53 protein-coding genes and 1 pseudogene (2 of these 54 cut by a window edge) are annotated in these 57,671 nt (G+C 52.0%); 20 read left to right on the top strand and 34 right to left on the bottom strand.

Annotation, left to right across the window (positions count from 1 at the left end; translation table 11 throughout):
- The 3 genes from nrdA to yfaE form a co-directional block, all read left to right on the top strand.
- Positions 1 to 620 carry the final stretch of a class 1a ribonucleoside-diphosphate reductase subunit alpha gene (nrdA, locus tag ACJHX4_RS05360; protein WP_001075170.1) on the top strand. The gene continues 1,666 nt to the left of window position 1, outside the view, so 620 of the gene's 2,286 nt are visible here — the last part of the coding sequence; its start codon lies beyond the left edge, outside the window; it ends in the stop codon at positions 618 to 620.
- A gap of 88 nt (positions 621 to 708) precedes the next feature.
- Positions 709 to 1,839, top strand: coding sequence for a class Ia ribonucleoside-diphosphate reductase subunit beta (nrdB, locus tag ACJHX4_RS05355; protein ID WP_000332036.1), 1,131 nt, complete (start codon positions 709 to 711; stop codon positions 1,837 to 1,839).
- Positions 1,839 to 2,093 (top strand): ferredoxin-like diferric-tyrosyl radical cofactor maintenance protein YfaE, encoded by a 255-nt coding sequence (gene yfaE / locus ACJHX4_RS05350; RefSeq protein WP_000135040.1) that lies wholly within the window; start codon positions 1,839 to 1,841, stop codon positions 2,091 to 2,093. Before nrdB ends, yfaE begins: the two co-directional genes overlap by 1 nt.
- Before the next feature lie 53 nt (positions 2,094 to 2,146).
- On the opposite strand, the gene inaA is transcribed toward yfaE, so the two are convergent.
- From inaA to glpT, 3 genes are all read right to left on the bottom strand, one after another.
- Positions 2,147 to 2,797 carry a lipopolysaccharide kinase InaA gene (inaA, locus tag ACJHX4_RS05345; RefSeq protein ID WP_247773324.1) on the bottom strand — a complete coding sequence of 217 codons (651 nt, stop codon included), beginning with the start codon at positions 2,795 to 2,797 and terminating at the stop codon, positions 2,147 to 2,149.
- A gap of 202 nt (positions 2,798 to 2,999) precedes the next feature.
- On the bottom strand, positions 3,000 to 4,076 hold the full coding sequence (glpQ, locus tag ACJHX4_RS05340; RefSeq protein WP_000779086.1) for a glycerophosphodiester phosphodiesterase: 1,077 nt from the start codon (positions 4,074 to 4,076) through the stop codon (positions 3,000 to 3,002).
- 4 nt (positions 4,077 to 4,080) lie between these two features.
- The gene (glpT, locus tag ACJHX4_RS05335) at positions 4,081 to 5,439 is read right to left on the bottom strand and encodes a glycerol-3-phosphate transporter (protein WP_000948732.1); all 1,359 of its coding nucleotides are present in this window, start codon (positions 5,437 to 5,439) and stop codon (positions 4,081 to 4,083) included.
- Positions 5,440 to 5,711: 272 nt separating this feature from the next.
- Between glpT and glpA the strand changes: the two genes are divergently transcribed.
- The 5 genes and pseudogenes from glpA to ACJHX4_RS05310 form a co-directional block, all read left to right on the top strand.
- The gene (gene glpA / locus ACJHX4_RS05330; protein WP_000857235.1) at positions 5,712 to 7,340 is read left to right on the top strand and encodes an anaerobic glycerol-3-phosphate dehydrogenase subunit A; all 1,629 of its coding nucleotides are present in this window, start codon (positions 5,712 to 5,714) and stop codon (positions 7,338 to 7,340) included.
- Entirely contained in the window at positions 7,330 to 8,589 is a 1,260-nt protein-coding gene (gene glpB / locus ACJHX4_RS05325; RefSeq protein ID WP_001209934.1) for a glycerol-3-phosphate dehydrogenase subunit GlpB, read from the top strand. Before glpA ends, glpB begins: the two co-directional genes overlap by 11 nt.
- Positions 8,586 to 9,776 (top strand): anaerobic glycerol-3-phosphate dehydrogenase subunit GlpC, encoded by a 1,191-nt coding sequence (glpC, locus tag ACJHX4_RS05320; protein WP_001000369.1) that lies wholly within the window; start codon positions 8,586 to 8,588, stop codon positions 9,774 to 9,776. The genes glpB and glpC overlap by 4 nt, the downstream gene beginning before the upstream one ends.
- A 192-nt stretch (positions 9,777 to 9,968) precedes the next feature.
- Positions 9,969 to 10,964 (top strand): ISNCY family transposase, encoded by a 996-nt coding sequence (locus ACJHX4_RS05315; protein ID WP_000140602.1) that lies wholly within the window; start codon positions 9,969 to 9,971, stop codon positions 10,962 to 10,964.
- A pseudogene (locus ACJHX4_RS05310) lies at positions 10,965 to 11,198 on the top strand (hypothetical protein); the annotation flags it as partial. It abuts the gene before it with no gap.
- A gap of 40 nt (positions 11,199 to 11,238) precedes the next feature.
- On the opposite strand, the gene yfaU reads toward ACJHX4_RS05310, so the two are convergent.
- The 6 genes from yfaU to ACJHX4_RS05280 all read right to left on the bottom strand — a co-directional run bounded on the left by yfaU (position 11,239) and on the right by ACJHX4_RS05280 (position 17,472).
- Positions 11,239 to 12,042 (bottom strand): 2-keto-3-deoxy-L-rhamnonate aldolase, encoded by an 804-nt coding sequence (gene yfaU / locus ACJHX4_RS05305; RefSeq protein ID WP_000992982.1) that lies wholly within the window; start codon positions 12,040 to 12,042, stop codon positions 11,239 to 11,241.
- A gap of 17 nt (positions 12,043 to 12,059) precedes the next feature.
- Positions 12,060 to 13,349: an MFS transporter gene (locus ACJHX4_RS05300; protein WP_001296249.1), complete on the bottom strand. Its 1,290-nt coding sequence runs from the start codon at positions 13,347 to 13,349 to the stop codon at positions 12,060 to 12,062.
- A 56-nt stretch (positions 13,350 to 13,405) separates the two neighbouring features.
- Entirely contained in the window at positions 13,406 to 14,611 is a 1,206-nt protein-coding gene (gene rhmD, locus ACJHX4_RS05295; protein ID WP_001296250.1) for an L-rhamnonate dehydratase, read from the bottom strand.
- Between the two features lie 14 nt (positions 14,612 to 14,625).
- Entirely contained in the window at positions 14,626 to 15,408 is a 783-nt protein-coding gene (locus ACJHX4_RS05290; RefSeq protein WP_000894189.1) for an IclR family transcriptional regulator, read from the bottom strand.
- 219 nt (positions 15,409 to 15,627) lie between these two features.
- Positions 15,628 to 16,830, bottom strand: a complete 1,203-nt coding sequence (locus ACJHX4_RS05285; protein WP_000921607.1) for a nicotinamide mononucleotide deamidase-related protein YfaY — start codon at positions 16,828 to 16,830, stop codon at positions 15,628 to 15,630.
- Positions 16,831 to 16,929: 99 nt separating this feature from the next.
- Complete coding sequence (locus ACJHX4_RS05280; protein WP_001296251.1) at positions 16,930 to 17,472, bottom strand: YfaZ family outer membrane protein; 543 nt, start codon at positions 17,470 to 17,472, stop codon at positions 16,930 to 16,932.
- 278 nt (positions 17,473 to 17,750) lie between these two features.
- Here ACJHX4_RS05280 and nudI point away from each other — a divergent pair, with 278 nt between their 5' ends.
- Complete coding sequence (gene nudI, locus ACJHX4_RS05275) at positions 17,751 to 18,176, top strand: nucleoside triphosphatase NudI (RefSeq protein ID WP_001249883.1); 426 nt, start codon at positions 17,751 to 17,753, stop codon at positions 18,174 to 18,176.
- A 38-nt stretch (positions 18,177 to 18,214) separates the two neighbouring features.
- On the opposite strand, the gene ais is transcribed toward nudI, so the two are convergent.
- Positions 18,215 to 18,817 carry a lipopolysaccharide core heptose(II)-phosphate phosphatase Ais gene (ais, locus tag ACJHX4_RS05270; protein WP_000879110.1) on the bottom strand — a complete coding sequence of 201 codons (603 nt, stop codon included), beginning with the start codon at positions 18,815 to 18,817 and terminating at the stop codon, positions 18,215 to 18,217.
- A 307-nt stretch (positions 18,818 to 19,124) separates the two neighbouring features.
- Between ais and arnB the strand changes: the two genes are divergently transcribed.
- Genes arnB through arnF form a run of 7 tightly spaced genes read left to right on the top strand, consistent with a single transcriptional unit; the run spans position 19,125 to position 26,475 of the window.
- Positions 19,125 to 20,264 carry a UDP-4-amino-4-deoxy-L-arabinose aminotransferase gene (gene arnB, locus ACJHX4_RS05265; RefSeq protein ID WP_000012638.1) on the top strand — a complete coding sequence of 380 codons (1,140 nt, stop codon included), beginning with the start codon at positions 19,125 to 19,127 and terminating at the stop codon, positions 20,262 to 20,264.
- Positions 20,265 to 20,267: 3 nt separating this feature from the next.
- Positions 20,268 to 21,236 carry an undecaprenyl-phosphate 4-deoxy-4-formamido-L-arabinose transferase gene (gene arnC, locus ACJHX4_RS05260; protein WP_000461638.1) on the top strand — a complete coding sequence of 323 codons (969 nt, stop codon included), beginning with the start codon at positions 20,268 to 20,270 and terminating at the stop codon, positions 21,234 to 21,236.
- On the top strand, positions 21,236 to 23,218 hold the full coding sequence (gene arnA / locus ACJHX4_RS05255; RefSeq protein WP_000860311.1) for a bifunctional UDP-4-amino-4-deoxy-L-arabinose formyltransferase/UDP-glucuronic acid oxidase ArnA: 1,983 nt from the start codon (positions 21,236 to 21,238) through the stop codon (positions 23,216 to 23,218). The genes arnC and arnA overlap by 1 nt, the downstream gene beginning before the upstream one ends.
- Positions 23,215 to 24,105 carry a 4-deoxy-4-formamido-L-arabinose-phosphoundecaprenol deformylase gene (gene arnD, locus ACJHX4_RS05250; RefSeq protein WP_000169713.1) on the top strand — a complete coding sequence of 297 codons (891 nt, stop codon included), beginning with the start codon at positions 23,215 to 23,217 and terminating at the stop codon, positions 24,103 to 24,105. Before arnA ends, arnD begins: the two co-directional genes overlap by 4 nt.
- Positions 24,105 to 25,757 (top strand): lipid IV(A) 4-amino-4-deoxy-L-arabinosyltransferase, encoded by a 1,653-nt coding sequence (gene arnT / locus ACJHX4_RS05245; protein WP_000844008.1) that lies wholly within the window; start codon positions 24,105 to 24,107, stop codon positions 25,755 to 25,757. Before arnD ends, arnT begins: the two co-directional genes overlap by 1 nt.
- Positions 25,754 to 26,089 (top strand): 4-amino-4-deoxy-L-arabinose-phosphoundecaprenol flippase subunit ArnE, encoded by a 336-nt coding sequence (arnE, locus tag ACJHX4_RS05240; protein ID WP_000638016.1) that lies wholly within the window; start codon positions 25,754 to 25,756, stop codon positions 26,087 to 26,089. Before arnT ends, arnE begins: the two co-directional genes overlap by 4 nt.
- The gene (gene arnF, locus ACJHX4_RS05235) at positions 26,089 to 26,475 is read left to right on the top strand and encodes a 4-amino-4-deoxy-L-arabinose-phosphoundecaprenol flippase subunit ArnF (protein ID WP_000523864.1); all 387 of its coding nucleotides are present in this window, start codon (positions 26,089 to 26,091) and stop codon (positions 26,473 to 26,475) included. Before arnE ends, arnF begins: the two co-directional genes overlap by 1 nt.
- Here the strand turns inward: arnF and pmrD are convergent.
- The 9 genes from pmrD to ACJHX4_RS05190 form a co-directional block, all read right to left on the bottom strand.
- A complete protein-coding gene (gene pmrD, locus ACJHX4_RS05230) occupies positions 26,469 to 26,735 on the bottom strand; it encodes a signal transduction protein PmrD (protein WP_001296254.1) in 267 nt (88 codons plus the stop codon). The genes arnF and pmrD overlap by 7 nt on opposite strands.
- A 109-nt stretch (positions 26,736 to 26,844) precedes the next feature.
- A complete protein-coding gene (gene menE / locus ACJHX4_RS05225; RefSeq protein ID WP_410239909.1) occupies positions 26,845 to 28,200 on the bottom strand; it encodes an o-succinylbenzoate--CoA ligase in 1,356 nt (451 codons plus the stop codon).
- Positions 28,197 to 29,159: an o-succinylbenzoate synthase gene (gene menC, locus ACJHX4_RS05220; protein WP_001255589.1), complete on the bottom strand. Its 963-nt coding sequence runs from the start codon at positions 29,157 to 29,159 to the stop codon at positions 28,197 to 28,199. The genes menE and menC overlap by 4 nt, the downstream gene beginning before the upstream one ends.
- Positions 29,159 to 30,016: a 1,4-dihydroxy-2-naphthoyl-CoA synthase gene (gene menB / locus ACJHX4_RS05215; protein WP_000639996.1), complete on the bottom strand. Its 858-nt coding sequence runs from the start codon at positions 30,014 to 30,016 to the stop codon at positions 29,159 to 29,161. The genes menC and menB overlap by 1 nt, the downstream gene beginning before the upstream one ends.
- Before the next feature lie 14 nt (positions 30,017 to 30,030).
- A complete protein-coding gene (menH, locus tag ACJHX4_RS05210) occupies positions 30,031 to 30,789 on the bottom strand; it encodes a 2-succinyl-6-hydroxy-2,4-cyclohexadiene-1-carboxylate synthase (protein ID WP_000600520.1) in 759 nt (252 codons plus the stop codon).
- Complete coding sequence (gene menD, locus ACJHX4_RS05205) at positions 30,786 to 32,456, bottom strand: 2-succinyl-5-enolpyruvyl-6-hydroxy-3-cyclohexene-1-carboxylic-acid synthase (RefSeq protein WP_001296255.1); 1,671 nt, start codon at positions 32,454 to 32,456, stop codon at positions 30,786 to 30,788. The genes menH and menD overlap by 4 nt, the downstream gene beginning before the upstream one ends.
- An 88-nt stretch (positions 32,457 to 32,544) precedes the next feature.
- Positions 32,545 to 33,840, bottom strand: a complete 1,296-nt coding sequence (menF, locus tag ACJHX4_RS05200) for an isochorismate synthase MenF (protein WP_001191434.1) — start codon at positions 33,838 to 33,840, stop codon at positions 32,545 to 32,547.
- 78 nt (positions 33,841 to 33,918) lie between these two features.
- Positions 33,919 to 34,224 (bottom strand): stress response protein ElaB, encoded by a 306-nt coding sequence (elaB, locus tag ACJHX4_RS05195; RefSeq protein WP_000070621.1) that lies wholly within the window; start codon positions 34,222 to 34,224, stop codon positions 33,919 to 33,921.
- Between the two features lie 54 nt (positions 34,225 to 34,278).
- Entirely contained in the window at positions 34,279 to 34,740 is a 462-nt protein-coding gene (locus tag ACJHX4_RS05190; RefSeq protein ID WP_000568142.1) for a GNAT family N-acetyltransferase, read from the bottom strand.
- Between the two features lie 64 nt (positions 34,741 to 34,804).
- Between ACJHX4_RS05190 and rbn the strand changes: the two genes are divergently transcribed.
- Positions 34,805 to 35,722 (top strand): ribonuclease BN, encoded by a 918-nt coding sequence (rbn, locus tag ACJHX4_RS05185; protein WP_000420117.1) that lies wholly within the window; start codon positions 34,805 to 34,807, stop codon positions 35,720 to 35,722.
- A 120-nt stretch (positions 35,723 to 35,842) separates the two neighbouring features.
- On the opposite strand, the gene ACJHX4_RS05180 is transcribed toward rbn, so the two are convergent.
- Complete coding sequence (locus tag ACJHX4_RS05180; RefSeq protein WP_001244794.1) at positions 35,843 to 37,585, bottom strand: vWA domain-containing protein; 1,743 nt, start codon at positions 37,583 to 37,585, stop codon at positions 35,843 to 35,845.
- A 137-nt stretch (positions 37,586 to 37,722) separates the two neighbouring features.
- Here ACJHX4_RS05180 and ACJHX4_RS05175 point away from each other — a divergent pair, with 137 nt between their 5' ends.
- Complete coding sequence (locus ACJHX4_RS05175; protein ID WP_001531844.1) at positions 37,723 to 38,694, top strand: M28 family metallopeptidase; 972 nt, start codon at positions 37,723 to 37,725, stop codon at positions 38,692 to 38,694.
- 102 nt (positions 38,695 to 38,796) lie between these two features.
- A complete protein-coding gene (locus ACJHX4_RS05170; RefSeq protein ID WP_000525373.1) occupies positions 38,797 to 39,300 on the top strand; it encodes a YfbM family protein in 504 nt (167 codons plus the stop codon).
- 66 nt (positions 39,301 to 39,366) lie between these two features.
- Here ACJHX4_RS05170 and nuoN read toward each other — a convergent pair whose 3' ends face one another.
- From nuoN to lrhA, 14 genes are all read right to left on the bottom strand, one after another.
- On the bottom strand, positions 39,367 to 40,824 hold the full coding sequence (nuoN, locus tag ACJHX4_RS05165) for an NADH-quinone oxidoreductase subunit NuoN (RefSeq protein ID WP_000156701.1): 1,458 nt from the start codon (positions 40,822 to 40,824) through the stop codon (positions 39,367 to 39,369).
- Between the two features lie 6 nt (positions 40,825 to 40,830).
- Positions 40,831 to 42,360 (bottom strand): NADH-quinone oxidoreductase subunit M, encoded by a 1,530-nt coding sequence (nuoM, locus tag ACJHX4_RS05160; RefSeq protein ID WP_000926465.1) that lies wholly within the window; start codon positions 42,358 to 42,360, stop codon positions 40,831 to 40,833.
- A 163-nt stretch (positions 42,361 to 42,523) separates the two neighbouring features.
- Complete coding sequence (gene nuoL / locus ACJHX4_RS05155; RefSeq protein ID WP_001056618.1) at positions 42,524 to 44,365, bottom strand: NADH-quinone oxidoreductase subunit L; 1,842 nt, start codon at positions 44,363 to 44,365, stop codon at positions 42,524 to 42,526.
- Positions 44,362 to 44,664, bottom strand: a complete 303-nt coding sequence (nuoK, locus tag ACJHX4_RS05150) for an NADH-quinone oxidoreductase subunit NuoK (RefSeq protein ID WP_000612644.1) — start codon at positions 44,662 to 44,664, stop codon at positions 44,362 to 44,364. The genes nuoL and nuoK overlap by 4 nt, the downstream gene beginning before the upstream one ends.
- Positions 44,661 to 45,215 carry an NADH-quinone oxidoreductase subunit J gene (gene nuoJ, locus ACJHX4_RS05145; protein ID WP_000393511.1) on the bottom strand — a complete coding sequence of 185 codons (555 nt, stop codon included), beginning with the start codon at positions 45,213 to 45,215 and terminating at the stop codon, positions 44,661 to 44,663. The genes nuoK and nuoJ overlap by 4 nt, the downstream gene beginning before the upstream one ends.
- Positions 45,216 to 45,226: 11 nt before the next feature.
- Positions 45,227 to 45,769 carry an NADH-quinone oxidoreductase subunit NuoI gene (nuoI, locus tag ACJHX4_RS05140; RefSeq protein WP_000172749.1) on the bottom strand — a complete coding sequence of 181 codons (543 nt, stop codon included), beginning with the start codon at positions 45,767 to 45,769 and terminating at the stop codon, positions 45,227 to 45,229.
- Positions 45,770 to 45,783: 14 nt separating this feature from the next.
- Positions 45,784 to 46,761: an NADH-quinone oxidoreductase subunit NuoH gene (gene nuoH, locus ACJHX4_RS05135; protein WP_000118512.1), complete on the bottom strand. Its 978-nt coding sequence runs from the start codon at positions 46,759 to 46,761 to the stop codon at positions 45,784 to 45,786.
- Complete coding sequence (gene nuoG, locus ACJHX4_RS05130) at positions 46,758 to 49,484, bottom strand: NADH-quinone oxidoreductase subunit NuoG (protein WP_001296257.1); 2,727 nt, start codon at positions 49,482 to 49,484, stop codon at positions 46,758 to 46,760. Before nuoG ends, nuoH begins: the two co-directional genes overlap by 4 nt.
- 52 nt (positions 49,485 to 49,536) lie before the next feature.
- On the bottom strand, positions 49,537 to 50,874 hold the full coding sequence (gene nuoF, locus ACJHX4_RS05125) for an NADH-quinone oxidoreductase subunit NuoF (RefSeq protein WP_000789507.1): 1,338 nt from the start codon (positions 50,872 to 50,874) through the stop codon (positions 49,537 to 49,539).
- A complete protein-coding gene (nuoE, locus tag ACJHX4_RS05120; RefSeq protein ID WP_000545042.1) occupies positions 50,871 to 51,371 on the bottom strand; it encodes an NADH-quinone oxidoreductase subunit NuoE in 501 nt (166 codons plus the stop codon). The genes nuoF and nuoE overlap by 4 nt, the downstream gene beginning before the upstream one ends.
- A 2-nt stretch (positions 51,372 to 51,373) precedes the next feature.
- Positions 51,374 to 53,176, bottom strand: a complete 1,803-nt coding sequence (gene nuoC, locus ACJHX4_RS05115) for an NADH-quinone oxidoreductase subunit C/D (RefSeq protein WP_000247881.1) — start codon at positions 53,174 to 53,176, stop codon at positions 51,374 to 51,376.
- Positions 53,177 to 53,269: 93 nt separating this feature from the next.
- A complete protein-coding gene (nuoB, locus tag ACJHX4_RS05110; protein ID WP_000386733.1) occupies positions 53,270 to 53,932 on the bottom strand; it encodes an NADH-quinone oxidoreductase subunit NuoB in 663 nt (220 codons plus the stop codon).
- 15 nt (positions 53,933 to 53,947) lie between these two features.
- Positions 53,948 to 54,391, bottom strand: a complete 444-nt coding sequence (gene nuoA, locus ACJHX4_RS05105; protein WP_000062996.1) for an NADH-quinone oxidoreductase subunit NuoA — start codon at positions 54,389 to 54,391, stop codon at positions 53,948 to 53,950.
- Between the two features lie 629 nt (positions 54,392 to 55,020).
- Positions 55,021 to 55,959, bottom strand: coding sequence for a transcriptional regulator LrhA (gene lrhA / locus ACJHX4_RS05100; protein WP_000622291.1), 939 nt, complete (start codon positions 55,957 to 55,959; stop codon positions 55,021 to 55,023).
- Between the two features lie 919 nt (positions 55,960 to 56,878).
- Here lrhA and alaA point away from each other — a divergent pair.
- Positions 56,879 to 57,671, top strand: partial view of an alanine transaminase AlaA gene (gene alaA, locus ACJHX4_RS05095; RefSeq protein ID WP_000074527.1) — the 5' portion only. It continues 425 nt past the right edge of the window; the window shows 793 of its 1,218 coding nt (coding positions 1-793); its start codon is at positions 56,879 to 56,881; the stop codon falls past the right edge of the window.

The following is a 57,671-nucleotide window of genomic DNA, read 5'->3' as shown; positions in this document are numbered from 1 at the left end:
ATGAGCTGGCGAAAGAGCAAGGCGCGTGCCCGTGGTTTAACGAAACCACATACGCGAAAGGGATCCTGCCGATCGATACCTATAAGAAAGATCTGGATGCCATCGCTAATGAGCCGCTGCATTACGACTGGGAAGCACTGCGTGAGTCAATCAAAACGCACGGCCTGCGTAACTCCACGCTTTCTGCCCTGATGCCGTCCGAGACTTCTTCGCAGATCTCTAACGCCACTAACGGTATTGAACCGCCGCGCGGTTACGTCAGCATCAAAGCGTCGAAAGACGGTATTCTGCGCCAGGTGGTGCCGGACTACGAGCATCTGCACGACGCCTATGAGCTGTTGTGGGAAATGCCGGGTAACGATGGCTACCTGCAACTGGTGGGTATCATGCAGAAATTTATCGATCAGTCGATCTCTGCTAACACCAACTACGATCCGTCACGTTTCCCGTCAGGAAAAGTGCCGATGCAGCAGTTGCTGAAAGACCTGCTCACTGCCTACAAATTCGGGGTCAAAACGCTGTATTATCAGAACACCCGTGACGGCGCAGAAGACGCGCAGGACGATCTGGTGCCGTCAATCCAGGACGATGGCTGCGAAAGCGGCGCATGTAAGATCTGATAATCCCCCAGTCTTTGCACCAAACCGTCCCCTCTCCCCTTGCGGGAGAGGGGACGGGTGAGGGGTAATAAAACCACAGGACACATTCATGGCATATACCACCTTTTCACAGACGAAAAATGATCAGCTCAAAGAACCAATGTTCTTTGGTCAGCCGGTCAACGTGGCTCGCTACGATCAGCAAAAATATGACATCTTCGAAAAGCTGATCGAAAAGCAGCTCTCTTTCTTCTGGCGTCCGGAAGAAGTTGACGTCTCCCGCGACCGTATCGATTACCAGGCACTGCCTGAACACGAAAAACACATCTTTATCAGCAACCTGAAATATCAGACGCTGCTGGATTCCATTCAGGGTCGCAGTCCGAACGTGGCACTGCTGCCGCTGATCTCGATCCCGGAACTGGAAACCTGGGTAGAAACCTGGGCGTTCTCAGAAACGATTCATTCCCGCTCCTATACCCATATCATCCGTAATATCGTTAACGATCCGTCTGTTGTCTTTGACGATATCGTTACCAACGAGCAGATCCAGAAACGTGCGGAGGGGATCTCCAGCTATTACGATGAACTGATCGAAATGACCAGCTACTGGCATCTGCTGGGCGAAGGCACCCACACCGTTAACGGTAAAACCGTAACCGTTAGCCTGCGCGAGCTGAAGAAAAAACTGTATCTCTGCCTGATGAGCGTTAACGCGCTGGAAGCGATCCGCTTCTACGTCAGCTTTGCCTGCTCTTTCGCATTCGCTGAACGTGAGCTGATGGAAGGTAACGCCAAAATTATTCGCCTGATTGCCCGCGACGAAGCCCTGCACCTGACCGGCACCCAGCATATGCTGAATCTGCTGCGCAGCGGCGCGGATGATCCGGAGATGGCGGAAATTGCCGAAGAATGTAAGCAGGAGTGCTATGACCTGTTTGTCCAGGCGGCACAGCAAGAGAAAGACTGGGCGGATTATCTGTTCCGTGATGGTTCGATGATTGGTCTGAATAAAGACATTCTCTGCCAGTACGTTGAATACATCACCAATATCCGTATGCAGGCAGTCGGTTTGGATCTGCCGTTCCAGACGCGCTCCAACCCGATCCCGTGGATCAACACCTGGCTGGTGTCTGATAACGTGCAGGTTGCTCCGCAGGAAGTGGAAGTCAGTTCTTATCTGGTCGGGCAGATTGACGCGGAAGTGGACACCGACGATTTGAGTAACTTCCAGCTCTGATGGCCCGCGTTACCCTGCGCATTACTGGCACACAACTGCTGTGCCAGGATGAACACCCTTCCCTTCTGGCGGCGCTGGAATCCCACAATGTGGCGGTTGAGTACCAGTGCCGCGAAGGTTACTGCGGCTCCTGTCGCACCCGACTGGTCGCAGGCCAGGTGGACTGGATTGCCGAACCGTTAGCTTTTATTCAGCCGGGGGAAATTTTGCCCTGTTGTTGCCGGGCAAAAGGCGATATTGAAATCGAGATGTGAATTGGTTTTAACGCCAGATACGACGCTTATACGTCTTATCTGGCCTACAACGATTACATAGCGTAGTAATATGCTTTCACCTGCTCCCAGTCCGCTTTGGGGATCGGCTCCAGATATTTTTCCAGCTGGCGGAAGTCATGATTAATCGCTTTATCACGACGCAAGCAGCGACGACTTTTCTCCAGGTCAAGAAATCCAGCTTCTGCCTTACCTTCTGTTTTCACATAGATATGGCGAACATAACAACAGCCATGCTGACGATTAACGCTATGCATTTTCTTAAACGCCAGCGCCACTGCTTTCAACATGGCTTGCCGTACTTCGTCAGAATAAGGCGATACTGCATGCCGGGCATACCAGTCAGCAATGCTGATGAACCCCGCCATATCTTCAGTCACCAGCAACGCGCGCCATTCACCCTCAATTTTCACCGCTTCACCAAAAACAATCTTCGGCACGATGACACCGGCCCGTTCCAGTTCTTTAATTACCGCAACCTCACGGACAATCGTTGGTCGGCCGAACGGATAACGTACGGAATGAAACAGATGATGCGTCATGCGCTTTACATACAGCTTTTTGCCGTTGCGCTCGACGCATTGCACCCCGCTCATACCATTACGGCGATAGTTAGGCTCTTCAACCCAGTCGCCCTCTGTTGCCCACCAGTGATTAAATTCGTCGTGTTTTGCTGAAACTGCCATACCCTATCGCCTGTCGTTTTTTATTAACGACAATGACTATAGATGTTTAGCTGAGGAAAATCTTAATAATACGTGTTGTATTGACGAGTATCTTATGCCGGGAACAAGTCATCTCGCTCTAAATAATTGCAATTAAGGATAACCCACAGACTTTAATGAAGAGTGGTATCGGATAGCACATAAGTGCCATCCGGTAGTTAATTTACTCTTTATTAAGGAATTTTACTGCCTTATCAGGGAAGTCAGTAAATAGCCCATTTACACCCGCTTTGTTATACAGAACATCATATAACTGATTCACATCAGTAGTGTATTCAGGCAGTTTATCTGACCGCACGGTATAAGGATGCACTACCAGTTTATTCTGCTGAGCATCTTGCACCATGCCAGTGAGTTTGATATTACCCGGCTGCGATGTCTCCTCAATCAACATATGGTAATCCGGACCAATACCATCAGCATATTCCGCCACCTGTTTCATGGCACCCGGCTTAAACATCCAGTCGTAATTGTAATTAACCCAGCTTCCGTCCGGCTGTTTCTGCTGCGTTTCATTCCAGTCGGTATAGGCAATCAGCTGTACCAGATTGAGATCCATACCCATTTTAGGTTCCAGCTCATTCTTAATACGCTTCAGCTCATCAGCATCAAAACATTGCAAATAAACTTTGTCGTCCTTACCGGTGTAACCATATTTCTTCAGCACTTCCAGCGTTTTTGCCGCAATATCCTTCCCTTCCTGATGATGGAACCACGGCGCTTTAATTTCTGGATAGATACCGATATTTTTCCCGGTAGAGTGGTTTAACCCCTGAACAAATTCAATCTCTTCTTCAAAGGTGTGCACCCGGAAGTCAGATTTACCCATTGGGAAACGCCCCGGATAAGTCTGCACTTTTTTACCGTTTTCAATATCGAAACCTTCGGTAAATTTCAGCGACTTAATTTCATCCAGCGTGAAATCTATCGCGTAGTAACGACCGTCTTTGCGCGCCCGATCCGGGAAACGATCGGCAACATCAGTAACACGATCGAGATAATGGTCATGCAGAACAACCAGATGGTCGTCTTTGGTCATCACCAAATCCTGTTCCAGATAATCCGCTCCCTGCGCATACGCCATCGCTTTTGCTGGCAGCGTATGCTCCGGCAAATATCCACTGGCACCGCGATGGGCGATGACTATTTTTTCGTTGCTGTCCGCCGCCATTGCACTGCTTCCCATGACTATAGTGCTCATCATGATCGCCATGCTAAGGTTTTTCAGCGTCAATTTCATGCCATTAGCCTCCGTTGCGTTTTTGCAGTAATTGTTCATGGCGACGTTTTTCGCCAATCATCACAACAATCAACAAGATAACCGCCAGAATGCTGCCGCCAATCATTACCATAAAGCCGCCATCCCAGCCGAAGAAGTCCACGGTGTAGCCAACAATCGCGCTCGCCGCCACCGAACCGCCCAGGTAACCAAACAGCCCGGTAAAACCCGCTGCCGTACCTGCCGCTTTTTTCGGTGCCAGTTCCAGCGCATGTAGACCGATCAGCATCACAGGGCCATAGATCAGGAAGCCGATAACAATCATACAAATCATATCGACGGTTGGGTTACCTGCCGGGTTCATCCAGTAAACGATAGTCGCGATGGTCACCAGTGTCATAAAGAAGACGCCGGTTGCCCCACGGTTACCACGAAAGACTTTATCCGACATCCAGCCGCACAGCAGGGTGCCCGGAATACCTGCATATTCATAAAGAAAGTAGGCCCAGGAGGATTTATCCAGCGCGAAATGCTTAACCTCTTTCAGATAAGTCGGTGACCAGTCGAGGATGCCGTAACGCAGCAGATAAACGAACACGTTGGCGATGGCGATATACCACAGCAGTTTGTTCGGCAGCACGTACTGCATGAAGATCTGCTTCGCGGTCAGCTCCTGTTCCGCTTTTTCGTTATAGTCGTCCGGATAATCATTTTTGTACTCTTCAATCGGCGGCAGGCCACAGGATTGCGGGGTATCGCGCATCATCGCAAAGGCGAACAGTGCCACCAGAATGGCGCAGAAAGCGGGCATATAGAGCGCCGCGTGCCAGTCATTGAACCAGGCCATCCCCAGCAGGAACAGCAGCGGCGGAATACCACCACCGACGTTGTGCGCACAGTTCCACACTGACACAATACCGCCACGTTCTTTCTGCGACCACCAGTGCACCATAGTACGACCACACGGCGGCCACCCCATCCCCTGGAACCAACCGCAGAGGAACAACAGTACAAACATCACCGCAATGCTCGACGTCGCCCATGGCACAAAGCCCATAAACAACATCACTGCCGCCGCCAGAATCAAACCTGCGGGCAGGAAAACGCGCGGATTCGAGCGATCCGATACCGAACCCATGATGAATTTCGAAAATCCATAAGCAATCGAGATCCCCGAAAGGGCAAAACCTAAATCACCGCGTGAGAATCCCTGCTCAACCAGATAAGGCATAGCGAGCGCAAAGTTCTTACGAACCAAATAGTAAGCAGCATAGCCAAAGAATATCCCCAGGAAAATTTGCCAGCGCAATCGACGATAAGTCGGATCGATCTCCGCGGCAGGTAAGCGCGCTTTGTGTGGCGCTGGTTTAAAAATACTCAACATTGATAGCCTCCGTGGCCCGTGGTCTTATTTATGATTAACAGCCTGATTCAGTGGGAGAACCTGCCGTTTCTTGAGTTGCCGCGATGTTAAGAAAACATTCATAAATTAAATGTGAATTACCGCACACATTATTAAATACGATGGTTGAAATGTTCAGAATGACGCATGAAATCACGTTTCACTTTCGAATTATGAGCGAATATGCGCGAAATCAAACAATTCATGTTTTTACTATGGCTAAATGGTAAAAAACGAACTTCTGAGGGATAACAATGAAAACTCGCGACTCGCAATCAAGTGACGTGATTATCATTGGCGGTGGCGCAACGGGAGCCGGGATTGCCCGCGACTGTGCCCTGCGCGGGCTGCGCGTGATTTTGGTTGAGCGCCACGACATCGCAACCGGTGCCACCGGGCGTAACCACGGCCTGCTGCACAGCGGTGCGCGCTATGCGGTAACCGATGCGGAATCGGCCCGCGAATGTATTAGTGAAAACCAGATCCTGAAACGCATTGCACGTCACTGCGTAGAACCAACCAACGGCCTGTTTATCACCCTGCCGGAAGATGACCTCTCCTTCCAGGCCACTTTTATCCGCGCCTGCGAAGAAGCAGGGATCAGCGCAGAAGCCATTGATCCGCAGCAAGCGCGCATTATCGAACCTGCCGTTAACCCGGCACTGATTGGCGCGGTGAAAGTTCCGGATGGCACCGTTGATCCATTTCGTCTGACAGCAGCAAACATGCTGGATGCCAAAGAACACGGTGCCGTTATCCTTACCGCTCATGAAGTCACGGGGCTGATTCGTGAAGGCGCGGCGGTGTGCGGCGTTCGTGTACGTAACCATCTCACCGGCGAAATTCAGGCACTTCATGCACCTGTCGTAGTTAATGCCGCCGGGATCTGGGGGCAACACATTGCCGAATATGCCGATCTGCGCATTCGCATGTTCCCGGCGAAAGGATCGCTGCTGATCATGGATCACCGCATTAATCAGCATGTGATCAACCGCTGCCGCAAACCTTCCGACGCCGATATTCTGGTGCCTGGCGATACCATTTCGCTGATTGGCACCACCTCTTTACGTATTGATTACAACGAGATTGACGATAATCGAGTAACGGCAGAAGAAGTTGATATTCTGCTGCGTGAAGGGGAAAAACTGGCCCCCGTGATGGCGAAAACGCGCATTTTGCGGGCCTACTCTGGCGTACGCCCGCTGGTTGCCAGCGATGACGATCCGAGCGGACGTAACGTCAGCCGTGGCATCGTGCTGCTCGACCATGCTGAACGCGATGGTCTGGACGGGTTTATCACCATCACCGGTGGCAAACTGATGACCTATCGGCTGATGGCGGAATGGGCTACCGATGCCGTATGCCGCAAACTGGGCAACACGCGCCCCTGTACGACCGCCGATCTGGCACTTCCTGGTTCACAGGAACCCGCTGAAGTTACCTTGCGTAAAGTCATCTCCCTACCTGCCCCGCTGCGCGGTTCTGCGGTTTATCGTCATGGCGATCGCACGCCTGCCTGGCTGAGCGAAGGCCGTCTGCACCGTAGCCTGGTATGTGAGTGCGAAGCGGTAACTGCGGGTGAAGTGCAGTACGCGGTAGAAAATTTAAACGTTAATAGCCTGCTGGATTTACGCCGTCGTACCCGTGTGGGGATGGGCACCTGCCAGGGCGAGCTCTGCGCCTGCCGCGCTGCCGGACTGCTGCAACGTTTTAACGTCACGACGTCCGCGCAATCTATTGAGCAACTTTCCACCTTCCTAAACGAACGCTGGAAAGGCGTGCAACCCATCGCCTGGGGAGATGCACTGCGCGAAAGCGAATTTACCCGCTGGGTTTATCAGGGATTGTGTGGTCTGGAGAAGGAGCAGAAAGATGCGCTTTGATACTGTCATTATGGGCGGCGGCCTCGCCGGATTACTCTGTGGCCTGCAACTGCAAAAACACGGCCTGCGCTGTGCCATTGTCACTCGTGGTCAAAGCGCGCTCCATTTCTCATCTGGATCGCTGGATTTGCTGAGCCATCTGCCGGATGGTCAACCGGTGACAGACATTCACAGTGGACTGGAATCTTTGCGTCAGCAGGCACCTGCCCATCCTTACACTCTTCTCGGGCCTCAACGCGTGCTCGATCTCGCTTGCCAGGCGCAGGCATTAATCGCTGAAAGCGGTGCGCAATTGCAGGGCAGCGTAGAACTGGCTCACCAGCGGATTACGCCGCTCGGCACTCTGCGCTCAACCTGGCTAAGTTCGCCAGAAGTCCCTGTCTGGCCGCTGCCCGCGAAGAAAATATGTGTAGTGGGAATTAGCGGCCTGATGGATTTTCAGGCGCATCTTGCGGCGGCTTCATTGCGCGAATTGGATCTTAAAGTTGAAACCGCTGAAATTGAACTGCCGGAACTGGATGTGCTGCGCAATAACGCCACCGAGTTCCGGGCGGTGAATATTGCCCGCTTCCTTGATAATGAAGAAAACTGGCCGTTGTTACTTGATGCGCTTATTCCGGTCGCCAATACCTGCGAAATGATCCTGATGCCCGCCTGCTTCGGCCTGGCCGATGACAAACTGTGGCATTGGTTGAATGAAAAACTACCTTGTTCATTGATGCTTTTGCCAACGCTGCCGCCTTCCGTGCTGGGCATTCGTCTGCAAAACCAGTTACAGCGCCAGTTTGTGCGCCAGGGCGGCGTGTGGATGCCGGGCGATGAAGTGAAAAAAGTGACCTGTAAAAATGGTGTAGTGAATGAAATCTGGACGCGCAATCACGCCGATATCCCGCTGCGCCCACGATTTGCGGTGCTTGCGAGCGGCAGTTTCTTTAGCGGCGGACTGGTAGCGGAACGTGACGGCATTCGCGAGCCGATTCTCGGCCTTGATGTGCTACAAACCGCTACGCGGGGTGAATGGTATAAGGGCGATTTTTTTGCGCCGCAGCCGTGGCAGCAGTTCGGTGTAACCACTGATGAGGCACTACGCCCGTCGCAGGCAGGGCAAACCATTGAGAACCTGTTTGCCATCGGTTCGGTGCTGGGCGGATTTGATCCCATCGCCCAGGGATGCGGCGGCGGTGTTTGTGCCGTCAGTGCTTTACATGCCGCTCAACAGATTGCCCAACGCGCAGGAGGCCAACAATGAACGACACCAGCTTCGAAAACTGCATTAAGTGCACCGTCTGCACCACCGCCTGCCCGGTGAGCCGGGTGAATCCGGGTTATCCGGGGCCAAAACAAGCCGGGCCGGATGGCGAGCGTCTGCGTTTGAAAGATGGCGCACTGTATGACGAGGCGCTGAAATATTGCATCAACTGCAAACGTTGTGAAGTCGCCTGCCCGTCCGATGTGAAGATTGGCGATATTATCCAGCGCGCGCGGGCGAAATATGACACCACGCGCCCGTCGCTGCGTAATTTTGTGTTGAGTCATACCGACCTGATGGGTAGCGTATCCACGCCGTTCGCACCCATCGTCAACACCGCTACCTCGCTGAAACCGGTGCGTCAGCTGCTTGATGCGGCGTTAAAAATCGATCATCGCCGCACGCTACCGAAATACTCCTTCGGCACGTTCCGTCGCTGGTATCGCAGCGTGGCGGCTCAGCAAGCGCAGTATAAAGACCAGGTCGCTTTCTTTCACGGCTGCTTCGTTAACTACAACCATCCGCAACTAGGCAAAGATTTAATTAAAGTGCTCAACGCGATGGATACCGGCGTACAACTGCTCAGTAAAGAAAAATGCTGCGGCGTACCGCTGATCGCCAACGGTTTTACCGATAAAGCACGCAAACAGGCAATTACGAATGTAGAGTCGATCCGCGAAGCTGTGGGAGTAAAAGGCATTCCGGTGATTGCCACCTCCTCAACGTGTACATTTGCCCTGCGCGACGAATACCCAGAAGTGCTGAATGTCGACAACAAAGGCTTGCGCGATCATATCGAACTGGCGACCCGCTGGCTGTGGCGCAAGCTGGACGAAGGCAAAACGTTACCGCTGAAACCGCTGCCGCTGAAAGTGGTTTATCACACTCCGTGCCATATGGAAAAAATGGGCTGGACGCTCTACACCCTGGAGCTGTTGCGTAAAATCCCGGGGCTTGAGTTAACGGTGCTGGATTCCCAGTGCTGCGGTATTGCGGGAACTTACGGTTTCAAAAAAGAGAACTACCCCACTTCACAAGCCATCGGCGCACCACTGTTCCGCCAGATAGAAGAGAGCGGCGCAGATCTGGTGGTCACCGACTGCGAAACCTGCAAATGGCAGATTGAGATGTCCACAAGTCTTCGCTGCGAACATCCGATTACGCTGCTGGCACAGGCGTTGGCTTAAACTCCTTTCTGATGCCCGGTAAGCATGTTGTTACCGGGCATTTTTGCGTACACGATTCCGTGCCCAATGTATGCGTTGCAACGCAGTGAAAATTCCTCTGAAAACGTCTCGCAAAGGCTGAAACTGGCAGATATCAAAGGCCTGGGATAACCGTAATGTCGCGTCATCATAAATATCAGGTGACGGACAACCATGACCGAATCAACAACCTCCTCCCCGCATGATGCGGTGTTTAAAACCTTTATGTTCACACCCGAAACCGCACGGGATTTTCTGGAAATACATCTACCAGAGCCGCTGCGCAAGCTTTGCAACCTGCAAACCTTACGCCTGGAACCCACCAGTTTTATTGAAAAAAGTTTACGCGCTTACTACTCGGATGTTTTGTGGTCCGTGGAAACCAGCGAGGGTGACGGCTATATCTACTGCGTGATTGAACATCAAAGCTCTGCAGAAAAGAATATGGCTTTTCGGCTAATGCGCTATGCCACTGCCGCCATGCAGCGTCACCTGGATAAAGGCTATGACAGAGTTCCGCTGGTGGTGCCATTGCTGTTTTATCATGGCGAAGCCTCGCCCTACCCGTACTCACTCAACTGGCTGGATGAGTTTGACGATCCGCAACTTGCCCGGCAGTTGTACACCGAAGCTTTTCCGTTGGTGGATATCACCATCGTACCTGACGATGAGATCATGCAACATCGGCGTATAGCTCTGCTGGAACTGATTCAAAAGCATATTCGCGACCGCGATTTAATCGGTATGGTCGACAGGATCACCACGCTTTTGGTTAGAGACTTCACTAATGACAGCCAGCTACAAACACTGTTTAATTATCTGCTGCAATGCGGCGATACCTCCCGTTTCACCCGCTTTATTCAGGAGATTGCCGAACGTTCACCACTACAAAAGGAGAGATTAATGACTATTGCTGAACGGCTACGGCAGGAAGGACATCAAATTGGCTGGCAAGAAGGTAAAATTGAAGGCTGGCAAGAAGGTAAATTAGAAGGTTTGCAGCAAGGTAAATTGGAGGGTTTGCAGAAAGGTAAATTAGAAGGTTTGCAGGAAGGCATGCATGAGCAAGCCATTAAAATTGCCTTGCGCATGCTGGAGCAGGGCTTTGAACGTGAGATTGTGCTGGCGGCAACCCAACTCACTGATGCTGATATTCCGAACTGTCATTAAAAGGAGAGATTGATGACTATTGCTGAACGGCTACGGCAGGAAGGACATCAAATTGGCTGGCAGGAGGGTAAGATTGAAGGCTGGCAAGAAGGTAAATTAGAAGGTTTGCAGGAAGGCATGCATGAACAAGCCATTAAAATTGCTTTGCGCATGCTGGAACAGGGCATTGATCGTGATCAGGTGCTCGCGGCCACTCAGCTAAGCGAAGCCGATCTGGCAGCGAATAACCACTAATTAACACAGGCCCACAGCCGATCCCCATGGGCCTTTGATATCAATAACTACCTTTTACGCGTGGCCCATTTTTGCCTGATTTAAACATCGCCAGTCGTTGATCCAGGGCATCGCTGTAGAGCATCGTGTCAACGCCAACAGCGACAAAGTTCGCTCCCCACGCCAGGCATTGCTGCGCCATATCAGGAGCCACAGCCAGAAAACCAGCCGCTTTACCCGCAGCACGGATCCGCCGAATGCTGGTTTCAATAATTCGCTGCACTTCCGGGTGCCCGGCGTTATCCGGGTAGCCCAACGACGCAGAAAGATCCGCAGGTCCAATAAACACGCCATCAATCCCTTCGACATCGAGGATTTCGTCCAGGTTATCCAGTGCCGTTTTACTTTCCACCTGCACCAACAGACAAAGCGAATCGTTGACTTGCGCCATGTAATTCTCAATGCGTCCCCATCGCGCAGCCCGTGCCACACTGGCCCCAACACCACGCTCACCGTAGGGAGGATAGCGCGTGGCAGACACCACCTGACGTGCCTGATCGGCAGTATCGACCATCGGGATCAGTAGAGTTTGCGCGCCAATATCCAGGACTTGTTTAATCAGCGGCTTACTGCCTTCCACCGGACGGATCACGGGTTGGCTGGCATAGGGCGCTACCGCCTGTAGCTGGTGATAAAGATCCTGAATGGTGTTTGGCGCATGCTCCCCGTCAATCAGCAACCAGTCATAACCGGAAGTGGCGGCAATTTCTGCCATATAGGCAGTCGTTGAGCTTAACCACAGACCAATTTGCACTTCGCCCTTGCGTAAACGTTCTTTAAAGGGATTGGTTAATAATGCGTTCATCGTGTTCCTTAAACTATTTAATGATGTGCCACGTCGGTCTGCGCAACAGTGCGATTTACACGCAGAGTGAAAATAATCAGCGAACCGATGACCGCCACCGCTGCCAGCGTCAGTAATCCCGCCGCATCACTGGAAAATAACGTTTCTGCTTTCACGCGCAGGATCGGGGCAATAAACCCGCCCACTGCACCAAACAGGTTTACAAAACCAATCCCCGCAGCCAGCGCCGTACCGGAAAGAAGTTGTGTCGGCATCGTCCAGAACACCGGTTGCACGGCAATAAACCCGATGGCTGCAACACACAGTGCTACGATCGCCAGTACTGGAGAAAGCAGCCCGGAGAGACCAATACCAATGCCCGCCGCCAGTAATGTCAGCGCTGCGACATTACGCCGTTCGCCGGTTTTATCGGAGTAGCGCGGAATAAGCCAGGTCCCAAACAAGGCCGCAACCCACGGAATGGCGGTGACCACCGACGCCGTAAAGCCCACTTTTGTCCCCAGCAATGCAGCAACCTGGGTCGGCAGGAAGAAAATTAATCCGTAAACCGCCACTTGAATGGTCAGGTAGATAATCGCCAGTTGCCAGACTCGCCCATTACGCAGCGCATCGCTCAATCGAGAAGTCACTTTCTGTTGTTCTTCACTTGCCAGTTGATTGATAAGCAACGTTTTTTCTTGTTTACTCAGAAAACGTGCCTGCCCCGGTGTGTCATCAAGCCAAAAGAATGTGAATACCCCAGCGCCGACTGCCAGCAATCCTTCAATCACAAACATCCAGAACCAGCCGGGATGCCCCATAAATCCATGCATCTCCAGCAGCGCGCCGGAAAGCGGTGATCCCAGTGTTAACGCCAGCGGTGCGCCCATATAGAACAGCCCCATAATGCTGGCGCGATTACGCTGCGGAAACCATTGCGAAGTGAGATAAATCATACCAGGGAAAAACCCGGCCTCCGCAGCACCAAGCAGAGTGCGAACGATCAGAAATTTCGCTTCAGTATCGGCCCATGCCATGGCAGCCGAAAGAAATCCCCACAGCAGTGTTGTCGTACCAATCCAGGTTCTGGCCCCCAGTTTGCGCATCAAAAGATTCGCCGGAACCCCCAGAAACGCGTATACCACAAAGAAAATGCCTGCTCCCAGCGCATAAGCTTCATTACTCAGCCCGGTATCAATCTGGTAGGTCTGTTTGGCAAAACCAATATTCGAACGGTCGAGAAACGCCAGCACATACAGCGCCAACATAAACGGAATTAAACGCGCGCGGTTTTTCTTCACCACGGCGTCAAGCAAAGCGGTGCTCATAAAAAGCTCCTTAGAATATGTGGGCGTTACCGTTGTCACAGCAACGCCCGGAGTGATTAGTGGCTGTAGGGGCGTTTCAAATTGCAGTCACGATTGAGTTCGACGCCGAAACCGGGTTTATCAAGCACTGATTTATGAATACGACCATTCACCGGTACTGGCTCATTAAGCAGAATCGGATCAAATTGCGGACGCATCGTTGAACAATCCGGGCTGGTCATCAGGAATTCGCTGAATGGCGTATTGGTGAAGGTGATCACCGCATGGTGGGAGTAAACAGACGAACCGTGTGGCACCACCAGTTGCCCCCTGGATTTGGCGATTGCGGCAATTTCCACCAGCGTGGTTAAGCCACCGCACCAGCCAACATCCGGCTGCATAATGTCGATACCGGTTTCTGAAAGCGTACGGAAAGATTGCAGTGTGCCGTGGTGCTCACCGCTGGTGACCATCATCCCCGCTGGTGCGTTGTGTTTCAGTTCGCGATAACCTTCATACTGCTGTGGCGGCAGGCACTCTTCGATCCATTTCAGGTTATAGGGCGCGCAAGCGTGGGCCAGTTTGGTGGCATAATTCACGTCCTGACTCATCCAGCAGTCGAGCATTAACCAGAAATCCTCACCGCATTTTTCACGCATATCCGCGACCATAGCGGCATCTTTGCGGATCCCCGCATCGCCATCATGTGGCCCCCAGTGCGTCGGCATTTTGCCACCGATAAAGCCCATCTCTTTTGCCAGATCCGGACGCGCACCTGTGGCGTAGAACTGAATCTCATCACGAACAGCGCCGCCTAAAAGTTTATAAACCGGAAGCCCGACCACTTTGCCGAACAGATCCCACAGAGCCAGATCGACACAGGAAATCGTATTCATCACCAGGCCACCAGAGCCGGAGTAATACAGGGTGGCATTGAGCATTTGATCGTGGATCAGTTTGATATCACTGACGCATTTACCCTCAATGAAACGGTTAAGATGTTTTTCGACAATAAAACAGCCCATTTCACCGGCTGTCGAAACAGCGAATCCGGTCTGGCCGTTTTCTGCTTCAACTTCAACAATCAACGTGCCAAGAACGTTAATGCCAAATGACTGGCGGGACTGCTCGTATTCGCGGTATTTACTCATCGGGGTGGCAATATGATCATCAATCCAGTGATTCGCCCCCTGGTCGTGATAATCACCGCCGCCAGCGCCTTTTTCTGCTGTCGCACCGCCAGTAAACCAGGCGCGAACCTGTTTGATTTTTGGTAGGGTCATGATGTTCTCCATTGTTATGAGGCCTGTAAGTCAAAGGGACTTTTCCATCCCAACAAACGTGAAATATCCCTGGCACAGGCAATGGCCTTGCCCGCCAGATAATCACGGTATTCTTCATTGATTTGTAAGCGGGTACCGACCACCGAAATCGCAGCGGTAAGCTCGTTATTGGCGTTAAACACCGGCGCAGCGACACAACGGACATCGGCGTAATCTTCGCCGTTGTCATAGCTCCAGCCCTGGCGGCGAATACGCGCCAGTTCTTCGTAGAGCCGTTGTGGATGAGTAATCGTTGTGGGTGTCGCCCGTTCCCAGACCAGCCCTTCGATAATACTTTGCTGTACAGCTGCAGGTTGCCAGGCAAGCAGGCATTTACCTATTCCGGAGCGATAAAGCGAAAGGCTTTTTCCTTCATGGGAACGCACGCTGATAGTGGCTGATGACTCCACTTTCAAAATGTAATAAGCGCTGCCGTTATCAATAATCCCCAGGTGACATAACAGCCCGGTGGTATCCATCAGTTGCGTCAAACGCGGTCGAGCCAGTTCCCGGAGATCCATCTTGCTTAACGCATGACCGGAAAGCTCCACCAGCCTAGTCCACAAACAAAAATTTTCCTGGTGATCAAGGCTAAGAAAACGCTGACGCCTGAGTTCATTAAGCAGCAAATAGGCTGTGCTTTTAGGGATCCCCAATGTGTCAATGATCGTCGCAGCACTACAGGGGCCAATCCGGGCAATCAAATTGAGAATATCAATAGCCCGTGTCAGGGCGGGAACTTTGCTTGATTCCAACATACTGGACTCCAGTCTTAGATACTGGAATCAGTCTCGTTGTTCAGGGGGAGTAAAATTGTGAAGCGCATCAAATCCCGTTTCTCGTCCAGCGGACTGGAGAAATTACGCACAAATTTGTGAATCAGCGCACGGATTTTTTCTTATTGAGTACAACAGGTTGGACAAATTTTGCCGGAGGGGGAATGTGCCGGTGCAGTAAACCGGCACAGAGTGGCGGAATCAGACAGATAAGGTCATGGACTCAACAACCTCAATCCAGCCATGCTCGCTGGCGATGTCCTGGCCGTTTAACCAACGGCGTAGCATATTAAGCGCCATCATTGCGCACACTTCCTGGCGAATAGCCAGACTGTAGCGTGTGGCACTGAAATGTACACGCAAAGCGAAAGTGCCGTCTGGCGTGGCTAGTGCAAAGTTGAGATGCTCATCTTCCAGACCAGAAACAGCCAGTGCCAACCCAGCAAAATGGTTCGCCCGCCGTTCTGTAATCCAGTGCGCAGTTTGCGCCAGGGTTTCCTCCTGTGAAGGAACCACTTCACACGCCAGCAATGGAGCACCTGCGCGAGAAAGTTGCAAAGCCAATAAACCACCGGTGAATTGCTCGCTCAGCGTCAGGCTGAACTGGCGGCTCTGCAATTCGCGACTGATCTGCGCGGGCAGTCCTTCGGTGCCTTCGAAAATCACGCTCTGTCCGGCAACACGTTTAACGTCCAGCCACAGTTTTTCCATCGCCTGTTCCTCGCTTGCCGGTCCGGTGAGTTTCAGTTCGATAATCGGCATTGAGGAGCGATAGCCCATTGTTACGCCCGGCGGCAGTTGTAGAGTGTCCAGGCTTTGTGCCAGATCGCTTTCCGAACGACCAAAGGTAGTCAAACGCAGGCAAACCGGCGGCTGTGGTAAAGAAAAACGCTCGCGCAGGCGCGGCAGGATTTCGTGCTCGACCATCACCTTAAATTCTGACGGTACGCCGGGGGTAAAGAACATCAGGCAACGATTAAGCTGTATGGCAAAACCACAGGCAGTGCCTACCGGGTTATTGATAAATTCAGCACTGGCAGGCAGCTCCGCTTGTTTACGGTTGCTCGGTGCCATTACTCGTCCCCGTTCATGGAAATAGCGTTCCATCTCTTTGAGCCAGGCTTCATGCAGCACCAGGCCTTCACCTTTTGCTGTCGCAGCGGCGAGTGCGCTTAAATCATCACTGGTCGGTCCCAGCCCGCCGTTAACGATCAACACATCGGCGTGCTGACTACGTTCGCGAAGAATGGTGACTAAGTCATCAAGGTTATCCCCCACCGTATTGCGGCGAGATAATGGCAGCCCCTGATGAAAGAAAAAATCGGCCAGCCAGGCAGCGTTAGTGTCAACGATTTGCCCGTGTAACACTTCATCCCCGGTGGATAACATTTCCACTTTTAACATGGTTATCTCCTGCTTTTGTTATCGAATCACTATAACGCAAAGGGAGACAGGGCGTAGTAAGAAACTGAATGGCGCGACAGAACGCCGCGCCGGAAGGCGTCAGAAGCTGGCATTTACCCCAACATACGGACCATCAGCAATGGCGTTATCACGATTGCCATTTTTACCTGCCAGGTTCAGGTAACGGTAGCCAGCCTCAATGCTGACTGGACGCATAATGGTGTAACGCGCGCCAGCATTCGCTTCTTCATAACTTTTAATTCCGCTGGAGAGCGAATCCGGAGAGTAGTAATACTCACCAAACAAGCGGAAGCTGTCACCAATTTGCCACTGCAAACCACCGCCAACTGCCGCTGCATAACCTTCATCACCATCGTTCGGGTTGGTGTAAACGCCTTTTCCGCCAACGGTCGCCATTAATGGCCCGAGAGGCAGATTCAACCCCAGCCCCACGCCCGCGGCATCACCGTCGTCGTCGTTATGTGTCCAGTTACCGCTTAACGCCAGGCCCGTCGATTCAGTCCCAAAACCGACACCAATATTGGTGTATTCTTTACCCGCCTGGCCGCTGATGCTCATTGCATTGACCGATGCAGAAACCAACAGCATTCCGGCCAGACCTGCTAGCGCAATTTTTTTCATTATCCTCTTTCCCACAAGCAATTAATCAAAATTCCCAAAGCTGCGGGATTGTACTGCCTGGCGCAGAGGATTCAATGAGCGAAAAAAGGGATCTAGTCACTTATTGTAACTAAATACTTCTTAAATAATTAAACGCCGAAAAAATAAACACACTTTATCGATACACACAAAAATAATAATAAATGTAGTTATCATCGCAAAAGAGATTACTGTCACTTTCACATATTTCTGAGTTACCGTATTCTCATGGTTTCTTTTTATTTATAAGGAATACCCCTGTGCGACAACGGACTATTGTATGCCCTTTGATTCAAAATGATGGTGCTTATTTGCTGTGTAAAATGGCCGACGATCGCGGCGTTTTCCCCGGTCAATGGGCGCTTTCGGGTGGCGGCGTGGAGCCTGGCGAACGAATTGAAGAGGCACTACGCCGCGAAATTCGCGAAGAACTGGGAGAACAGCTGCTTTTGACAGAAATCACGCCGTGGACCTTCAGCGATGATATTCGCACCAAGACGTATGCAGATGGTCGCAAGGAAGAGATTTATATGATTTACCTGATTTTTGACTGCGTTTCTGCCAACCGAGATGTGAAAATAAACGAAGAGTTTCAGGACTACGCGTGGGTAAAACCTGAAGATCTGGTGCATTATGATTTGAATGTTGCCACCCGAAAAACGTTACGTTTGAAAGGTCTTCTTTAACAATGATGACAGCCATCACTGGCTGTCAGATTGAAAATTTAGTGGTTAACGAATTCCCCATCCAGATAAACTTTGCCTTTTTCCACATGCATGACTAAACCATCCAGATAATCAGGTTTAAATGTCGCATCACGCTTATCTTTAGCAATATATGTCAGGCAATGATTATGGGTAAAAATAACGATATTTTTATCAGGTGCTTTGCGTTGTAAGTCTTTAATTGCACTATAAATCTCATTACCGCATTGAAGAAATCGTTTATCTACCGTCAGCTTTTTACCCGCCGAAAACCAGGTCGCCGACTGAATAGTCCGGACGGTATTACTGGAATAGAGATCAAAATCAGGGATATCAGCACTAAAAGCGTTGCCCAGTTCACGGGCATCCTGGGTACCTTTGACCGTAATACCTGTTTTATCTGACAAGCATTGATTGGTTGAACGATCGCAACGTTCAGCATGGCGAAACAAAACGACAACCGGGTGCTGCTGTGCCAGTCTGGCCAGTGTTTTATTGTCGATGCGTGGCAAACCATTGCTACTCCAGGCGGCATGAGTCCCCAGTCCGGCAATTGCAGCGAGCGCCAGTAAAATGATGAAATATTTTTTTGACTTCAACGAAGATCGGCAAAAAGCTAACACGTAAACTCCACCTGTAGACAAGCGCAACCAGACAATTACCGTGAAATTGAGCGACTTTTCTGGCGATAATTAGCAGTTGGTGTAATATTAAAAATCCTATGATGCCGGCAAAATGCCTCAAAATTTTGCCAAATGCAAAGTCTAAATAAGAAAAAATATAAAAATTTCAATATTTACGTCTAATATTAGTTTCTTAAGGTTAAGTTAATATTCTATCCTTAAAATTTTGCTCCAAATGGCAAAATATACACAACACTCTTTATAGCAAATATAAGTGGACAGGTATTCAATGACGGATGGAAAAACAATGTCAGGATTTTTGCCTTTTTCGCGACCAGCAATGGGCGTAGAGGAACTCGCTGCAGTTAAAGAGGTTCTCGAATCCGGTTGGATCACAACCGGTCCGAAGAATCAGGCGCTTGAACAAGCTTTTTGCCAGTTGACGGGAAATCAGCATGCCATCGCGGTCAGTTCAGCCACCGCCGGAATGCATATCACGCTAATGGCGTTGGAAATTGGCAAGGGCGATGAAGTGATTACGCCTTCCCTGACCTGGGTTTCAACCCTCAATATGATTTCCTTGCTGGGTGCAACGCCGGTAATGGTGGATGTCGACCGCGATACGCTGATGGTCACGCCTGAAGCGATCGAAGCAGCCATTACACCACGCACTAAAGCCATCATTCCGGTGCATTATGCCGGTGCGCCAGCAGATATTGACGCCATTCGCGCCATTGGCGAACGTTACGGCATCGCAGTTATCGAAGATGCTGCCCATGCCGTAGGTACGTATTACAAAGGGCGACATATTGGCGCAAAAGGTACCGCTATTTTTTCGTTTCACGCCATCAAAAATATTACCTGTGCGGAAGGTGGCCTGATTGTTACTGATAATGAAAATCTTGCCCGCCAGCTGCGGATGCTGAAATTTCACGGTCTGGGTGTCGATGCCTATGACAGACATACCTGGGGCCGTGCACCGCAGGCTGAAGTCTTAACGCCGGGCTATAAGTACAATCTGACCGATATTAACGCCGCGATTGCCCTGACACAGTTAGTCAAATTAGAGCACCTCAACACCCGGCGGCGCGAAATTGCCCAGCAATATCAGCAAGCACTGGCAACTCTCCCCTTTCAGCCATTAAGCCTTCCCGCCTGGCCGCACGTTCACGCCTGGCATCTGTTTATTATTCGTGTCGATGAACAACGTTGTGGTATCAGTCGCGATGCGTTGATGGAAGCGTTAAAAGAAAGAGGCATTGGTACCGGGTTACATTTCCGCGCTGCTCACACACAAAAATATTATCGCGAGCGTTTTCCCACGCTGTCGTTACCGAATACCGAATGGAATAGCGAACGCATCTGTTCATTGCCGCTGTTCCCGGATATGACCACCGCCGATGCCGACCGCGTCATCACAGCCCTTCAGCAACTCGCAGGACAATAAGCCATGTTTGAAATCCACCCTGTTAAGAAAGTCTCGGTGGTTATTCCCGTTTATAACGAGCAGGAAAGCTTACCGGAATTAATCAGGCGCACCACCGCAGCCTGTGAATCACTGGGGAAAGAGTATGAAATCCTGCTGATTGATGACGGCAGTAGCGATAATTCCGCGCATGTGCTGGTCGAAGCCTCACAAGCGGAGGGCAGCCATATTGTGTCTATTTTGCTTAACCGCAATTACGGGCAACATTCAGCGATTATGGCGGGATTCAGTCACGTCACCGGCGACTTAATTATTACCCTCGATGCCGATCTCCAGAATCCGCCAGAGGAGATCCCCCGTCTGGTGGCAAAAGCCGATGAAGGTTACGACGTGGTAGGGACTGTACGCCAGAACCGCCAGGACAGCTGGTTTCGTAAAACCGCTTCGAAGATGATTAACCGGCTTATTCAGCGCACCACCGGCAAAGCGATGGGTGACTATGGTTGTATGCTGCGCGCCTATCGCCGTCATATTGTCGATGCGATGTTGCACTGCCATGAACGCAGCACCTTTATCCCGATTCTGGCGAATATCTTCGCCCGCCGTGCCATTGAAATTCCAGTGCACCATGCCGAGCGTGAGTTTGGTGAATCCAAATACAGCTTTATGCGCCTGATTAATTTGATGTACGACCTGGTGACCTGCCTTACCACAACGCCGCTACGTATGTTGAGTTTGCTCGGCAGCATTATTGCGATTGGCGGTTTTAGCATTGCGGTGCTGCTGGTGATTTTACGCCTGACCTTCGGACCACAATGGGCGGCAGAAGGCGTCTTTATGCTATTTGCCGTGCTGTTTACTTTTATTGGCGCTCAGTTTATCGGCATGGGATTGCTCGGTGAATATATCGGCAGGATCTACACCGATGTCCGCGCCCGCCCCCGCTATTTTGTTCAGCAAGTTATCCGTCCATCCAGCAAGGAAAATGAATAATGAAAACCGTCGTTTTTGCCTACCACGATATGGGATGCCTCGGTATTGAAGCCCTGCTGTCTGCCGGTTACGAAATTAGCGCCATTTTTACCCATACTGATAACCCCGGTGAAAAAGCCTTTTATGGTTCGGTTGCCCGACTGGCAGCGGAAAGAGGCATTCCAGTTTATGCGCCGGATAACGTTAATCATCCGCTGTGGGTGGAACGCATTGCCCAACTATCACCAGAGGTGATTTTCTCTTTTTATTATCGCCATCTTATTTGCGATGAGATTTTGCAGCTCGCTCCGAGAGGTGCATTTAATCTGCATGGTTCGCTGTTACCAAAATATCGTGGTCGCGCGCCGCTGAACTGGGTGCTGGTGAACGGTGAAACGGAAACTGGCGTTACATTGCACCGAATGGTGAAACGTGCCGATGCCGGGGCCATTGTGGCACAACTGCGCGTTGCCATTGCGCCAGACGATATCGCCATTACGCTGCATCATAAATTGTGCCATGCCGCGCGCCAGCTACTGGAACAGACATTACCCGCCATTAAACACGGTAATATTCTGGAAATCGCCCAGCGCGAAAACGAAGCCACCTGTTTTGGTCGCAGAACGCCGGATGACAGTTTCCTCGAATGGCATAAGCCGGCATCCGTACTGCACAACATGGTGCGTGCCGTTGCCGATCCGTGGCCGGGTGCCTTCAGCTATGTTGGCAATCAGAAATTCACCGTCTGGTCGTCGCGTGTTCATCCTCATGCCAGCAAAGCACTGCCGGGGAGCGTGATTTCTGTTGCACCACTGCTGATTGCCTGTGGCGATGGCGCGCTGGAAATCGTCACTGGACAGGCGGGCGACGGCATTACTATGCAGGGCTCGCAATTAGCGCAGACGCTGGGCCTGGTGCAAGGTTCACGCTTGAATAGCCAGCCTGCCTGTGCCGCCCGACGCCGTACCCGGGTACTCATCCTCGGGGTGAATGGCTTTATTGGCAACCATCTGACAGAACGCCTGCTGCGCGAAGATCATTATGAAGTTTACGGTCTGGATATTGGCAGCGATGCGATAAGCCGTTTTCTGAATCATCCGCATTTTCACTTTGTCGAAGGCGATATCAGTATTCATTCCGAATGGATTGAGTATCACGTCAAAAAATGTGATGTCGTGTTGCCGCTGGTGGCGATAGCCACGCCGATTGAATATACCCGCAACCCGCTGCGCGTATTTGAACTCGATTTCGAAGAGAATCTGCGCATTATCCGCTACTGCGTGAAGTACCGTAAGCGAATCATCTTCCCGTCGACTTCAGAAGTTTATGGGATGTGTAGCGATAAATACTTCGATGAGGATCATTCTAATTTAATCGTCGGCCCGGTGAATAAACCACGCTGGATTTATTCGGTGTCTAAACAATTACTTGATCGGGTGATCTGGGCCTATGGCGAAAAAGAAGGTTTACAGTTCACCCTCTTCCGCCCGTTTAACTGGATGGGGCCACGACTGGATAACCTTAATGCAGCGCGAATTGGCAGCTCCCGCGCTATTACGCAACTCATTCTCAATCTGGTAGAAGGTTCACCGATTAAGCTGATTGATGGCGGAAAACAAAAACGCTGCTTTACTGATATTCGGGATGGTATCGAGGCGTTATACCGCATTATCGAAAATGCGGGAAATCGCTGCGATGGCGAAATTATCAACATTGGCAATCCTGAGAACGAAGCGAGCATTGAAGAACTGGGTGAGATGCTGCTGGCGAGCTTCGAAAAACATCCGCTGCGCCATTACTTCCCACCGTTTGCGGGCTTTCGTGTTGTCGAAAGTAGCAGCTACTATGGCAAAGGATATCAGGACGTAGAGCATCGTAAACCGAGCATCCGCAATGCCCGCCGCTGCCTGGACTGGGAACCGAAAATTGATATGCAGGAAACCATCGACGAAACGCTGGATTTCTTCCTGCGCACCGTTGATCTTACGGATAAACCATCATGACCAAAGTCGGCTTACGCATTGATGTCGATACCTTTCGTGGCACCCGTGAAGGCGTGCCGCGTCTGCTGGAAATCTTGAGTAAGCATAATATTCAGGCCAGCATTTTTTTCAGCGTCGGCCCGGACAATATGGGCCGCCATCTCTGGCGACTGGTGAAGCCACAGTTTTTGTGGAAGATGCTGCGCTCAAACGCGGCATCGCTTTATGGCTGGGATATTTTACTGGCAGGTACGGCCTGGCCAGGTAAAGAGATTGGTCATGCCAATGCCGATATCATTCGTGAAGCGGCTAAACATCACGAAGTCGGCCTGCACGCCTGGGATCACCATGCCTGGCAAGCCCATAGCGGTAATTGGGATCGGCAAACAATGATCGACGATATTGCACGCGGCCTTCGCACCCTGGAAGAGATTATCGGTCAACCGGTAACCTGTTCTGCCGCTGCTGGCTGGCGTGCTGACCAACAGGTGATCGAAGCAAAAGAAGCGTTCCATTTGCGCTACAACAGCGATTGTCGTGGGGCGATGCCGTTTCGTCCATTGCTCGAATCAGGAACCCCCGGCACTGCGCAAATTCCGGTGACCTTACCCACCTGGGATGAAGTGATTGGTCGGGATGTGAAAGCAGAAGATTTTAACGGTTGGTTACTCAACCGCATCCAGCGAGATAAAGGCACGCCGGTTTATACCATTCATGCCGAAGTTGAAGGCTGCGCTTATCAGCATAATTTTGTGGATCTCCTGAAACGCGCAGCTCAGGAAGGCGTGACATTTTGCCCTTTAAGCGAACTGTTATCAGGGACGTTGCCGCTCGGACAAGTTGTTCGCGGAAATATTGCCGGACGTGAAGGCTGGCTGGGTTGCCAACAAATGGCGGGTAGTCACTGATGAAATCGGTACGTTACCTTATCGGCCTCTTCGCATTTATTGCCTGCTATTACCTGTTACCGATCAGCACGCGTCTGCTCTGGCAACCAGATGAAACGCGTTATGCGGAAATCAGTCGGGAAATGCTGGCATCCGGCGACTGGATTGTTCCCCATCTGTTAGGGCTACGTTATTTCGAAAAACCCATTGCCGGATACTGGATTAACAGCATTGGGCAATGGCTATTTGGCGCGAATAACTTTGGTGTGCGGGCAGGCGTTATCTTTGCGACCCTGTTAACTGCCGCGCTGATGACCTGGTTTACTCTGCGCTTATGGCGCGATAAACGTCTGGCTTTACTCGCCACAGTAATTTATCTCTCATTGTTTATTGTCTATGCCATCGGCACTTATGCCGTGCTCGATCCGTTTATTGCCTTCTGGCTGGTGGCGGGAATGTGCAGCTTCTGGCTGGCAATGCAGGCACAGACGTGGAAAGGCAAAAGCGCAGGATTTTTACTGCTGGGAATCACCTGCGGCATGGGGGTGATGACCAAAGGTTTTCTCGCCCTTGCCGTGCCGGTATTAAGCGTGCTGCCATGGGTAGCAACGCAAAAACGCTGGAAAGATCTCTTTATTTACGGCTGGCTGGCGGTTATCAGTTGCGTACTGACGGTTCTCCCCTGGGGACTGGCGATAGCGCAGCGGGAGCCTGACTTCTGGCACTATTTTTTCTGGGTTGAGCATATTCAACGCTTTGCACTGGATGATGCCCAACATAGAGCGCCGTTCTGGTACTACTTGCCGGTCATCATTGCCGGTAGCCTGCCGTGGCTGGGATTACTCCCCGGTGCACTGTACGCTGGCTGGAAAAACCGCAAGCATTCCGCAACCGTTTATTTGTTGAGCTGGACGATAATGCCGCTGCTGTTTTTCTCCGTCGCTAAAGGCAAATTGCCCACCTATATTCTTTCCTGCTTTGCACCTCTGGCAATGCTGATGGCGCATTACGCTTTGCTGGCAGCAAAAAATAATCCTCTGGCGTTGCGGATTAATGGCTGGATTAACATCGCTTTTGGCGTCACTGGCATTATTGCCACATTTGTGGTCTCCCCCTGGGGACCAATGAACACACCGGTGTGGCAAACCTTCGAGAGCTATAAAGTCTTTTGTGCCTGGTCTATTTTTTCGCTATGGGCATTTTTCGGCTGGTACACCTTAACAAACGTCGAAAAGACCTGGCCTTTTGCCGCGCTTTGCCCGCTGGGGCTGGCGTTGCTGGTAGGATTTTCAATTCCTGACAGAGTCATGGAAGGAAAACATCCGCAATTTTTTGTCGAGATGACACAAGAATCACTTCAGCCAAGCCGCTATATTCTTACTGATAGCGTCGGTGTTGCCGCAGGTCTGGCATGGAGCCTGCAACGCGATGACATCATCATGTATCGCCAGACAGGTGAGTTGAAATATGGCCTTAATTATCCGGATGCAAAAGGGAGATTTGTCAGCGGTGATGAGTTCGCAAACTGGCTTAATCAACATCGTCAGGAGGGGATTATTACACTCGTGCTTTCGGTTGACCGCGATGAAGATATCAATAGTCTCGCCATTCCGCCCGCTGATGCCATCGATCGTCAGGGACGTCTGGTACTCATTCAGTATCGGCCCAAATGATCTGGCTAACATTAGTCTTTGCCAGCTTGCTTAGCGTTGCCGGGCAGTTGTGTCAGAAACAGGCAACCTGCTTTGCGGCGGTAAACAAACGGCGCAAACATATCGTGCTGTGGCTGGGACTGGCGCTGGCTTGTCTTGGCCTTGCCATGGTGCTCTGGCTGCTGGTCTTGCAGAACGTACCGGTAGGCATTGCCTACCCGATGTTAAGTCTGAATTTTGTCTGGGTAACGCTGGCTGCAGTAAAACTGTGGCACGAGCCGGTATCGCTGCGTCACTGGTGTGGGGTGGCGTTCATTATTGGCGGCATTGTGATCCTCGGGAGTACGGTGTAATGGGCCTGATGTGGGGATTATTCAGCGTCATTATCGCCTCCGCTGCGCAATTAAGCTTGGGTTTTGCGGCGAGTCATCTGCCGCCAATGACGCACTTATGGGATTTTATCGCGGCGCTGTTAGCTTTTGGCCTGGATGCCCGGATATTGTTACTCGGGCTGCTGGGTTATCTGCTTTCCGTTTTTTGTTGGTATAAAACACTACATAAACTTGCGCTAAGCAAAGCCTATGCCTTGCTCAGTATGAGTTATGTGCTGGTATGGATTGCTTCAATGGTACTTCCCGGCTGGGAAGGGACTTTTTCGCTGAAAGCACTACTGGGAGTAGCCTGTATTATGAGCGGGTTGATGCTGATTTTCCTGCCCACAACAAAACAACGTTACTGAGTTTTCCCTGCCGCTTTACACTGCCGTTCCCACTCATCGGGGCTATAACAGCTTGCAGAAAGAACTTTCACCGTGTGCAGCTTTTCACGATTAATACAGTAAAGCGCATTCTGCAAAGGCGAGAGTAAATCCCCCACTTTCACGGCGAAGTCACTCTTCACTTCGGCGATCATTTTTATCGCGCCGCCAGCATCGCAGAGCATAAGTACATGTCTGTTATTTTGTTTATTGCAGCACGATTTTTTGACCAGCCATTCCATTGCATTATCCTGTTTGATAAGAGTTTTCACATCAATTTACAGATTAACAGATAAACCTATTATCAACGGCAATGGAATGGCAAAATTGCGAAGTGAAACTAATGATTTCTTAATCCTGGCGTTGCACCCACTCTTTTAACGCCTGACGTGAAATTTTAATACCGCCGTTTTTCAGCTCCGGCGGTAAAGTCAGCCAGCGCACCGGTTGTTGAAAACGGGCCAGCTTATCTTTCACCCATTCGCCAAGATCAACGGTTTGCTGGTCATACTCCACCACCGCTACCGGTCGATGACCAAACTCCTTGTCAGCAACGGGAACGATAAACACCTGCAAAACCGCAGGATGTGCAGCAATAACGCGCTCGACTTCTTCTGGCTGAATGCCTTCGCCACCACTGAAGAACAGATTGTCTAAACGTCCGACAATGGTCAGCTTGCCATTATGCATCTCACCGCGATCGCGCGTGGCGTACCAGCCTTCGTCATTAACCAGTGGAACCCGTTGCCCGTTACGCCAGTAACCTTCTGCCATGCTGGCAGCCCGCAGCCACACTTCGTCGTTTACGATTTTCACTTCCCGACCCGGCAGCGGCGAACCGACGTCTGCCAGACCGTCGGCTTCTTTCGCACACACCGTGGAGGCAAACTCGGTCAGACCATAGCCGCAAAAGCACCGAATCCCCTGCTCGCGCGCCTGTTCCGTCAACTCGACCGGGATAGCCGCGCCGCCAAGTAAAACCGCTTTCAGGGAAACGGAACTACGGTTAACCAGCAAACGCCAGAGTTGTGTTGGCACCAGTGAAGCGTGCGTACAGCCTGCCAGCATTTGCTCCAATGGCTGTTTATCACGTACCGTCATCCGCGCACCAGCGTATAACCAGCGCCACATAATTCCCTGACCGGAGACGTGAAACAGCGGTAAAGAGAGCAACCAGTCATCGTGATCGCCAAACGGAATCAGCGATAACACCCCTTCGGCGCTGGCAAGATGAGCCTGATAAGTATGAACAGCGGCTTTCGGCAAGCCAGTGGAACCAGAGGTTAACGTCATTGAGCACAGACGCGTCGGCTGCCACGCCACGGCATGTACGCCTTCAACCTGCTGAATATGCAGCGACGTTAACGCCGGAAACGTGTTTTCCCCTTCCGGCACCAGCGCAAATTGCAGCGTAAGATTGGGCAGCAATTCCTCAAGCAGCGGTTGCGGCAGCTGAGGGTTCACGGGCAACACCCGCGCCCCGCATTGCAGTAACGCCAGCCAGGCCAGCAGCGTTTGCGGCGTATTCCACGCCCGCAACATCACGCCGCTGCCCGCAACCACACCCTGCGCCGCAAAGCTGGAGGCTAATTCATCGACGCGAGCACAAAGCTCGCGCCAGTTGAGTTGCTCGTCATTAAGACGTAAGGCGATGGCTTCTCCCCGCACTTGCCGCCAGTAACGCCACGGCCAGTCAGAGAAGATCATAACAGCCGCTCCAGTGCATCAACGTCCACTAACGGCAGTGGACTCCCCGGCCAGCGACGAACCTGCTGCACCTGCATCAGATCCAGCGTGTCCAGTCCCGGAATGGTGTCTGGCGTTAACCAGGCAGCAATCCGCGCCAGTTGCATTAGACCTAAGCTCGACTCAATGGAAGAACTGATCACCGCCGTCAGCCCCAGCGCATGCGCCGCCTTCACCTGCTCGCGTACTTTCTCCAGGCTGCCCGTGAGCGTGGGTTTGATAACTACCGCGCGCACGCCCTCTTCAGCTACAAAGGCAAAATCCGGCTCGCGCAAGCTTTCATCCCAGGCAATGGCAATGCCGGTTTCACGGGCAAACGCACGCGAATCATCGCGGGTTTTGCACGGCTCTTCGAGAAATGCGATGCGGTGGCGATAATCCGGGTTAACGTATTTGGCAAACTGCTGGCCTTTCAGCGGTGTCCAGGCGCGATTCGCGTCAAGACGCAAATGCAGATCCGGAATTGCCTCCAGCAACAGATTCACCACCATGCCGTCGCGCACGGCTTCATACAATCCCACTTTGACCTTCGCCACTTTCTCGCCAGGCATATCGGCAAGTTTGAGGATCAGATCGTCAGGATCGCCATTACACAGCGGTGCCGCACGGTAATTGGCCGCCTGCGGGAGCGTATCTGCCAGCTCCGCCAATGCACAACTTACGCCAAAGGCAACGGAAGGCATCTGCGGTAATTCGCAATCGCCTGCCAGCCAGTTATTTACCCAGGCAAGCAGCACACTTTGCGCATCTTCCCAGGTTTCCTGACTGAAGCCCGGCAGTGGGGAGATCTCCCCCCACCCTTCGCGCTCACCCTCACGCAGGCAAACATACAGCCCGTCGCGGGTTTTTAACCGCCTGTCGCGCAGAACCACCCCCGCGTCCATGGGGATCTGCCAGCGGTATACCTGCGCGCTACGCATTACGGATTCCGTTTAAATTTGCTGAAATCAGGCTGACGTTTCTGGTTGAAAGCATTGCGACCTTCCTGACCTTCTTCCGTCATGTAGAACAGCATGGTAGCGTTGCCCGCCAGCTCCTGCAGCCCCGCCTGCCCGTCACAGTCGGCGTTCAGCGCAGCTTTCAGGCAGCGCAGCGCCATCGGGCTGTTTTGCAGCATTTCACGGCACCAACGGACGGTTTCTTTTTCCAGATCCGCCAGCGGTACCACGGTGTTTACAAGGCCCATATCCAGCGCCTGTTTCGCGTCGTACTGACGGCACAAGAACCAGATTTCACGCGCTTTTTTCTGTCCGACGATGCGAGCCATGTAGGAAGCGCCCCAGCCGCCGTCGAAGGAACCGACTTTCGGGCCAGTCTGGCCGAAGATGGCATTATCAGCCGCGATAGTCAGGTCGCACATCATGTGCAGAACGTGACCGCCGCCGATGGAGTAGCCAGCCACCATCGCGACAACCGGTTTCGGACAGGTACGGATCTGACGCTGGAAGTCCAGCACGTTCAGGTGATGTACGCCGGAATCATCTTTATAGCCGCCGTAATCGCCACGCACTTTCTGGTCACCACCGGAGCAGAACGCTTTATCGCCTGCACCAGTCAGAATGATCACGCCGATGTTGTCGTCATAACGCGCATCCGCCAGCGCCTGGATCATCTCTTTTACCGTCAGAGGACGGAAGGCATTGCGCACCTGCGGACGATTAATGGTGATTTTTGCGATACCGTCGGTGGATTTTTCATAACGAATGTCCTCAAAACCTTCGGAGCAGTCGTGCCATTCAACCGGTGCGTAAAGCATTGCTTCATCAGGATAAATCATATTGTGTCCTTTAGTCAGAAACGCAAGATCTGCGCCAGACTTGCGATTACGCCAGCGGGATTTTCCCGGTGCGCGTTATGTCCGGCGCGAGGAATGACATGGCAGTCGGCAGCCAGTTCCGCCGCCAGAGCGCGGAATTTGCTGTCACGTTCACCACATAAATAATAAAACGCAAATGTGCGGGCGCTAAGGTTAGCACGTAAATCGGGCTGGACGGCGAGAGAAGTCGCCTCCAGCATGGCGGCAAGGGTTGCGCCATTATTGTTGCTGCGCAGCGCCACCAGCTCCCGGCGTTGATCGTCATTGAGCGAGGCAAAAACAGGCTGTTGATACCAATCGGCAAATACCGCCGTTAACGGTTCTGTACGAAAACGCTGCGCCCATTGGCGATCGGAACGCTGACGTTCCGCGCGTTGTTCAGCATTTTGCAACCCAGGATGCCCGCCTTCGACAACAACTCCACAAAGCCCCGCCAGCTCCTGGCAAGCCGCCATCATCGCCACCCGTCCGCCAAGCGAGTACCCCACCAGCCAGAAGTTAAGGATGTTGTAACTAACCAGCGTTTTACACAGTAAGTCGGTGACATCATCAAATCCATCGACGCTGATCGTCGCTGAACCACCGTGACCTGGGAGATCAACATACAACCGCGAGTAGTCGGCAAACGCCTCGCCCACTTCTTGCCATTCATGGCAATCGCCGGAAAAACCGTGCAAAAACACCAGCCAGGGTAAACCTGGTTTGCCGTGTTTTGCCTGCGCGTGCAGGATCATAAATGGCTTACCTGCGCCAGAAGTTGCTGGAGCGTTTGCGCACCATCGGTGTCGTTAACCACCATTTCAATCACCGTGGTGGTCGGCGTACGCCAGGCATCGACTAGTGTCGTTTCAAGTTCCTGCCAGTTTTGCGGACGATGATATTTCAGCTCGAACATCGCGGCGGCGTGCTCAAAATGGACGTTTTGCGGCATCAGATAGAAACGCCCGCGCTCGCTTTTCGGCGTTGGCAACAGCGAAAAAATTTGCCCGCCGTTGTTGTTCACCACAATTAATACCAGCGGTGCGGAAACCTGGCGCAATAACGCCAGCGCGTTGAGATCGTAAAGTGCGGAGAGATCGCCCACAATCGCCAGCGTCGGTTTGCCGCTTGCCCGCTGAACGCCGGCGGCAGTCGAGAGCAGCCCGTCGATACCGCTGGCACCACGGTTGCTGTACACCGGGTAACCTGCCGGAAGTTGCGAAAGCGCATCAATCAGACGCACCACCAGGCTGTTACCGACAAACAATTGCCCCTGTTCAGGCAAATAGTCGCTGATGCGATGCGCCAGTTGCGCTTCGCCAAACGCATCGCGACGGGCAATAACCGCCTGCATTGCCTGTTCCGCCAGGCGCGGGATTTCAACGCACCAGGGCTGGCGTTTTTCTGCCGGATGCAGCTCCAGCCAGTCGGCAATATTGGCAATTAAGCGACGTCCGCGATGGTGTGCCGGATCAAGTCGCCCTTCAATGTCATCAACAATCCAGTACTCTTCTGGTTCACAGCTTGCCTGCCATTGGAGGAGTCGTTTCCCCGTCAGGCTGCTTCCCAATTGCACCACTATTTGTGCCTGTTGCAGTTCGCTGGTCGCTTTGGCATTGCCTAACCAGAGATCGGCACACGGCAGCGGCTGTCCGGTTTGCGACAGCACGTCGCCAATCAGCGGCCAGCCAAGAGTTTGCGCCCACAGTGCAACTTTTTTGCCCTCTTCCGCACTCATGCGCCCGGCAACCACCACACCGCGCTTTTGTCGCCAGAAGAACCAGTCGCGCTGTTTTTCACTTTCCCGACGAGGCGCTTCACGCAGCCACGGTTTGTCGTCCTGCCACCAGTCGCCCAGCCGCTGTTGCCAGCTAATCCCCGTGTCGTCCATTTCGCCATACAGCGGTTCAGCAAACGGGCAGTTGATATGGACTCCACCAGCATGAAGCGTACCGAGAGCGTGGTCGATGGTAGAAACCAGCCAACGTGCGGGGATATCCTGGGTCGGGCGCGGCAGTGAAATACTGTGCGTGGGGTGAGAGGCGAACATTCCCGGCTGACGAATCGCCTGATTCGCGCCGCAGTCAATCAGCTCCGGCGGGCGATCGGCGGTTAACAGGATCAGTTTTTCTCCGGTTAACCCAGCTTCAATCAGCGCCGGATAGAGATTTGCTACCGCCGTGCCGGAGGTCACAATCACCGCCACCGGCTGCTTGCTGACTTTCGCCAGCCCCAGCGCCAGATGCCCCAGTCCACGCTCATCGAAATGGGTGTGGTGAATGAATGCGGAATTCTCCGCCGCCGCTAACGTTAACGGTGTAGAACGCGAGCCAGGGGCGATACAGATGTGTCTGACGCCGTGACGCGTTAATGCTTCCAGAATGACCGCCGCCCAGCGTCGGTTAAATGCGCTTACTGACATGAGTTTGTCCGGTATCAATATTGCGGCTAAGTATAAGGAGCTACAAAAATAGATTATTGATATGAATCGGTAATGATGCGACTCATTACTATTCCATTTGTAATAAAGTACGCAGCCCTGCCGCTTTGTTGTCGATTTCCTGCCACTCTTGCTCGGGGTCGGAACCACGGACAATGCCTGCGCCAGCATATAGCCGCACGATATTGCCGCTGATTTTTGCTGAGCGCAGGGAAACGCAGAATTCACTTTGCTGTAATGAAAGATAGCCCGCAGAACCGGCGTACCATTCTCGAGTGAACGGTTCGTGACGGGCGATAAACTGTCGCGCCAGATCGCGCGGTAAGCCAGCAACTGCTGCCGTTGGCTGCAACTGATGTAAACAGATCACATCATCCGCTTTGTTGAGTGAAGTCCAGATACAGCGGCGAAGATGCTGTACTTTACGTAGACGCAGTACCTGCGGCGGTAAAACATCCAGCGTCCGGGTATCGGCCTGCAATCGTTGGCAGATATCTTCCACCACCAACATGTTCTCGCGCTGGTTTTTATCATCCGCCATCAGCCACTCACCTAACTGCTGCGCCTGCTTATCATCAGGATGATTTGCTACCGTTCCCGCCAGCGCTTCGGTACGCAGCGCTTTGTCACGCCGCCGCCATAACCGTTCCGGTGAAGAACCAAGAAAAGCATTTTCGCCATCAAAGGCCATGTAAAAATGGTAGCAATTCAGATTGAGCCGACGACTGGCAGCCATCATCGCTGCCGCATTGACCGGACTTGCGAAATGCAGGTCAGTTGCCCGAGCAAGCACAACTTTGTCGAGCTCGCCTTCGGCGATGGTTTTCGTTGCCAGTTCGATTAATAGCGTCCAGCCCGTTTTGTCCGGCCAGTGTTGTTCTCGCGTGGTGGTTAAATGTAATCCAGGCAGGGGCTTGATACTCACCAGTGTGGCGATAAATTCTTTTGCCTTGATTGCATCGTGCTGAAGGGAGCTTTCGCTGAATAGCGTCAACCGCAGCGTGGCTTTACCGCCACAACGTCGCCATTCCAGGCGTGGTAAAAGTAAATAGCCCTGCGACGGGTCAAACGCATTCAACCCCCAGATGCGTAAGTCGGCGTGTTCCGGGTGCTGGCGAAGAAAACGTTGTGCCTGGTCCAACGACGTAAAACGGGTAATCGCACCCAGGACGGCAGCTTCTTCATCACCATTACGTTGTTGCCAGTAGAATTGCGGATACACCTGCTGACTGGCCAGCCAGCTCAAGGCATCAAAAGCGTCTTTGAGAGGGAAAGGAATATCGATAACCCGAATGCCGGGTGTCGCCGGAATCTCTTGCGACAAATGGCGCAGTAGATTTTCCAGCGCCGTAGTAAGTGATTGCACGCGGACCTCTCCCTGTTAAAAGCCTCACATTATACGGGGTACGACAAAAAAAATGCAGTACCCCGGTGTAGGGAGGTTTTAACGGCGTGCCAGCAACAGTCCTAGAACCAGCCCAACGGCCGCACCCACACCAATTCCTTGCCAGGGTTTTTCGTGGACGTAGTCATCAGCACGATAAACTGCCTGCTTCGCCCGATAGTAATAACTGTCTGAAGCCTGGCTAACCCGTTTTTTCACATCATCCAGCGCTTTTTCTGCACGCGCTTTCAGCTCAACATATTTCTGATCGGCGGGATCGCCAGAGGAGCGGAGCACCTCTTCCAGTGTTTCACTAAGCAGCGTCAGGTCGTCATCAATACGTGTATCACCAAACTGATTAGACATTCTCGTTCTCCATTTGTGTAAAACCTGTCACTAACTATAGACAAGGGTTATTGATTACGCCTGAATTACCTCGCGTGCCATCCCAATGTGTGGGATACCATCTTCTTCATAAATATCGGTCACAGGGATGAAACCAAATTGCCCATAAAAGTTTTGTAAATGCGCCTGCGCCCCCAGATAAATCGGCTTCTCCGGCCAGCGGCGAGTACACGATTCCAGCGCCTTACTCATCAATTGCTGACCGATTTTTTCACCGCGTAAGGCTTCGCTGACAATCACCCGACCAATCACAACGGGTTGCAGTTCGTCGTCACTTTTCAGAATCCTCGCATACGCCACCAGTGTCCCGTTATGCCAACCGAGAATGTGGCGATTTTCTCCCTCCAGATCGTCACCATCGATATCCTGGTAAGGACAGTTTTGTTCCACTACAAATACCGCACAACGCAGTTGTAATAAGGCATAAAGCTGAGAAACGGATAAATCAGAATGATGCAGATCTTGCCAGTCGATCATGGAAGGCTCCTTTGTGCTGTTTGCTTTATACTAGCCGGAATATTTTCAGCAGCGTGATGAACTCATGGAATTAATTTTTTTAGGTACTTCAGCCGGTGTGCCAACCCGTACGCGTAATGTCACGGCAATATTGCTTAACCTGCAACATCCGACCCAGAGCGGACTTTGGTTATTTGACTGCGGTGAAGGCACCCAGCATCAGCTACTGCATACTGCCTTTAACCCTGGAAAACTGGACAAGATTTTTATCAGTCACCTTCATGGCGATCATCTCTTTGGTTTACCCGGCTTGCTGTGCAGTCGTTCTATGTCAGGCATTATCCAACCCTTAACGATTTATGGTCCGCACGGTATCCGTGAATTTGTGGAGACCGCGCTGCGGATTAGCGGCTCATGGACCGATTATCCGCTGGAAATTGTCGAAATTAGCACTGGCGAAATTTTCGATGATGGCCTGCGCAAAGTGACCGCTTATCCGATGGAACACCCACTGGAATGTTATGGTTATCGTATTGAAGAACATGATAAACCAGGTGCATTAAATGCCCAGGCATTAAAAGCTGCTGGCGTGCCGCCTGGCCCGCTGTTTCAGGAATTAAAAGCGGGCAAAACAATCATGCTGGATGATGGAAGGCAGATTAATGGCGCAGATTACTTAGCCGCTCCAGTGCCGGGTAAAGCGCTCGCTATTTTCGGCGATACCGGCCCCTGCGATGCCGCGCTGGAGCTTGCTAAAGGCGTCGACGTAATGGTTCACGAAGCGACTCTGGATATGGCGATGGAGGCCAAAGCCAACAGTCGCGGCCATAGTTCTACACGCCAGGCGGCGGCACTAGCCCGTGAGGCTGGAGTCGGTAAGCTAATCATTACCCACGTCAGCTCACGCTATGATGACAAAGGTTGTCAGCACCTGTTACGTGAATGTCGGTCAATTTTCCCGGCGACTGAACTGGCGAATGATTTCGCGGTGTTTAGCATTTAAGTCGAAAGCGGTGGTTAGTTAGCAGATTAATTTAACGATACCAACACATTTATTTGACATTTTTTCATCTGTTTGCCGGATACGTTTGATGTCGATATCAGGCAAACAGAATTATCATTTTTAGTTTTGTGAATTGTCCAGATCTTTCGCCAGTCCAATCAGGCGAATAAATTCCGCTCTGTAACCCTGTGGATCTTCCCCTTTTGCCTTCTGAGCCCACTGTTTGATCTGCTGCCAGGAGGTATTGTTCAGGTATTCAGAACCGCGTAACTTTTGCCCATATGCAGCCACTGCTGCGCGAAAGCGCATATCTTCTGAAGGTGCCTTTATTGCAGATGCCAACGGGAATTCAACTAACTGACTTTCTTTTCCCTGTGGGGATTTCCAACGAATCTTTAACCAGGCAAGTTCTTTTGTTTTGTCCGATTTCGCTGATTTGTTATCCGGGGCATAGCGTAACTTATCAATTGATGCTTTTTGCCCTTTCAGCGTTAATTCAAATAACAATGTTATATGTTTACCTGCGCCAATATCACCCGCATCAACGTTGTCGTTATTAAAATCCTCTGCCTTAAGTTGGCGCTTTTCATAACCTATCTGACGGTATTCCGTTACCCACGCGGGATTAAACTCAATTTGCGCTTTGACATCTTTTGCTACGGTAATCAACGTCTGCCGCATTTCACTGTTCAACACTTTCTGCGCCTCTGAGAGGGTATCAATGTAGCTATAGTTGCCGTTACCAACATCGGCAATTCTCACCATCATTGCCTCGTTATAATTGCTATCCCCCACGCCAAGCGTCGACAGAGTAACACCGGACTCACGCTGTTTTTTGACCATTGATTCAATCGATTTTGGATCGTCAATGCCAACGTTAAAGTCACCGTCAGTGGCCAATAAAATGCGATTGATACCACCTTTAATAAACCCCTTCGCTGCCTGCTGATAAGCCATCTCCAGCCCGGCACCGCCATTGGTACTGCCTTCTGCATCCAGCGAATCAATTGCAGCATTAATTTCCGCCTTGTGACTACCGGAGATAGAAGGCAACGCAATACGAGAGTCGCCAGCGTAGGTCACGATGGCAATGTTATCCTGCTCACGAAGTTCTTTGACCAATAATTTCAACGAAGACTGGATAAGTGGCAAACGTTCATCAGAAATCATTGAACCAGACGTGTCGATAAGAAAGACCAGATTAGAAGCGGGTAACTCTTCACTTTTGCGATCTTTCGCCAGGATATCAACTTTCAGCAATGTTCGCTGTTCATTCCAGGGTGCAGGTGCCAATTCGTAGCGCATAGCGAAAGGTATTGGCTTAGAGGCCGGAATAGATTGTTTGTCTTTGATATCCCAGTCAGACGGGAAATAATTGACTATCTCCTCCACCCGCACAGCGTCTGGCGGAGGTAACAGCCCTTGATTAAGGAAACGCCGCACATTCGCATAACTGCCGGTATCGACGTCAAGGCTAAACGTCGCCAACGGGTTTTGCGCTACCTGCTTAACCGGATTATCATCGAACTGCTGGTAGCGAGCGGTTGCTGGATTTGCGATTTGGGAGGCTGCTTTTTCTCTGGCTGCATGTTGATATTTTGGAGCCGCCTGCAATCGCCCCAGCAAAGCCTGTTTGTCTGAATATTGTTGCACTTCTTGCTGGGCTAAGGCTTTCGCGTCTGCAGCGGCTTTGGCGGCGCTTTGCTCAGCCACTTTTGTTGCCGCTTGTTGCGCGGCAAGCACTTGCTGGTCAGTGGGTGTAGTAGATTGTTGTTGCTGACTTTTCTTATCCTCAGGTTCCGGCCCACATCCTGACAAAATCAAACTACTTATAAGCAACATGATTATATTTTTATTTCGCATATAAAATCCTTTTAAATAAACTCAGGGCCCCGACATAAAATACACTCTTTGTATAATCCTGCTAATCTTAATAAAATACAATATCGAAACCCATAACAAATAATGATTCAACAACGCAACCCATTAATAATTTGCATATGAAAAAAATAAATTTTGCTTTTATTATATTATTTCTATTTTCACTCCCTCTGATTATTTTTTACCAACCCTGGGTGAATGCATTACCACCAACGCCCCGACACGCTAGTCCTGAGCAATTAGAAAAAACAGTTCGTTATCTTACACAAACTGTGCATCCACGTAGCGCCGACAATATTGATAATCTGAATAGATCCGCAGAGTATATAAAAGAGGTCTTTATCAGTAGCGGTGCCAGAGTTACCGCGCAGGATATCCCCATTACGGGTGGCCCCTACAAAAACATTGTTGCTAATTATGGTCCTGCCGATGGACCGCTGATTATTATTGGTGCGCACTATGACTCTGTCAGTAGTTACGAAAACGATCAATTGACCTATACGCCGGGCGCGGATGATAACGCCAGCGGTGTGGCAGGATTACTCGAACTGGCACGTTTGTTACAGCAGCAAGCACCGAAAACAGGCGTGCAGCTGGTCGCCTATGCGTCGGAAGAACCGCCCTTCTTTCGTAGCGATGAAATGGGGAGCGCGGTACATGCAGCTTCGCTTGAGCGTCCAGTGAAATTAATGATAGCGCTGGAGATGATTGGTTATTACGACTCTACGCCTGGTAGCCAGGATTACCCATCCCCGGCCATGTCCTGGCTTTATCCCGATCGGGGAGACTTTATTGCCGTGGTCGGCAGAATGCAGGATATCAACGCCGTTCGTCAGGTAAAAGCGGCATTGTTGTCATCCCGGGATTTATCTGTTTATTCTATGAATGCCCCAGGTTTTATTCCCGGTATTGATTTCTCTGATCACCTTAATTATTGGCAATACGATATTCCCGCCGTAATGATTACTGACACCGCTTTTTATCGTAATAAACAATACCACTTTCCCGGTGATATCGCAGACAGATTAAATTATCAGAAAATGGCTCAGGTAGTGGATGGAGTTACAACCTTGTTATACAACAGTAAATAATAAAAATTTCTCGAGGCGGATCCAGAAAAAGCAACATGCGCATTTTATTTTCTTTCGTCTGTTTTAAGATGCGAAACATGAAATTCAACGGAGGAAAAATAAATGGGAATGATTGGCTATTTTGCAGAAATTGACTCAGAAAAGATTAACCAACTGCTTGAGTCTACTAAAAAACCTTTGATGGATAATATACATGACACGCTTTCAGGATTACGCCGACTGGATATTGATAAACGCTGGGATTTTTTACACTTTGGCCTGACGGGTACATCTGCATTTGACCCCGCGAAGAATGACCCGCTAAGTCGCGCAGTGCTTGGTGAACACAGCCTAGAAGATGGCATAGATGGCTTCCTGGGATTGACCTGGAATCAGGAGTTAGCCGCGACAATCGACCGACTGGAATCACTGGATCGAAGTGAGCTGCGTAAACAGTTTTCCATTAAGCGACTCAATGAAATGGAGATTTATCCGGGAGTAACCTTTTCAGAAGAGTTAGAGGGGCAACTCTTTGCTTCGATCATGCTTGATATGGAAAAGCTGATTAGCGCGTATCGACGTATGCTGCGACAAGGGAATCATGCGCTGACGGTTATTGTTGGGTGATGGTGTCAGGGCACCCAAAAAAACCGCCGAACATGTCGGCGGCTTTCTGACTTACAAACTGACTGCTTACATCAGCGGCATTGCTAACCGCACAATGCTAATCAGCGGTTGTGGCCATACACCCAGCACCAGTACCAACAGTGCAGAGATCAGCACCACGATACCGCCTGCGCTGTACTGCCAGTTTGATGGTGCATCGCGACCCGGTTGTTCCGGAGCGTGAAGGTATAAGCTCACCGCCACACGCAGGTAGTAGTAGAGGCCGATTGCCGAACCGACAACTACGGCACCCACCAGCCACCACAAGTGTGCCTGGACACCGACCGCCAGCACGTAGAACTTACCGATAAAGCCCAGCGTCATTGGGATACCAGCCAGTGAAAGCATCATCACCGTCATCACTGCCGCGAGGATCGGACGATGCCAGAACAGACCGCGGTAAGAGAACAGGGAATCAGCATCCGGGCCACGATACGGGCTGGACATCAGGCTGACCACGCCGAACGCGCCGAGGCTGCTGAACAGATAACCTGCCAGGTAAACCCCTACCGCTTCCATCGACATCTCGCCGGTTTGCAGCGCAATCAGCGCCACCAGCAGATAGCCGAGGTGAGAGATAGATGAGTAACCGAGCAGACGTTTGATATTGGTCTGGCTCAGCGCCATCAGGTTACCGAAGATGATGGAGGCAAAGGCGATAATCGCCAGCACTACGCGAATCGCTTCACTGTCACCCACCGGTGCGTAAAGGAACAAACGCATCACCACGCCGAAGATAGCGATTTTGCTCGCCGTCGCCAGGAAAGTGGAAACCGGCGCAGGCGCGCCCTGGTATACGTCTGGCGTCCACAGGTGGAACGGCACCAGAGAGAGTTTGAAGCCGAGGCCAACAATCATCAGGCCGAAACCTGCCAGCAACAGCGGCTCGTTGAGCATACCGTCGCCGAGGTTTTTACCCAGTGCGACAAACGACAGGTCGCCAGACTGCGCATACACCAGCGCCATACCGAACAGCAGGAAAGAAGACGCTGCGGCAGAAAGGATGGTGTATTTGATACTGGCTTCCAGCGAACGTTTCTGGCGGAAAGCGTAACCGACCAGGCCAAACAGCGGCAAAGAGATCAGTTCGATACCGAGGAACAGAGACGCCAGATGGTTGGCATTCGCCAGCAGGATCCCGCCCAGCGCGGCAATTAACACCAACAGGTAGAACTCATCCTTGTTGTCGTTATAGCCTTCAAGCCACGGGTAGGCGAAAGTACAGGTGGCGAGGCTCGCCAACAATACCAGCCCGGTGTAAAGCATGGCGAAACCATCAACGCGCATCAGTGGCGTAACGTCCATAGCGCCCGCCTGGCCGACAAACCAGAGCGAAACCAGCGCCGCGTTAAGCCCAATAACCGAGAGCGTAGCGTTGAGAAAATGATTGCGTCGCCACGCAATGGAGAGCATCACAACCACCACCGTCAAGCCGACGATCAGCAACGGTAGCAGTGCGATCAGGTTTTGTGGAGTTATTGTCATGGCGATTTACGGCCTTGTAGTAGTAACGGAATTAACAAACCACTGCTGGATATTGCCAATCGCGGAGTGCGAGGTATCCAGAATCGGCTGCGGATAGAAGCCCAGCAGTACCAGCAGCACCACCAGCAACAGGATCATAAACAGCTCACGCAGCGACATCCCTGGCAGTTCCTGGCTGGCAATCTGGCTTTTCGCTTTACCGAAATAAGCGCGATGCAGCATCGCCAGCGAATAAACAGATGCAAAGACCAGCCCAAAGGTAGAGATAACGGTAATTACCGGGACAACCTGGAAGCTACCGAACAGAATCATAAATTCGCCGACGAAGTTACCGGTGCCAGGCATCCCAAGCGTTGCCACCGCAAAGAACAGCGACAGTGCTGGCAGCCACTTCATCTTGCTCCACAGACCGCCCATCATGCGCATGTCGCGGGTATGGATACGTTCATAGAGCTGACCGCAGAGAATAAACAGACCCGCCGCTGACAAGCCGTGTGCAATCATCTGGATTACCGCGCCCTGGTAGGCCAACTGGCTACCGGTGTAGATAGCAATCAGCACGAAGCCCATGTGGGAAACCGAGGTGTAGGCGATCAGACGTTTGATATCGGTCTGGGCGAAGGCCATCCACGCACCATAGAAGATGCCGATAACACCCAGCCACATAGCGATTGGCGCGAACTCTGCCGACGCGTTCGGGAACAGCGGTAGGGAGAAACGCAGCAGACCGTAAGCGGCGGTTTTCAGCAAGATCCCCGCGAGGTCAACGGAACCGGCGGTCGGAGCCTGGGAGTGCGCATCCGGCAGCCAGCCATGCAGCGGAACCACCGGCATTTTCACTGCGAAGGCGATGAAGAAGCCCAGCATCAACAGGTATTCCACGCCGTTAGACATCGGCGTATTCAGCAGCTCTTCATAGTTGAAGGTCCAGACGCCGGTCGCATTGTAGTGAACGAAAACCAGCGCCTGGATGGCGATCAACATCACCAGACCACTCGCCTGGGTGTAAATGAAGAACTTGGTTGCCGCCGTGATACGCGTTTTACCGTCAGAGGCTTTATGCCCCCACAGTGCGATCAGGAAGTACATCGGCACCAGCATCATTTCCCAGAAGAAGAAGAACAGGAACATGTCGATGGCAAGGAACACGCCGATAACGCCGCCCAGGATCCACATCAGGTTGAGGTGGAAGAAGCCCTGGTATTTTTCGATCTCTTTCCACGAACAGAGTACCGCCAGCACACCGAGCAGACCGGTCAGCACGACCATCAGCAACGACAGACCGTCAATGGCGAGATGGATAGAGATACCAAAACGCGGGATCCACGGCATGTCGAATTCAGACTGCCACTGCGGAATTCCGGCGGATTGCGTCAGTGAATAACCGCCCTGCAACCACAGTTGCAGCGACAGCGCCAGCGTCAATCCCATGGTTACCAGCGCGATCCAGCGCGGCACCTTGACGCCAAAGCGTTCGGTCTGCCAGCACAGGAAGCCGCCGATAAAGGGAATTAATATTAGCCAGGGTAGTAACATGGCGATCTTTATTCCTTGTAAAAGTCCCGTCAGGACCGGATTTTCAACGAATTCTCACGACAGAAAATTCTCTTCGGACTGGGGGTAGTGTCGGATGCGCCGCGAAGACGGCTTATCCGACCTACGTTCTTATATGCCCAGGGGCAATCCCACAATCCTTAACTCAACGCAGTACCATCAACAGAGCCAGCACCACGACCGCACCGATGCTCATGGATGCCACATACCAGCGCAGATAACCGTTCTCGCTTAACAGCAGACCTTTACCTGCAAAGCGGGAAAGGACAGCCGGGATGTTCATCATTGAGTTCAGCGGATCGCGTTTCAGCAACCAGGCAATACCCAGGAACGGCTTGACGAACACTTTGTCGTACAGCCAGTCAAAGCCCCAGGCGTTGTACCACCAGGTACCCAGCAGACGGCCCGGCGCACTGTTGGCGATGGAGGTCACCAGAGTACGTTTACCCAGCCACAGCCAGGCAGCCAGCAGAATGCCGACCACCGCGACCACGCCAGAGGTAATTTCCAGGGTCAACATGCTGCCGTGCGCCAGCTCCGTCGTTTGCGGAAGCACGCCCTGCAGCGGCGGTACAATCAGTGCACCAACGAAGGTGGAAAGGATCAGCAGCACAATCAGCGGCAGGCTGTGAGTTACCCCTTTCACGGCGTGAGCGTGAATTTGTTCTTTTCCGTGGAAGACGATGAAAATCATACGGAAGGTGTAGAGCGAGGTCATAAACGCACCGACCAGACCTGCCACCATCAGATTGATATGTCCATTCGCCATCGCACCCGCGAGGATCTCATCCTTACTGAAGAAGCCCGCAGTGACCAGCGGCAGTGCCGATAGTGCTGCGCCGCCCACCAGGAAGCAGAGATAAACCAGCGGAATAGATTTACGCAGACCACCCATCTTAAAGATGTTCTGTTCGTGATGGCAGGCCAGAATGACGGAACCGGATGCCAGGAACAGCAGCGCTTTAAAGAACGCGTGGGTCATCAAGTGGAAAATCGCCGCATCCCATGCCTGCACGCCAAGCGCGAGGAACATGTAGCCAATCTGGCTCATGGTAGAGTAAGCGAGAACACGTTTGATGTCGGTCTGTACCAGCGCGGCAAAACCGGCCAGCAGCAGCGTAACCGCCCCGACAATACCCACCAGATGCAGAACTTCCGGCGTCATCAGGAACAGGCCGTGGGTACGGGCGATCAGGTAGACACCCGCGGTTACCATTGTTGCGGCGTGGATCAGCGCGGAGACAGGCGTCGGGCCCGCCATCGCGTCGGCAAGCCATGTCTGCAACGGCAACTGCGCAGATTTACCGACCGCACCGCCCAGCAGCATCAGCGTCGCCCACATCAGCATGTTATTGCCGTCAGCAAAGTGCGCTGGTGCCAGTTCCACCATTTCGCGGAAGTTCAGGGTGCCCAGTTCGTTGTAAAGAATGAACAGCGCAAAAGCGAGGAAGACGTCACCCACACGGGTCACGACGAACGCTTTCATTGCCGCTGCGCCATTCTTCGGATCGGTGTAATAGAAACCGATCAGCAGATAGGAGCACAGGCCCACGCCTTCCCAGCCGAGGTACATCAACAGTAGGTTATCGGCGAGAACCAGAACTACCATGCTGGCGATGAACAGGTTGGTGTAAGCGAAGAAGCGAGAGTAGCCCTCTTCTCCGCGCATATACCAGGAGGCATACATGTGAATAAGGAAACCCACACCAGTGACCACTGAGAGCATGGTCAGCGACAGGCCGTCCAGCACCAGATTGAAACCGATGTTAAAGTCGCCTACCGACATCCACGTCCACAGCGGCTGGCTATATGCCTGCTCACCGTTAGCGAAGAAGTCAACGCCGATAAAGGCGGTTACCAGCGCCGCCAGGCCCACAGAGCCAACGCCGACGATCGCCGAGACGTTTTCAGACCAGCGCCCACGGGAGAACGCCAGCAGGACGAAGCCAATCAATGGCAAAATAATGGTTAAGGCAAGCATGTTCATCCGCGCATCTCACTTACTGAATCGATGTTCAGGTTCTGGCGACGACGGTGAAGTTGCAGCAGCAGCGCAAGGCCGATACTCGCTTCCGCCGCCGCGAGGCTGATGGCGAGAATGTACATCACCTGACCGTCGGTCTGGCCCCAGTAGCTTCCGGCGACCACAAAGGCCAGCGCGGAGGCGTTAATCATGATTTCCAGACCAATCAGCATAAACAGCAGATTGCGACGGATAACCAGACCGGTTAAGCCAAGAACGAATAAGATTGCCGCGAGGATCAGTCCATGTTGTAAGGGGATCATGCGTGCTCCTCCGTTTTTCTTTTCGCGCTGTCGTCTTTACGATTGCTCAGCACTTCACCCGCACGCTCTTCACGACCGACGTGGAAGGCCACAACCAGACCCGCGAGCAGCAGCATAGAAGCCAGTTCCACCGCCAGTACGTAAGGCCCGAACAGCGTAATACCCACTGCTTTAGCACTGATTGGCGTACCGTCGATACCTTGATCGTTAACACCGAGAATGGCGTAAACAATCACCACCAGCATGATGGCTGACAAAATTGCCGGACCAATCCACACCTGCGGTTTCAACCACTGGCGTTCCTGTTCGATTTCTGAACCGCCCAGGTTGAGCATCATCACCACGAACACGAACAGCACCATAATGGCACCCGCATAGACGATAATTTCCAGCGCACCGGCAAAGTAAGCGCCCAGTGAGAAGAACACCCCAGAGATCGCCAGCAGCGAAATAATCAGGTACAGCAGCGCGTGTACCGGATTGGTATGGGTGATCACTCGCAAGGTCGCAAGTATGGCTATCAGGCCACAGATATAAAAAGCGAACTCCATTGCCCCTCTCCTTACGGTAACAGGCTCTTGACGTCGATAGGCTTGGCTTCGTTCTCTGCTTCGCCCTTATCTTTGCCGTCGATTGCCATACCTGCCATCCGGTAGAAGTTATATTCCGGGTATTTGCCCGGACCGGAGATCAGCAGATCCTCTTTCTCGTAAACCAGATCCTGGCGCTTGTATTCCCCCATTTCGAAATCCGGGGTTAACTGAATCGCCGTGGTCGGACAGGCTTCTTCGCACAGACCACAGAAAATGCAGCGTGAGAAGTTGATGCGGAAAAATTCCGGATACCAGCGACCGTCTTTGGTTTCTGCTTTTTGCAGCGAGATACAGCCGACCGGGCAGGCTACCGCGCAGAGGTTACAGGCTACGCAACGCTCTTCGCCGTCCGGATCGCGGGTCAGAACGATACGACCACGATAACGGGGCGGCAGATAGACCGGCTCTTCCGGGTACATTCGCGTTTCGCGTTTGGCGAACGCGTGCAGGCCGATCATCCAGATACTACGAACCTGGGTGCCGAAACCTACTAACAATTCTTTTAAGGTCATGGTCTTATTGCCCCTTATTGCGCCTGCCAGAGAATGACAGCCGCCGTTACCAGCAAGTTGATCAGCGTCAGCGGCAGGCAGATTTTCCAGCCGAAGGACATTACCTGGTCATAACGCGGACGCGGTAACGACGCACGAATCAAAATGAACATCATCATAAAGAACGCGGTTTTCAGCGCGAACCAGATGAATGGCGGTAACAACGGGCCTTGCCAGCCACCGAAGAACAGCGTCACCATCAGTGCAGAGATGGTCACAATCCCGATGTATTCGCCCACGAAGAACAGACCGAACTTCATACCGGAATATTCAATGTGGTAACCATCCGCCAGTTCCTGCTCGGCTTCCGGCTGGTCAAACGGGTGACGGTGACACACCGCCACGCCCGCGATGGCAAAGGTAATAAAACCAAAGAATTGCGGGATGACGTTCCACACATGCGCCTGGCTGTTGACGATGTCGGTCATGTTGAATGAACCGGCCTGCGCCACCACGCCCATCAAGGAAAGCCCGAGGAACACTTCGTAGCTCAGGGTCTGCGCAGAAGCACGCATCGCACCCAGCAGCGAGTATTTGTTGTTACTTGACCAGCCCGCAAACAGCACCGCGTAAACCGCCAGACCTGCCATCATCAGGAAGAACAAAATCCCGATGTTCAGGTCGGCAACCACCCAACCCGGACTGACTGGCACAATTGCAAAGGCCAGCAGCAGCGAGGTAAAGGCAATCATCGGTGCCAGGGTAAAGATGACGCGATCCGAGAATTTCGGGATCCAGTCTTCTTTAAAGAACATTTTGATCATGTCCGCAACCAGCTGGAGCGAACCGCCCCAGCCAACACGGTTAGGTCCATAACGGTTCTGGAACAGACCCAGCAGGCGACGTTCGCCAAAGCTCATGAATGCCCCACAGGTGACTACCACCAGCAGGATCACCACCGCTTTAAGGACGGTCAGCAGGATCTCAATCAGTTCCGGTGATATCCAACTCATTGTTGTGCCTCCTTGAGATCCTCAAGATGCGCGCCAGCCAGCACCGGAGCAATGCCGGACATACCCATCGGTAAGCCCACCTGCCCTGCCGTCAGCCCTTCGGCGATTTCAACCGGCAGCGTGACCGTGTTGCCATCGTAACTAAAGGAGACGCGTGTACCTGCGTTCACCCCCAACTTCGCGGCATCCGCTGGGTTGAGTTTGATGTACGGCTGCGGCATACGGCTCTGGAAGACCGGAGCACGCTGTGACAATTCATCGCTGCCAAACAGGTGGTAGTACGGCGCGATACGCCATTTCCCGTCCTGCGGCTGGAAGCGTGCCGGTACGCTGGTGAAGTAATCCAGACCGTTTTCGCTGGTTTCAAACAGACGCACGCCCGGATCGCCAAAACGCAGTTTGCCGCCCACTTCGTCCTGGAATTTGTTCCACGCCTGCGGGGAGTTCCAGCCTGGTGCCCAGGCAAACGGCACTTGCGAACGGTGCGCGGTCGGCTGGTTGTTACCTTCCATCGAGAAGGTGAACATAGTGTCAATATCCTGCGGCTGACGCGGCTCATGAACGCTGATATTGGCGCGCATGGCGGTACGACCGCTATAGCGATGCGGTTCACGGGCCAGTTTCTGCCCACGAATACGGAATGTCGCATCCGGCGCAGCATCTTTGATACCTGCCAGTTCCGGGATTTTCGCCACAACAGCGTCAATCACGTGGTCGAGCTGCGTCCAGTCCACTTCACGGCTCAGCAGGGTGCTATGCAGCGAGTGCAGCCAGCGCCAGCTTTCCAGCATGACAGTTTTGCTGTCGTAATAAGCCGGATCGTAAACCTGGAAGAAACGTTGGGCGCGGCCTTCGTTGTTGATCACCGTACCGTCGCTTTCAGCAAAGCTGGCGGCGGAAAGTACCAGATGGGCGTTTTCCATAATCGCTGTGCGTTGATGGTCAACCACCATCACCAGCGGCGCTTTAGCCAGCGCAGCATTCACGCGGGTAGCGGAAGCGTGACGATGCAGATCGTTTTCCAGCACCACCACCGCGTCGGCGCGTCCGGTTTCCAGTTCGGTTAACGCTTCTTCAAGCGATCCACCGCCCATAATGCCCAGCCCCATGCTGTTGACGGAACGGGCAATCATGGTGATACCGACGTCAGCGCCGCGACCTTTCAGGGCTTTCGCCACGTTAGCCGCAGCCTGAATCACTTCAGCGCTACCAGCGTTCGTCCCGGAGATAATCAACGGTTTCTTCGCACCAGCCAGTGCCTGCACGATGACGTCGATTTTGCTTTGCAGCTCAGGCTCAATACCGTCAACCGCTGGTGCAGAGTTATCCAGCGCATGAGCGATGGCAAAACCTAAACGCGCCTGATCTTCAACCGGTGCGCGGTAAGTCCACGCCGCGATATCATCCAGACGGGTGTCATCAACGTTGGTAACAAACAGCGGATGCTTCGCACGTTGACCGATGTTGAGGATTGCCGCAATCTGCCAGTCAGCCACTTTCTGTGCTGCCGCCATTTCGCGCGCTTTACCTTTCACCGCCTGACGCACTGCCAGCGCGACGCGCGCGCCGGTCTGGGTAACGTCTTCGCCCAGCACCAGTACCGCATCGTAAGATTCGATTTCGCGCAGAGCCGGAGTATAAATGCCGCCTTCACGCAGTACTTTCAGCGCCAGTTGCAGACGTTCCTGCTCACCGTGAGCGATACCGGTATAGAAGTTTTCTTCGCCCACCAGCTCACGCAGCGCAAAGTTGCTTTCCACGCTGGCACGCGGAGAACCAATACCGATCACTTTCTTCGACTGACGCAGAATATCTGCTGCGCCCTGCATTGCCTGTTCGGCGTTGAGGGTAATGAAATCATCGCCACGACGCTGTACTGGCTGACGCGGACGATCTTTCAGGTTGACGTAACCGTAACCGAAACGACCACGGTCGCAGAGGAAGTAGTGGTTTACCGTACCGTTGTAACGGTTTTCGATACGACGCAGTTCGCCATAACGCTCGCCGGGGCTGATGTTACAGCCGATGGAACATTGCTGGCAGATGCTCGGCGCAAACTGCATATCCCATTTACGGTTGTAACGCTCGGAGTGCGTTTTGTCGGTGAATACGCCGGTCGGACAAATTTCGACCAGGTTACCGGAAAATTCGCTTTCCAGCGTGCCGTCTTCCGGGCGACCGAAGTAGACGTTGTCGTGCGCACCGTAAACGCCCAGGTCCGTACCGTCAGCGTAATCTTTGTAGTAACGCACGCAGCGGTAGCAGGCGATGCAGCGGTTCATTTCGTGAGAGATGAACGGCCCCAAATCCTGATTACGGTGAGTACGTTTGGTGAAACGGTAGCGACGGAAGCTGTGTCCGGTCATCACGGTCATATCCTGAAGGTGGCAGTTACCGCCCTCTTCACATACCGGACAGTCGTGCGGGTGGTTGGTCATCAACCACTCGACCACGCTTTCACGGAACTGTTTCGCTTCTTCGTCGTCAATGGAAATAAAGGTGCCATCGGAAGCCGGTGTCATACAGGACATCACCAGGCGACCACGCGTGTCTTCCGCGTTTTGGTATTGCTTCACCGCACACTGGCGGCAAGCACCGACGCTTCCCAGCGCCGGATGCCAGCAAAAGTAAGGAATATCAAGGCCCAGAGACAGACAAGCTTCCAGCAGGTTGTCCGCCCCGTTGACCTCGTATTCTTTGCCGTCTACATGAATTGTAGCCATTAGCATGCTTCCAGTTTTCTCAGTCAGAGACTGAGCGTTAATCGAAATTCGGTTACCAGCGCTCTTTCAGCAGGTTCGGCTGAATCCCATTAATCAAATGGGTATTGCTGAACGGCTGTTTGATTCCCGCCTCAAATTCTTCGCGGAAATATTTGATGGCGCTCTGTAACGGCTCCACTGCACCAGGTGCGTGGGCACAGAAAGTTTTACCCGGACCTAAGAATCGACACAGTTGCTCAAGTGTTTCGATATCGCCCGGCTGACCTTCACCACGCTCCAGCGCACGCAGAATTTTCACGCTCCACGGCAGACCGTCGCGGCATGGCGTACACCAGCCGCAGGACTCACGGGCGAAAAACTCTTCCAGGTTACGCACCAGCGACACCATGTTAATCTCGTGGTCAACCGCCATCGCCAGCGCCGTACCCAGACGGCTTCCCGCTTTACCGATACTTTCGAATTCCATCGGCAGGTCAAGGTGCGCTTCGGTCAGGAAGTCGGTGCCCGCGCCGCCTGGCTGCCAGGCTTTGAATTTCAGGCCGTCACGCATACCACCAGCGTAATCTTCAAGGATTTCACGCGCGGTGGTGCCGAACGGCAGTTCCCACAGACCCGGATTTTTCACCCGACCGGAGAAGCCCATCAGCTTGGTGCCAGCATCTTTACTTTTCGAGATGTTCTGATACCACTCCACGCCGTTAGCGAGGATCGCCGGAACGTTACACAGGGTTTCGACGTTGTTAACGCAGGTTGGTTTACCCCATGCACCGGAGGTTGCCGGGAAGGGCGGCTTCGAGCGTGGGTTAGCGCGACGCCCTTCCAGGGAGTTGATTAACGCTGTTTCTTCACCGCAGATGTAGCGCCCTGCCCCGGTATGGACGAACAGTTCGAAATCGAAACCTGTTCCCATAATGTTTTTGCCAAGCAGACCCGCTTCGGTGGCTTCGGCAATGGCACGGCGCAGATTCACTGCCGCTTCAATATATTCGCCACGCAAGAAGATGTAGCCACGATACGCTTTCAGCGCAAACGCAGAAATGAGCATACCTTCCACCAGCAGGTGCGGTAGTTGCTCCATCAGCAGACGGTCTTTATAGGTGCCCGGCTCCATTTCATCGGCATTACACAGCAGGTAACGGATGTTCATGGATTCGTCTTTCGGCATCAGGCTCCACTTCAGGCCAGTAGAAAAGCCCGCGCCGCCGCGCCCTTTCAGACCAGAGTCTTTTACCTGATTAACGATTTCGTCCGGAGACAGCCCGGTCAGCGCCTTACGCGCGCCTTCGTAACCGTTTTTGCTGCGATATTCGTCCAGCCACACTGGCTGTTTGTCATCGCGCAGACGCCAGGTCAGCGGATGCGTTTCGGGAGTACGGATAATGTTTTTCATTTATACCGCTCCAGCAGTTCAGGGATCGCTTCCGGGGTCAGATGCGCGTGAGTGTCCTCATCGATCATCATGTTTGGCCCTTTATCACAGTTCCCCAGGCAGCAAGTTGGCAGCAGCGTAAAGCGACCGTCAAATGTCGTTTGCCCTGGTTTGATGTTCAGTTTTTTCTCCAGCGCCGCCTGAATACCCTGGTAACCGTTGATATGACAGACCACGCTGTCGCAATAACGGATCACATGGCGGCCTACTGGCTGACGGAAGATCTGGCTATAAAACGTTGCCACGCCTTCGACGTCGCTCGCCGGAATACCCAGCACATCGGCGATCGCGTGGATCGCGCCATCCGGCACCCAGCCACGCTGCTTCTGAACGATTTTCAGCGCTTCAATGGACGCCGCACGCGGGTCTTCGTAGTGGTGCATCTCGTGCTCAATCGCTTCACGCTCTGCCGCACTCAGCTCAAAAGCCTCGGTTTGTGGTTGTTGATTCTCGTGCATAATTAGCGGTCCACATCTGACATAACAAAATCGATACTGCCCAGATAAACAATCAGGTCAGACACCAGGCTGCCGCGGATCGCCGCCGGAATTTGCTGCAAATGCGCATAACTCGGCGTACGGATACGGGTGCGATAACTCATGGTGCTGCCGTCGCTGGTCAGGTAGTAACTGTTGATCCCCTTGGTCGCCTCAACCATCTGGAAGGATTCATTGGCAGGCATCACCGGACCCCACGACACTTGCAGGAAGTGGGTGATCAGGGTTTCGATATGTTGCAGCGTGCGCTCTTTCGGCGGCGGCGTGGTCAGCGGATGATCCGCCTTGAACGGGCCTTCCGGCATGTTGTTGAGGCACTGCTCAAGAATGCGCAGACTCTGGCGCAGCTCTTCCACTTTCAGCATTACGCGGGTGTAGCAGTCAGAAACACCACCACCCACCGGGATTTCAAAGTCGAAGTTTTCATAGCCAGAATAAGGACGCGCCTTACGCACGTCGAAGTCGATCCCGGTAGCACGCAGGCCCGCGCCAGTGGTGCCCCACTCCAGCGCCTCTTTCGCGCCATAGGCGGCAACGCCCTGGGAACGACCTTTCAGAATGGTGTTTTGCAGCGCCGCTTTCTCGTAAGACGCCAGACGTTTAGGCATCCAGTCGAGGAACTCACGCAGCAGGCGATCCCAGCCGCGCGGCAGGTCGTGCGCTACGCCGCCAATACGGAACCACGCCGGGTGCATACGAAAACCAGTGATTGCTTCCACCAGATCGTAAATTTTCTGACGATCGGTAAAGGCGAAGAACACTGGCGTCATCGCGCCGACGTCCTGAATAAAGGTGGAGATATACAGCAGGTGACTGTTGATGCGGAACAGTTCGGAGAGCATTACGCGAATGACGTTAACGCGATCCGGCACGGTGATCCCAGCCAGTTTCTCTACCGCCAGCACATAAGGCATTTCGTTAACGCAGCCGCCGAGGTATTCGATACGGTCGGTATACGGAATGTAGCTGTGCCAGGACTGGCGTTCGCCCATTTTCTCAGCGCCACGGTGGTGGTAACCGATGTCTGGTACGCAGTCGACAATCTCTTCGCCATCAAGCTGCAAAACGATACGGAAAGCACCGTGCGCAGACGGGTGGTTCGGACCGAGGTTGAGGAACATGAAGTCCTCGTTTTCGGTGCCGCGCTTCATCCCCCACTCTTCCGGTTTGAAGGTCAGGGCTTCCATCTCCAGATCCTGTTTGGCTTTGGTCAGCTCAAACGGCGAGAATTCGGTAGCGCGCGCCGGGTAATCTTTACGCAGCGGGTGACCTTTCCAGGTTTGCGGCATCATGATGCGGCGCAGGTTCGGGTGACCGTCGAATGTAATGCCAAATAGATCCCAGGTTTCACGCTCATACCAGTTAGCGTTCGGGAATAGTTTGGTAAAGGTCGGTACGTGCAGGTCGTTTTCTGCCAGCGCCACCTTCAGCATGATGTCGCGGTTACGATCGATAGAAATCAGATGGTAGAAAACGGAAAAATCCGCGGCAGGTAACCCTTCGCGGTGTGTGCGCAGACGTTCGTCCATGCCGTGTAAGTCAAACAGCATGACGTAAGGTTTCGGCAGTTTCTTTAAGAAATCGCCCACTTCCAGTAATTGTTCACGCTTGATCCACACAACGGGAACCCCGGTGCGAGTCGCCTGAACAGTAAAGGCATCCGGCCCAAAACGGTTGCGCAGTTCGCCAATCACCGGATCATCAAGATGATCGCGGGTCTGCCAGGCGGGTTCTTGCGCGGTTAAGTCGGTCATATTGTTCACCATTGCAAATGGTCCGTGGTGACTGTCGGCGCAGTAAGCTTCGCGAAATAGATTTAGGAATAAGCGAAGAAAATTCCCTTTGCCGACAGGCGCAAATTAAATCTCGTCAGGTGTACGCAGGTTGGTTACGGCAATGCGTTCACCGCGCTTGCGTTCGCGCTCTGATTGCATATTGGCGCGATAAACGCCCTGATCGCCAACCACCCAGGAGAGCGGACGACGTTCTTTACCGATAGATTCCTGCAACAGCATCAGTGCCTGCATGTACGCTTCAGGACGCGGCGGACAGCCCGGGATATACACATCAACCGGGATGAATTTATCAACGCCCTGCACAACGGAATAAATATCGTACATACCGCCGGAGTTGGCACAGGCACCCATTGAGATAACCCATTTTGGTTCCAGCATCTGGTCATACAAACGCTGAATAACCGGTGCCATTTTGGTAAAGCAGGTTCCTGCAACCACCATCAGGTCAGCCTGACGCGGCGAAGCACGCAATACTTCAGCGCCAAAACGCGCCACGTCATGCACCGCGGTAAACGAAGTCACCATCTCAACGTAACAGCAGGAAAGGCCGAAGTTATACGGCCAAATTGAGTTTTTACGACCCCAGTTAACCATGTCATTGAGCTTGCCCATAAACACGTTTTTGTTAACTTCTTGCTCCAGAGGGTCGGTTACGATCTCCTGCTTTTGCAGGGGGTAACGGTCGTTCTCACCGTTGGGATCTATGCGGGTGAGCGTATAATCCATCTTAATGCCTCGCGGTTAGCGTTGACGATTAGCGATACTGTCCGTTTCCGGGTTCATACGCTCGCGGCGTGAACGCGCGGGCGTCCAGTCCAGCGCGCCAATACGCACCAGATAAACCAGACCTGCCAGTAACACAAAAATAAAAATTGCAGCTTCCACAAAGCCTACCCAGCCGCTTTCGCGGATAGAGGTTGACCATGCGAACAGATACAGCGCTTCAACGTCGAAGATAACGAAGAACATGGCCACCAGATAAAACTTGGCGGACAGGCGTAAGCGGGCGGAGCCGACCGAGTCGATACCGGATTCAAACGGAACGTTTTTTGACCTCGCGCGTGCGCGACCGCCTAAAAACCAACCGCCTACCAGCATCAGGCAACACAGGCCAATGGCAACGATAAGAAAGATAGCGAATGCCCAGTGATGAGCGATGACTTCAGTGGATGTTGACATACTCATTGCTTACTCATCAAAAGTAGCGCCAGATTCACTGCTCTTCACGGCAGATGGACGCCACATCGATTCATGGGGAGGAATAAAAAAAACCTTACAATAACTGCAGAAACTATTTTATACAGCTAATTGATGTGGTCTTTTACTCCTTTCTATAACCTTTTGTCAACTTTAACAAAGGTTTCTTCACACTGATTTACACAATGACAACAACATTTGCATTTGGCGCCCTTTCTCCCCAGATCATTGACGACTCCAGGAAAATTAGATGTTGTTGAATCGTGTCCGTTGTGAAGCAATGGAAAAAATACGGGTCTATTTTGACAGGAATTTGTGTCGATTCCTCCCCCCAAAAGAGAGTATTTTCTTGATCTGTGACACGCTTTTGTCATTCTATAACAAAAACGCAGCAACAAATTCACGTATTTTTTAACATTATTGTAGCAGGAGATTTTTTTCAGGTGATTATTTGTGCGTACGGGGCGTGAATCTCTGGTGATTGAAAAATGAACAGTTTTATACGTTCTGCACGATACGAGGAAGGCTTTTTACTAAAAAAAAGCCGCTGGGGTTTAAAATAAACCCAGCGGTTCGTTTTTACACTATTGTCTCAGGAATTATCTATCGTCCGTCGATTACTCGATATCCCTTTCAATCAACAATGAGTCATCTCCTTCCGGAGCAGACATTGGGCTGTATTGCCACGGATTATGGTAGCTCTCCATCGTCTGATAGATCACCTGGGCCAGCTCATTATTACTGGACGGGTCATAGCACAGCAAATATTCGGTATCAGGTAGCGGCGGTAAGCCATCTACTCCACTCAGCACACGCAGGTCCGGACTCATCATCTCGACCGGCCTTGCCGTCACGCCAAGACCGGCTTTCACTGCCGCACGAACGGCCGGAAGCGTCGAGGCGACATAAGCCAGTCGCCAGGGAATATCTGCTTTATTAAGCGTCGCCAGCACCATATCGCGAAACGGACTTGGATCATCCAGCAACACAAGAGGGATCGGCTCACCTTTTTGCAATACGTATTCCGCTGCGCAGTACCAGTGTGTTGGCGAGGTACGCAGGTTCAATGCCTTAAAGGTAGAAGGACGATGGGTGGTTACCATCAAATCCACTTCCTGGGATTCCAGCATTTCTGCCATGTAGGCATTACGTTTAACGCGGACATCCAGCGCTAGTTTCGGATAAACCGAACTCACGCGATTTAACAGGAAAGGTAAGATCGTATCGGCAGATTCATCTGAAGCACCGATAGTTAACACGCCCTGAAGATTACTGAACATTAATGATGAGCAGGCCTCATCATTAAAACGCAGGATTTTCCTGGCGTAACCAAGAAGTTGAATGCCATGTTCAGTTAACAGTTTGTTGCGACCGTGACGAGCGAACAGTTCTTTCCCAACGAGTTGTTCCAGACGCTGCATTTGCTGACTTACGGCGGACTGAGTACGACACACAGCGGCAGCTGCGGCAGCAAAAGTGTTCAGATCGGCAACAGCAACAAATGTTCTCAGCAGATCGAGGTCGAGGTTAATTATCGGACGATTTGCACTTATCATATATTATCACTTACTGGCGGCTCATACTGAGCTGGTTAATGCTGTGCACACACAAACAAGCAATTCCATTTGTAATGTGCCTCCCTGGCAGTTTCATCCGGAACCCGGACGAAAGTAAAAATGCATATGAGTTGCACTAAAAAAGCGACTCACATTGTTCCGTTATAATGCCTGAAGTAGATCACAGAATATATCTTCAGGGATCGCATATCTATTAAGTTACTCACTCTTTTCTATTTATGACATGCGCGTGTTTGTATAAATGTAAATGTGAGTCCTTGTTCCACTCTCGTACAGCATCGCTGGTCATACGCGAACACGTACAAACAGCAATGGTGAGGCGGCATCAAGAGCAGGGATCCGTCATTTATGCAAGCATTTTACCCCAAAAACCTTTTATTTATAAGGGTCATTGCGAATTATCTGATGCAAAGTTATGTTATGTTAGGCAAAGTAATCTTCTATTATTAATAAGCACAACAAAACCTTTTTGAATATTAAATAATAATTAATTAGCTTCATCCCCATTCATTAATTCCGCTTAACAATAGTTTCACACCTTGCCCCCATTGTGACACCTCGGAAATCATCACGCTGTTAAACTCTCCGTAATGCGGAAATATCATCATCGCGATTCAGTAGTGAATTCTTAAACGAGGCATTTTCACACAATTATCTTACAGATAAAAAAACCACACTTACAATTAAGAATCAGAACAATTCACTACATAACATTACTTATTAAGCATATGCACCTCATTATTTTGCCATTATTAAGTTATTAACAGCACAATCGAGCCTTCCCCTCTGGCAAAATCTTATTCTGCAGACCTTCAAAACACCGTCCTGGGGGAGTACATTGTTCTAAGCTGACTTCCACGGCAGGGAGTGGCGATAACAGCAAAAAAGGTCAAGATTCATGTCCCCCATTGAAAAATCCAGCAAATTAGAGAATGTCTGTTATGACATCCGTGGTCCGGTGCTGAAAGAAGCAAAACGCCTGGAAGAAGAAGGTAACAAGGTTCTGAAACTGAACATCGGCAACCCTGCCCCGTTCGGTTTTGACGCGCCAGATGAAATTCTCGTTGACGTGATACGCAACCTGCCTACCGCTCAAGGGTATTGCGATTCCAAAGGTCTTTACTCCGCGCGTAAAGCCATCATGCAGCACTACCAGGCTCGTGGCATGCGTGATGTTACCGTGGAAGATATTTACATCGGCAATGGTGTATCGGAGCTTATCGTTCAGGCAATGCAAGCATTGCTGAACAGCGGGGACGAAATGTTGGTTCCTGCACCTGATTACCCACTATGGACCGCGGCGGTTTCACTCTCCAGCGGTAAAGCGGTGCATTATCTTTGCGATGAATCCTCTGACTGGTTCCCGGACCTCGATGATATTCGCGCTAAAATTACGCCTCGTACGCGTGGGATCGTTATTATCAACCCAAATAACCCAACCGGCGCGGTATATTCCAAAGAGCTTTTAATGGAGATTGTGGAGATTGCACGTCAGCATAATCTCATTATCTTTGCCGATGAAATTTATGACAAAATTCTCTACGACGACGCTGAGCATCACTCCATTGCGCCGCTTGCACCTGACCTGCTGACCATTACCTTTAACGGACTGTCGAAAACGTACCGCGTTGCAGGCTTCCGTCAGGGGTGGATGGTGTTGAACGGGCCGAAAAAACACGCTAAAGGTTACA

Origin of the sequence: Escherichia sp. WS2035 (assembly GCF_046487065.1) — a bacterium.
Classification (GTDB): domain Bacteria; phylum Pseudomonadota; class Gammaproteobacteria; order Enterobacterales; family Enterobacteriaceae; genus Escherichia; species Escherichia coli.
Note: the sequence above shows the minus strand (reverse complement) of the source record. Positions and strands in the feature narration are given on the sequence as shown.

Bases quoted from the DNA above. Each gene is read 5' to 3' on its own strand.
- nrdB (WP_000332036.1), top strand. From the start codon at position 709: ATGGCATATACCACCTTTTCACAGACGAAAAATGATCAGCTCAAAGAA.
- yfaE (WP_000135040.1), top strand. From the start codon at position 1,839: ATGGCCCGCGTTACCCTGCGCATTACTGGCACACAACTGCTGTGCCAG.
- inaA (WP_247773324.1), bottom strand. From the start codon at position 2,797: ATGGCAGTTTCAGCAAAACACGACGAATTTAATCACTGGTGGGCAACA.
- glpQ (WP_000779086.1), bottom strand. From the start codon at position 4,076: ATGAAATTGACGCTGAAAAACCTTAGCATGGCGATCATGATGAGCACT.
- glpT (WP_000948732.1), bottom strand. From the start codon at position 5,439: ATGTTGAGTATTTTTAAACCAGCGCCACACAAAGCGCGCTTACCTGCC.
- glpA (WP_000857235.1), top strand. From the start codon at position 5,712: ATGAAAACTCGCGACTCGCAATCAAGTGACGTGATTATCATTGGCGGT.
- glpB (WP_001209934.1), top strand. From the start codon at position 7,330: ATGCGCTTTGATACTGTCATTATGGGCGGCGGCCTCGCCGGATTACTC.
- glpC (WP_001000369.1), top strand. From the start codon at position 8,586: ATGAACGACACCAGCTTCGAAAACTGCATTAAGTGCACCGTCTGCACC.
- ACJHX4_RS05315 (WP_000140602.1), top strand. From the start codon at position 9,969: ATGACCGAATCAACAACCTCCTCCCCGCATGATGCGGTGTTTAAAACC.
- yfaU (WP_000992982.1), bottom strand. From the start codon at position 12,042: ATGAACGCATTATTAACCAATCCCTTTAAAGAACGTTTACGCAAGGGC.
- ACJHX4_RS05300 (WP_001296249.1), bottom strand. From the start codon at position 13,349: ATGAGCACCGCTTTGCTTGACGCCGTGGTGAAGAAAAACCGCGCGCGT.
- rhmD (WP_001296250.1), bottom strand. From the start codon at position 14,611: ATGACCCTACCAAAAATCAAACAGGTTCGCGCCTGGTTTACTGGCGGT.
- ACJHX4_RS05290 (WP_000894189.1), bottom strand. From the start codon at position 15,408: ATGTTGGAATCAAGCAAAGTTCCCGCCCTGACACGGGCTATTGATATT.
- ACJHX4_RS05285 (WP_000921607.1), bottom strand. From the start codon at position 16,830: ATGTTAAAAGTGGAAATGTTATCCACCGGGGATGAAGTGTTACACGGG.
- ACJHX4_RS05280 (WP_001296251.1), bottom strand. From the start codon at position 17,472: ATGAAAAAAATTGCGCTAGCAGGTCTGGCCGGAATGCTGTTGGTTTCT.
- arnB (WP_000012638.1), top strand. From the start codon at position 19,125: ATGTCAGGATTTTTGCCTTTTTCGCGACCAGCAATGGGCGTAGAGGAA.
- arnC (WP_000461638.1), top strand. From the start codon at position 20,268: ATGTTTGAAATCCACCCTGTTAAGAAAGTCTCGGTGGTTATTCCCGTT.
- arnA (WP_000860311.1), top strand. From the start codon at position 21,236: ATGAAAACCGTCGTTTTTGCCTACCACGATATGGGATGCCTCGGTATT.
- arnD (WP_000169713.1), top strand. From the start codon at position 23,215: ATGACCAAAGTCGGCTTACGCATTGATGTCGATACCTTTCGTGGCACC.
- arnT (WP_000844008.1), top strand. From the start codon at position 24,105: ATGAAATCGGTACGTTACCTTATCGGCCTCTTCGCATTTATTGCCTGC.
- arnE (WP_000638016.1), top strand. From the start codon at position 25,754: ATGATCTGGCTAACATTAGTCTTTGCCAGCTTGCTTAGCGTTGCCGGG.
- arnF (WP_000523864.1), top strand. From the start codon at position 26,089: ATGGGCCTGATGTGGGGATTATTCAGCGTCATTATCGCCTCCGCTGCG.
- pmrD (WP_001296254.1), bottom strand. From the start codon at position 26,735: ATGGAATGGCTGGTCAAAAAATCGTGCTGCAATAAACAAAATAACAGA.
- menE (WP_410239909.1), bottom strand. From the start codon at position 28,200: ATGATCTTCTCTGACTGGCCGTGGCGTTACTGGCGGCAAGTGCGGGGA.
- menC (WP_001255589.1), bottom strand. From the start codon at position 29,159: ATGCGTAGCGCGCAGGTATACCGCTGGCAGATCCCCATGGACGCGGGG.
- menB (WP_000639996.1), bottom strand. From the start codon at position 30,016: ATGATTTATCCTGATGAAGCAATGCTTTACGCACCGGTTGAATGGCAC.
- menH (WP_000600520.1), bottom strand. From the start codon at position 30,789: ATGATCCTGCACGCGCAGGCAAAACACGGCAAACCAGGTTTACCCTGG.
- menD (WP_001296255.1), bottom strand. From the start codon at position 32,456: ATGTCAGTAAGCGCATTTAACCGACGCTGGGCGGCGGTCATTCTGGAA.
- elaB (WP_000070621.1), bottom strand. From the start codon at position 34,224: ATGTCTAATCAGTTTGGTGATACACGTATTGATGACGACCTGACGCTG.
- ACJHX4_RS05190 (WP_000568142.1), bottom strand. From the start codon at position 34,740: ATGATCGACTGGCAAGATCTGCATCATTCTGATTTATCCGTTTCTCAG.
- rbn (WP_000420117.1), top strand. From the start codon at position 34,805: ATGGAATTAATTTTTTTAGGTACTTCAGCCGGTGTGCCAACCCGTACG.
- ACJHX4_RS05180 (WP_001244794.1), bottom strand. From the start codon at position 37,585: ATGCGAAATAAAAATATAATCATGTTGCTTATAAGTAGTTTGATTTTG.
- ACJHX4_RS05175 (WP_001531844.1), top strand. From the start codon at position 37,723: ATGAAAAAAATAAATTTTGCTTTTATTATATTATTTCTATTTTCACTC.
- ACJHX4_RS05170 (WP_000525373.1), top strand. From the start codon at position 38,797: ATGGGAATGATTGGCTATTTTGCAGAAATTGACTCAGAAAAGATTAAC.
- nuoN (WP_000156701.1), bottom strand. From the start codon at position 40,824: ATGACAATAACTCCACAAAACCTGATCGCACTGCTACCGTTGCTGATC.
- nuoM (WP_000926465.1), bottom strand. From the start codon at position 42,360: ATGTTACTACCCTGGCTAATATTAATTCCCTTTATCGGCGGCTTCCTG.
- nuoL (WP_001056618.1), bottom strand. From the start codon at position 44,365: ATGAACATGCTTGCCTTAACCATTATTTTGCCATTGATTGGCTTCGTC.
- nuoK (WP_000612644.1), bottom strand. From the start codon at position 44,664: ATGATCCCCTTACAACATGGACTGATCCTCGCGGCAATCTTATTCGTT.
- nuoJ (WP_000393511.1), bottom strand. From the start codon at position 45,215: ATGGAGTTCGCTTTTTATATCTGTGGCCTGATAGCCATACTTGCGACC.
- nuoI (WP_000172749.1), bottom strand. From the start codon at position 45,769: ATGACCTTAAAAGAATTGTTAGTAGGTTTCGGCACCCAGGTTCGTAGT.
- nuoH (WP_000118512.1), bottom strand. From the start codon at position 46,761: ATGAGTTGGATATCACCGGAACTGATTGAGATCCTGCTGACCGTCCTT.
- nuoG (WP_001296257.1), bottom strand. From the start codon at position 49,484: ATGGCTACAATTCATGTAGACGGCAAAGAATACGAGGTCAACGGGGCG.
- nuoF (WP_000789507.1), bottom strand. From the start codon at position 50,874: ATGAAAAACATTATCCGTACTCCCGAAACGCATCCGCTGACCTGGCGT.
- nuoE (WP_000545042.1), bottom strand. From the start codon at position 51,371: ATGCACGAGAATCAACAACCACAAACCGAGGCTTTTGAGCTGAGTGCG.
- nuoC (WP_000247881.1), bottom strand. From the start codon at position 53,176: ATGGTGAACAATATGACCGACTTAACCGCGCAAGAACCCGCCTGGCAG.
- nuoB (WP_000386733.1), bottom strand. From the start codon at position 53,932: ATGGATTATACGCTCACCCGCATAGATCCCAACGGTGAGAACGACCGT.
- nuoA (WP_000062996.1), bottom strand. From the start codon at position 54,391: ATGAGTATGTCAACATCCACTGAAGTCATCGCTCATCACTGGGCATTC.
- lrhA (WP_000622291.1), bottom strand. From the start codon at position 55,959: ATGATAAGTGCAAATCGTCCGATAATTAACCTCGACCTCGATCTGCTG.